The 57,671-nt window shown below is 72.7% G+C and carries 47 protein-coding genes, 1 tRNA gene, 1 rRNA gene and 1 pseudogene (1 of these 50 running past the window's edge); 18 read left to right on the top strand and 32 right to left on the bottom strand.

The window, feature by feature from the left end; genetic code table 11:
* The 4 genes from hflX to dapF form a co-directional block, all read right to left on the bottom strand.
* Positions 1 to 180, bottom strand: the 5' end (the start) of a protein-coding gene (gene hflX, locus ACZ5FU_RS31895) for a GTPase HflX (protein WP_451527128.1). Its footprint begins 1,314 nt before the window's first position; only the first 180 of its 1,494 coding nucleotides appear in the window; its start codon is at positions 178 to 180; its stop codon lies beyond the left edge, outside the window.
* A gap of 134 nt (positions 181 to 314) precedes the next feature.
* On the bottom strand, positions 315 to 1,907 hold the full coding sequence (locus tag ACZ5FU_RS31890) for a M1 family metallopeptidase (RefSeq protein ID WP_469047607.1): 1,593 nt from the start codon (positions 1,905 to 1,907) through the stop codon (positions 315 to 317).
* Between the two features lie 108 nt (positions 1,908 to 2,015).
* Complete coding sequence (locus ACZ5FU_RS31885) at positions 2,016 to 4,220, bottom strand: RelA/SpoT family protein (RefSeq protein ID WP_469047605.1); 2,205 nt, start codon at positions 4,218 to 4,220, stop codon at positions 2,016 to 2,018.
* 299 nt (positions 4,221 to 4,519) lie between these two features.
* Positions 4,520 to 5,389, bottom strand: coding sequence for a diaminopimelate epimerase (gene dapF / locus ACZ5FU_RS31880; protein WP_451527125.1), 870 nt, complete (start codon positions 5,387 to 5,389; stop codon positions 4,520 to 4,522).
* Here dapF and ACZ5FU_RS31875 point away from each other — a divergent pair.
* Positions 5,382 to 5,543 (top strand): hypothetical protein, encoded by a 162-nt coding sequence (locus ACZ5FU_RS31875; protein WP_469047603.1) that lies wholly within the window; start codon positions 5,382 to 5,384, stop codon positions 5,541 to 5,543. The genes dapF and ACZ5FU_RS31875 overlap by 8 nt on opposite strands.
* A 158-nt stretch (positions 5,544 to 5,701) precedes the next feature.
* Here the strand turns inward: ACZ5FU_RS31875 and ACZ5FU_RS31870 are convergent, their stop codons facing one another.
* Together ACZ5FU_RS31870 and miaA are read right to left on the bottom strand one after the other, a co-directional pair.
* Positions 5,702 to 6,322: a hypothetical protein gene (locus ACZ5FU_RS31870; RefSeq protein ID WP_451779792.1), complete on the bottom strand. Its 621-nt coding sequence runs from the start codon at positions 6,320 to 6,322 to the stop codon at positions 5,702 to 5,704.
* 108 nt (positions 6,323 to 6,430) lie between these two features.
* Complete coding sequence (gene miaA, locus ACZ5FU_RS31865; protein ID WP_451527123.1) at positions 6,431 to 7,369, bottom strand: tRNA (adenosine(37)-N6)-dimethylallyltransferase MiaA; 939 nt, start codon at positions 7,367 to 7,369, stop codon at positions 6,431 to 6,433.
* Between the two features lie 189 nt (positions 7,370 to 7,558).
* On the opposite strand from miaA, the gene ACZ5FU_RS31860 reads away from it, so the two are divergent.
* Positions 7,559 to 7,846 carry a hypothetical protein gene (locus ACZ5FU_RS31860; protein ID WP_469047601.1) on the top strand — a complete coding sequence of 96 codons (288 nt, stop codon included), beginning with the start codon at positions 7,559 to 7,561 and terminating at the stop codon, positions 7,844 to 7,846.
* Positions 7,847 to 7,870: 24 nt separating this feature from the next.
* A complete protein-coding gene (locus ACZ5FU_RS31855) occupies positions 7,871 to 8,155 on the top strand; it encodes an antitoxin (protein ID WP_451527121.1) in 285 nt (94 codons plus the stop codon).
* A gap of 178 nt (positions 8,156 to 8,333) precedes the next feature.
* On the opposite strand, the gene ACZ5FU_RS31850 is transcribed toward ACZ5FU_RS31855, so the two are convergent.
* The 5 genes from ACZ5FU_RS31850 to ACZ5FU_RS31830 form a co-directional block, all read right to left on the bottom strand.
* A complete protein-coding gene (locus tag ACZ5FU_RS31850) occupies positions 8,334 to 9,071 on the bottom strand; it encodes a class III extradiol dioxygenase subunit B-like domain-containing protein (protein WP_469047599.1) in 738 nt (245 codons plus the stop codon).
* A 91-nt stretch (positions 9,072 to 9,162) separates the two neighbouring features.
* Positions 9,163 to 10,692, bottom strand: a complete 1,530-nt coding sequence (miaB, locus tag ACZ5FU_RS31845) for a tRNA (N6-isopentenyl adenosine(37)-C2)-methylthiotransferase MiaB (RefSeq protein ID WP_451779719.1) — start codon at positions 10,690 to 10,692, stop codon at positions 9,163 to 9,165.
* A gap of 77 nt (positions 10,693 to 10,769) precedes the next feature.
* Entirely contained in the window at positions 10,770 to 11,000 is a 231-nt protein-coding gene (locus ACZ5FU_RS31840) for a hypothetical protein (RefSeq protein ID WP_469047598.1), read from the bottom strand.
* 127 nt (positions 11,001 to 11,127) lie between these two features.
* Entirely contained in the window at positions 11,128 to 11,799 is a 672-nt protein-coding gene (locus ACZ5FU_RS31835; RefSeq protein ID WP_451527117.1) for a response regulator, read from the bottom strand.
* A gap of 76 nt (positions 11,800 to 11,875) precedes the next feature.
* Positions 11,876 to 12,889, bottom strand: coding sequence for a sensor histidine kinase (locus tag ACZ5FU_RS31830; protein ID WP_451527116.1), 1,014 nt, complete (start codon positions 12,887 to 12,889; stop codon positions 11,876 to 11,878).
* A gap of 344 nt (positions 12,890 to 13,233) precedes the next feature.
* On the opposite strand from ACZ5FU_RS31830, the gene ACZ5FU_RS31825 reads away from it, so the two are divergent.
* Together ACZ5FU_RS31825 and ACZ5FU_RS31820 are read left to right on the top strand one after the other, a co-directional pair.
* Positions 13,234 to 13,719: a cation:proton antiporter regulatory subunit gene (locus ACZ5FU_RS31825; protein ID WP_451527115.1), complete on the top strand. Its 486-nt coding sequence runs from the start codon at positions 13,234 to 13,236 to the stop codon at positions 13,717 to 13,719.
* Between the two features lie 4 nt (positions 13,720 to 13,723).
* Positions 13,724 to 14,950, top strand: coding sequence for a cation:proton antiporter (locus ACZ5FU_RS31820; protein ID WP_469047596.1), 1,227 nt, complete (start codon positions 13,724 to 13,726; stop codon positions 14,948 to 14,950).
* A 211-nt stretch (positions 14,951 to 15,161) separates the two neighbouring features.
* On the opposite strand, the gene ACZ5FU_RS31815 is transcribed toward ACZ5FU_RS31820, so the two are convergent.
* Entirely contained in the window at positions 15,162 to 15,569 is a 408-nt protein-coding gene (locus ACZ5FU_RS31815) for a pyrophosphohydrolase domain-containing protein (RefSeq protein WP_451527113.1), read from the bottom strand.
* Positions 15,570 to 15,669: 100 nt separating this feature from the next.
* On the opposite strand from ACZ5FU_RS31815, the gene ACZ5FU_RS31810 reads away from it, so the two are divergent.
* Positions 15,670 to 16,668, top strand: coding sequence for a TAXI family TRAP transporter solute-binding subunit (locus ACZ5FU_RS31810; protein WP_469047593.1), 999 nt, complete (start codon positions 15,670 to 15,672; stop codon positions 16,666 to 16,668).
* Positions 16,669 to 16,971: 303 nt separating this feature from the next.
* Here the strand turns inward: ACZ5FU_RS31810 and ACZ5FU_RS31805 are convergent, their stop codons facing one another.
* Both ACZ5FU_RS31805 and ACZ5FU_RS31800 read right to left on the bottom strand, forming a co-directional pair.
* On the bottom strand, positions 16,972 to 18,384 hold the full coding sequence (locus ACZ5FU_RS31805; protein WP_469047592.1) for a sensor histidine kinase: 1,413 nt from the start codon (positions 18,382 to 18,384) through the stop codon (positions 16,972 to 16,974).
* A 9-nt stretch (positions 18,385 to 18,393) separates the two neighbouring features.
* Positions 18,394 to 19,077, bottom strand: coding sequence for a response regulator transcription factor (locus ACZ5FU_RS31800; RefSeq protein WP_451527110.1), 684 nt, complete (start codon positions 19,075 to 19,077; stop codon positions 18,394 to 18,396).
* 325 nt (positions 19,078 to 19,402) lie between these two features.
* Between ACZ5FU_RS31800 and ACZ5FU_RS31795 the strand changes: the two genes are divergently transcribed.
* The 8 genes from ACZ5FU_RS31795 (at position 19,403) to ACZ5FU_RS31760 (ending at position 26,010) form a co-directional block, all read left to right on the top strand.
* A complete protein-coding gene (locus ACZ5FU_RS31795) occupies positions 19,403 to 20,179 on the top strand; it encodes an amino acid ABC transporter ATP-binding protein (protein ID WP_451527109.1) in 777 nt (258 codons plus the stop codon).
* Positions 20,180 to 20,273: 94 nt separating this feature from the next.
* A complete protein-coding gene (locus tag ACZ5FU_RS31790) occupies positions 20,274 to 21,116 on the top strand; it encodes a glutamate ABC transporter substrate-binding protein (protein ID WP_469047591.1) in 843 nt (280 codons plus the stop codon).
* Positions 21,117 to 21,248: 132 nt separating this feature from the next.
* Positions 21,249 to 21,917 (top strand): amino acid ABC transporter permease, encoded by a 669-nt coding sequence (locus ACZ5FU_RS31785; RefSeq protein WP_392246484.1) that lies wholly within the window; start codon positions 21,249 to 21,251, stop codon positions 21,915 to 21,917.
* On the top strand, positions 21,914 to 22,816 hold the full coding sequence (locus ACZ5FU_RS31780; RefSeq protein ID WP_469047590.1) for an amino acid ABC transporter permease: 903 nt from the start codon (positions 21,914 to 21,916) through the stop codon (positions 22,814 to 22,816). Before ACZ5FU_RS31785 ends, ACZ5FU_RS31780 begins: the two co-directional genes overlap by 4 nt.
* 175 nt (positions 22,817 to 22,991) lie before the next feature.
* The gene (locus tag ACZ5FU_RS31775) at positions 22,992 to 24,593 is read left to right on the top strand and encodes an FAD-dependent monooxygenase (protein ID WP_451527215.1); all 1,602 of its coding nucleotides are present in this window, start codon (positions 22,992 to 22,994) and stop codon (positions 24,591 to 24,593) included.
* A gap of 162 nt (positions 24,594 to 24,755) precedes the next feature.
* Complete coding sequence (locus ACZ5FU_RS31770; RefSeq protein ID WP_451527106.1) at positions 24,756 to 24,935, top strand: putative leader peptide; 180 nt, start codon at positions 24,756 to 24,758, stop codon at positions 24,933 to 24,935.
* Positions 24,936 to 25,036: 101 nt separating this feature from the next.
* Positions 25,037 to 25,576, top strand: a complete 540-nt coding sequence (locus ACZ5FU_RS31765) for a cupin domain-containing protein (protein WP_469047588.1) — start codon at positions 25,037 to 25,039, stop codon at positions 25,574 to 25,576.
* Entirely contained in the window at positions 25,573 to 26,010 is a 438-nt protein-coding gene (locus tag ACZ5FU_RS31760; protein ID WP_469047587.1) for a rhodanese-like domain-containing protein, read from the top strand. The genes ACZ5FU_RS31765 and ACZ5FU_RS31760 overlap by 4 nt, the downstream gene beginning before the upstream one ends.
* A 168-nt stretch (positions 26,011 to 26,178) precedes the next feature.
* On the opposite strand, the gene recX is transcribed toward ACZ5FU_RS31760, so the two are convergent.
* The 4 genes from recX to ACZ5FU_RS31740 form a co-directional block, all read right to left on the bottom strand.
* Positions 26,179 to 26,976, bottom strand: coding sequence for a recombination regulator RecX (recX, locus tag ACZ5FU_RS31755; protein ID WP_469047586.1), 798 nt, complete (start codon positions 26,974 to 26,976; stop codon positions 26,179 to 26,181).
* Positions 26,977 to 26,984: 8 nt separating this feature from the next.
* Complete coding sequence (gene recA, locus ACZ5FU_RS31750; protein WP_451779713.1) at positions 26,985 to 28,115, bottom strand: recombinase RecA; 1,131 nt, start codon at positions 28,113 to 28,115, stop codon at positions 26,985 to 26,987.
* A gap of 239 nt (positions 28,116 to 28,354) precedes the next feature.
* Positions 28,355 to 29,611, bottom strand: coding sequence for an AI-2E family transporter (locus tag ACZ5FU_RS31745; protein ID WP_468644131.1), 1,257 nt, complete (start codon positions 29,609 to 29,611; stop codon positions 28,355 to 28,357).
* Between the two features lie 61 nt (positions 29,612 to 29,672).
* On the bottom strand, positions 29,673 to 29,867 hold the full coding sequence (locus tag ACZ5FU_RS31740; RefSeq protein WP_398103959.1) for a DUF3046 domain-containing protein: 195 nt from the start codon (positions 29,865 to 29,867) through the stop codon (positions 29,673 to 29,675).
* 79 nt (positions 29,868 to 29,946) lie between these two features.
* Between ACZ5FU_RS31740 and ACZ5FU_RS31735 the strand changes: the two genes are divergently transcribed.
* Positions 29,947 to 30,891: a hypothetical protein gene (locus tag ACZ5FU_RS31735; RefSeq protein WP_469047585.1), complete on the top strand. Its 945-nt coding sequence runs from the start codon at positions 29,947 to 29,949 to the stop codon at positions 30,889 to 30,891.
* A 55-nt stretch (positions 30,892 to 30,946) separates the two neighbouring features.
* Here ACZ5FU_RS31735 and ACZ5FU_RS31730 read toward each other — a convergent pair whose 3' ends face one another.
* From ACZ5FU_RS31730 to ACZ5FU_RS31720, 3 genes and pseudogenes are all read right to left on the bottom strand, one after another.
* Entirely contained in the window at positions 30,947 to 31,255 is a 309-nt protein-coding gene (locus tag ACZ5FU_RS31730) for an AzlD domain-containing protein (RefSeq protein WP_451527099.1), read from the bottom strand.
* Positions 31,252 to 32,001 (bottom strand): AzlC family ABC transporter permease, encoded by a 750-nt coding sequence (locus tag ACZ5FU_RS31725; protein WP_469047583.1) that lies wholly within the window; start codon positions 31,999 to 32,001, stop codon positions 31,252 to 31,254. Before ACZ5FU_RS31725 ends, ACZ5FU_RS31730 begins: the two co-directional genes overlap by 4 nt.
* Before the next feature lie 113 nt (positions 32,002 to 32,114).
* Positions 32,115 to 32,810: pseudogene (locus ACZ5FU_RS31720) on the bottom strand (AraC family transcriptional regulator); the annotation flags it as partial.
* 360 nt (positions 32,811 to 33,170) lie between these two features.
* Between ACZ5FU_RS31720 and ACZ5FU_RS31715 the strand changes: the two are divergent.
* Together ACZ5FU_RS31715 and ACZ5FU_RS31710 are read left to right on the top strand one after the other, a co-directional pair.
* On the top strand, positions 33,171 to 38,144 hold the full coding sequence (locus ACZ5FU_RS31715; RefSeq protein WP_469047581.1) for an ATP-dependent helicase: 4,974 nt from the start codon (positions 33,171 to 33,173) through the stop codon (positions 38,142 to 38,144).
* A 51-nt stretch (positions 38,145 to 38,195) separates the two neighbouring features.
* Positions 38,196 to 39,038, top strand: coding sequence for an Fpg/Nei family DNA glycosylase (locus tag ACZ5FU_RS31710; protein ID WP_451527096.1), 843 nt, complete (start codon positions 38,196 to 38,198; stop codon positions 39,036 to 39,038).
* A gap of 705 nt (positions 39,039 to 39,743) precedes the next feature.
* Here ACZ5FU_RS31710 and ACZ5FU_RS31705 read toward each other — a convergent pair.
* The 8 genes from ACZ5FU_RS31705 to ACZ5FU_RS31670 form a co-directional block, all read right to left on the bottom strand.
* Positions 39,744 to 40,124, bottom strand: a complete 381-nt coding sequence (locus tag ACZ5FU_RS31705) for a helix-turn-helix domain-containing protein (RefSeq protein ID WP_073497352.1) — start codon at positions 40,122 to 40,124, stop codon at positions 39,744 to 39,746.
* Between the two features lie 109 nt (positions 40,125 to 40,233).
* The gene (locus tag ACZ5FU_RS31700; protein WP_451527095.1) at positions 40,234 to 40,779 is read right to left on the bottom strand and encodes a CinA family protein; all 546 of its coding nucleotides are present in this window, start codon (positions 40,777 to 40,779) and stop codon (positions 40,234 to 40,236) included.
* On the bottom strand, positions 40,776 to 41,567 hold the full coding sequence (gene pgsA, locus ACZ5FU_RS31695; RefSeq protein ID WP_451527094.1) for a CDP-diacylglycerol--glycerol-3-phosphate 3-phosphatidyltransferase: 792 nt from the start codon (positions 41,565 to 41,567) through the stop codon (positions 40,776 to 40,778). Before pgsA ends, ACZ5FU_RS31700 begins: the two co-directional genes overlap by 4 nt.
* Complete coding sequence (gene rimO / locus ACZ5FU_RS31690; RefSeq protein ID WP_451527093.1) at positions 41,564 to 43,036, bottom strand: 30S ribosomal protein S12 methylthiotransferase RimO; 1,473 nt, start codon at positions 43,034 to 43,036, stop codon at positions 41,564 to 41,566. Before rimO ends, pgsA begins: the two co-directional genes overlap by 4 nt.
* Before the next feature lie 122 nt (positions 43,037 to 43,158).
* Positions 43,159 to 43,989: a helix-turn-helix domain-containing protein gene (locus ACZ5FU_RS31685; RefSeq protein ID WP_469047579.1), complete on the bottom strand. Its 831-nt coding sequence runs from the start codon at positions 43,987 to 43,989 to the stop codon at positions 43,159 to 43,161.
* Between the two features lie 254 nt (positions 43,990 to 44,243).
* Positions 44,244 to 46,976 carry a DNA translocase FtsK gene (locus tag ACZ5FU_RS31680; protein WP_469047577.1) on the bottom strand — a complete coding sequence of 911 codons (2,733 nt, stop codon included), beginning with the start codon at positions 46,974 to 46,976 and terminating at the stop codon, positions 44,244 to 44,246.
* Between the two features lie 154 nt (positions 46,977 to 47,130).
* Complete coding sequence (locus ACZ5FU_RS31675) at positions 47,131 to 47,817, bottom strand: response regulator (protein ID WP_451527090.1); 687 nt, start codon at positions 47,815 to 47,817, stop codon at positions 47,131 to 47,133.
* Positions 47,818 to 48,061: 244 nt separating this feature from the next.
* Complete coding sequence (locus ACZ5FU_RS31670) at positions 48,062 to 53,527, bottom strand: HAMP domain-containing protein (RefSeq protein WP_451779701.1); 5,466 nt, start codon at positions 53,525 to 53,527, stop codon at positions 48,062 to 48,064.
* Positions 53,528 to 53,855: 328 nt separating this feature from the next.
* On the opposite strand from ACZ5FU_RS31670, the gene ACZ5FU_RS31665 reads away from it, so the two are divergent.
* Complete coding sequence (locus ACZ5FU_RS31665) at positions 53,856 to 56,597, top strand: SpoIIE family protein phosphatase (protein WP_451527088.1); 2,742 nt, start codon at positions 53,856 to 53,858, stop codon at positions 56,595 to 56,597.
* A 59-nt stretch (positions 56,598 to 56,656) separates the two neighbouring features.
* Here ACZ5FU_RS31665 and ACZ5FU_RS31660 read toward each other — a convergent pair.
* The 3 genes from ACZ5FU_RS31660 to rrf all read right to left on the bottom strand — a co-directional run.
* Positions 56,657 to 56,732, bottom strand: a tRNA-Thr gene (locus ACZ5FU_RS31660).
* Between the two features lie 75 nt (positions 56,733 to 56,807).
* Positions 56,808 to 57,470: a DegT/DnrJ/EryC1/StrS family aminotransferase gene (locus tag ACZ5FU_RS31655; protein ID WP_468644232.1), complete on the bottom strand. Its 663-nt coding sequence runs from the start codon at positions 57,468 to 57,470 to the stop codon at positions 56,808 to 56,810.
* 114 nt (positions 57,471 to 57,584) lie between these two features.
* Positions 57,585 to 57,671 (bottom strand): 5S ribosomal RNA (rrf, locus tag ACZ5FU_RS31650); the annotation flags it as partial.

The raw sequence follows: 57,671 nt of genomic DNA, 5'->3' as shown, positions 1-57,671 counted from the left end.
ACCGGCGACGCGGCGCAGGGCCGCCCGCTCGGAGCGGTCGAACTGGTCGCCGTCCCGCTCTCCGTCGGTGTCGAGGCTCCAGGCGACGTCCTCTTCCATCAGGGCATCGGCCCGAAGACCTTCGGGATAGGCGTGCGCGAGGCGCTTGGTGTCCTGGGAAGGGGAAGAAGAGGAGGTCATTGGGTCCTTACGTCGTTGGGGATGCCGGTTCGGCGGTCATAATGCACAACGCACGAGCGGTCCGGGAGATTCCCGCGTCCCGTGCCCTGCCGACCTGTCGATGGTCGCACGGTACGGCCCGTCTCGTCATTGCCTTATTCACGGGCCCCGGCGACAGGTCCGGGATCCTTGACGGCAGGCGCGGAGACCTCGGCCGCGGGGGCGGAGGCCGCGGGGGCGGAGGCCGCGGGGGCGACCGGCTTCCACTCCGGGTGGCCGGGCATCGGCGGGGTCTTCTCGTCGTACAGCCAGTGCTGGAAGAAGCCGCCGAGGTCACGGCCGGAGACCCGGGTGGCGAGGCGGACGAAGTCGGCCGTGCCCGCGGTGGCGTCGCGGTGGTCCCCCAGCCAGCTCCTTTCCAGCCGGTCGAAGGCTTCCCCGCCGATCTCCTGGCGCAGGGCGAAGAGCACCAGGGCCGCGCCGTCGTAGACGTTGGGGCGGAAGATGCCGATCTTCTGCCCGGGCTTCGGCGGCTTGGGGGCGCCGGGCGGGCCGCCGGCCGTGCGCCAGCGGTCGGAGGCGCCGTACGCCGCCTTCATGCGGTCCTGAAGGGGGCGGTCGGCCTTCTCCTGCGCGTACAGGGCCTCGTACCAGGTGGCGTGGCCCTCGTTGAGCCAGAGGTCGGACCATGTGCGCGGGCTGACGCTGTCGCCGAACCACTGGTGGGCCAGCTCGTGCACCATGACCGACTCGACGTACCACGCGGGGTAGGCGGGTTCGGTGAACAGTCCCTTCTCGAAGAGGGAGAGGGTCTGCGTCTCCAGTTCGAAGCCGGTGGCGGTGTCGGCGACGAGCAAGCCGTACGTCTCGAAGGGGTAGGGACCGACCTTGCCCTCCATCCAGGCGATCTGGCCGGGGGTCTTGCGCAGCCAGGGTTCGAGGGCCTCGCGGTCCTTGGCGGGGACGACGTCCCGGACGGGCAGTCCGCGCGGTCCCTCGCGGTGCAGGACCGCGGAGCGCCCGATGGAGACCTGGGCGAGTTCGGTGGCCATCGGGTGCAGGGTGCGGTACGTCCACGTCGTCGCGCCGCCCGCCCGGTGGACGCCGGCGGGCAACCCGTTGGCGACCGCCGTGTGACCGTCGGGCGCGGTGACGCGGACGGTGAACACGGCCTTGTCGGAGGGGTGGTCGTTGCACGGGAACACCAGGTGGGCGGCGTCGGCCTGGTTGGCCATGGCGAGGCCGTCCGCGGTCCGGATCCAGCCGCCGTCCCGGCCGCCGGCGCTCACCGGATCGCTGGTGTGACGCACGGTGACGCGCATCCGGTCGCCGCGGGGCAGCGGGTGCGCCGGCGTGATCACCAGGTCCTCGCCGGCGGTGGCGAAGCCGGCGGGCTCCCCGTCGACCTCGACGGAGCGGACCTCGCCGTGCGCGAAGTCCAGGTTGATCCGCTCCAGGGCGTCGGTGGTACGGCCGTCGATCGTGGTGACCGCCTGGAGCGGCCGGTCGTTGCTCCCGGAGTACGTGAGGGCCAGGTCGTACGACGTCACGTCGTAGCCGGGGTTGCCCAGGTGGGGGTAGAGGCGGTCGCCGACGCCGAGCGGGGTGGGCGGGGCGCCCGCGGCCACGAGGCAGACGGAGACGGCCGAGGCGAGGAGGGCGGAGGCGAGGCGGCGGGAGGGGGCGGTGCGGGGCCGGCGGGTGCCGGCGGCGTCCCGGTGGTCCCGGGCGCGGGGGGAGAGCAGCATGCACCACGGCTACCAGCGCGCCCCGCCCGCGCGGTGCCGACGCGCGACCGGCCCACCCGAACGGGTTGCGCACGCGCGCGTGCGGTGACGTGCGGGCCCGCGCCCGTCTCAGGAGAACGGCGTCCGGTGGTGCGCGCGTCCCACGTCGTACACGCCGGGGACGTCGCGCATGGCGCGGATGAGGGTGGGCAGCCGGGCGGCGTCGGGGAGCTGGACGGTGTAGGTGTGGCGCACCCGCTGCCGGCTGGGGGGTTCGACGGTCGCGGAGACGATCTCGGCGCCCTCCAGGGCCATGGCCTCGGTGAGATCGGCGAGCAGGTGGGGACGGCCGAACGATTCGGCGAACAGGGTGACCCGGCACTCGGTGGTGTCCCCCCAGCGCACGTCGACCGCCGCGCGCCCCGCTCCCGTCATGCGCGCCACGGCGGCGCACTCCACCCGGTGCACGGTCACCACGCCGCCGCGTACGGCGAAGCCGGTGACCTCGTCGGCGGGTACGGGCGTGCAGCACCCGGCGAGCCGGACGCCGGCACCGGGCCGGTCGACGGCGGTGATCGCGGCGGCGGGGCGGGACGCGGGGGCCTCGGCCGCGGGGGCGTCCGGTGCGGGGCGGGCCGCGGCGCCGCCGGCCGGGGTCCGGGCCGGGCCGGTCTTCGCGCCGTCGGCCTCGGCGGGCGCGCCGTCCGTACCCGGGTGGGCCGCGAGCCATCGCTGGATGGCGATGCGGGCGGCGGGCGTGTGGGCGTGCTCCAGCCACTCCCTGGAGGGCTCGGAGGCGGGGTCCTGGCCCATGAGGAGCTGGACGCTGTCGCCGTCCCGCAGCACGGTGCTCAGGGTCGCCAGGCGGCCGTTGACGCGTGCCCCGAGGCAGGCGTGGGCGTCCTCGCCGTACTGCGCGTACGCGGCGTCCACGCAGGTGGCGCCCTCGGGCAGGCCAAGGGTTCCGCCGTCGGGACGGAAGACGGTGATCTCGCGGTCCTGGGCGAGGTCCTCGCGCAGGGTGGACCAGAACGTGTCCGGGTCGGGGGCCGCCTCCTGCCAGTCGAGGAGACGGGAGAGCCAGCCGGGGCGGGTGGGGTCGACGCGCTCGCCGTCGGACGCGCCCGGCTCCTCCGCCGGAGTGACGTAGGGGTTGCCGAGCGCGACGACCCCGGCCTCGGCGACCTTGTGCATCTGGTGGGTGCGGATGAGGACTTCGGCGACCTCGACGTCGGCGGAGGCGCCTTCGGAGGAGTCCGTCCGGGCCCGGGGGAGGGCGACGGCGGTGTGCAGCGACTGGTAGAGGTTGAACTTGGGTACGGCGATGAAGTCCTTGAACTCCGAGACCACGGGCGTCATGCAGGTGTGCAGTTCGCCGAGTACGGCGTAACAGTCGGCGTCCTCGTTGACCAGGACGAGCAGCCGGCCGAAGTCGGAGCCGCGCAGTCGTCGGCGTTTGCGGGCGGTGCGGTGCAGGGAGACGAGGTGCCGGGGTCTGATGAGGACTTCGGCCTGGATGTCGGCGTCGCGCAGCACCGCGCGCGTCGCGTCGGCGAACTCGGTGAGGGGGTCCTCCGCGCGTGAGGCGTTGTCGACGATCAGCCGGTGCGTGTGCTCGTACTCCTCGGGGTGCAGGATCGCGAAGACCAGGTCCTCCAGTTCGGTCTTCAGCGCCTGGACACCGAGGCGTTCGGCGAGCGGGATGAGGACGTCGCGGGTCACCTTGGCGATGCGCTCCTGCTTCTCGGGGCGCATCACGCCGAGGGTGCGCATGTTGTGCAGCCGGTCGGCGAGCTTGATGGACATCACGCGGACGTCGTTGCCGGTGGCGACGAGCATCTTGCGGAACGTCTCGGGTTCGGCGGCGGCGCCGTAGTCCACCTTCTCCAGCTTCGTCACGCCGTCGACGAGGTAGCGCACCTCGGCGCCGAACTCGGCGCCGACCTGATCGAGCGTCACGTCGGTGTCCTCCACGGTGTCGTGGAGCAGCGAGGCCGTCAACGTGGTGGTCTCCGCGCCGAGTTCGGCCAGGATGAGCGTCACGGCCAGCGGGTGCGTGATGTACGGCTCGCCGCTCTTGCGCATCTGGCCGCGGTGGGAGGACTCCGCGAGCACGTAGGCGCGGCGCAGTGGTTCGAGGTCGGCGTCCGGATGGTGGAAGCGGTGGGCCTCGACCACGTGGCCGATCGCGTCGGGCAGCCTGCCGCGGGAGGCGGGGCCGAGCAGGGCCGCCCGCCCCAGCCGGCGCAGGTCGATCCGGGGGCGGCTGCGCCTGCGGGGCGCGGCAGGCACTACCGGGCCTGGGGTCGCGGGGTTCGTGGCCTCCGCACTCATGGGCACCTCCGGCTGCGTGGACCGGCGGACGGGGTGCCCCAGGGCGGACACGGCTCAGGGGGCTGGCAACAGTCCCCCGTCCGGGCCGGTGCTTGATGCTACCGAGCCCATCACGCCCGACCGACCGCCTCTCGCCGAGCGTGAAACGGATCACCCATTCGAGCGAGTCCTTCGAGGTTTACGATTTCGCGCCGCACGACAGCGGGTCGGTCTTGATTTCGAACCCTCGGCCGTGAACCCGGCGGCGCTCCTGTGCGCGCCGGGCCGTCACGCCCTCCGATGCCAAGGGGCACCGTTCCTCAACGGGCGGCGTTTTCCAGCCACTCGGAGTCGATCTCGCCTTCGGCGACGATCACCGCGGGACCGGTCATCTCGATCTCGCCGTCGGGTCGCTCGGTGATGACGAGCCGTCCACCGGGGACATCCACGGTGTACGTCACCGGCGTGCCGGTGACGGACGGGTCGGTGCCGTCCCTGCGGGCGGCGGCCACGGCGACGGCGCACGCGCCCGTGCCGCAGGACCGGGTCTCGCCGGAGCCGCGCTCGTGCACGCGCAGCGCGACGTGCCGCGGGCCGCGGTCGACGACGAACTCGACGTTGACCCCGTCCGGGTAGGCGGAGGCGGGGCTGAAGGGGGGCGGGGCGTACAGGTCGCCCGCGTGCGCGAGGTCGTCGACGAAGGCGACGGCGTGCGGGTTGCCCATGTTCACGTTCCGCGCGGGCCAGCTGCGCCCGCCGACGGCGACCGTGACGTCGCCCTCGGGGAGGCGCGCCCGGCCCATGCCGACGGTGACGTCACCGTCCTTGGCGAGGTGCACGCTCCTCACGCCCGCACGCGTGGCGATCGCGAGGTCGCCCTCGGGGACGAGGCCGGCGTGGCGGAGGTAGCGGGCGAAGACCCGGACCCCGTTGCCGCACATCTCGGCGATCGAGCCGTCGCCGTTGCGGTAGTCCATGAACCACTCGGCCTCGGCCGCCAGGTCCTTCGCCTCCGGGTGCGCGGCGGAGCGCACGACGTGCAGCAGTCCGTCGCCGCCGATGCCCGCGCGGCGGTCGCACAGGGCGGCGACGGCGGCCGGGGAGAGGTCGATGGCGTTCTCGGGGTCCGGGACGATCACGAAGTCGTTCTCGGTGCCGTGCCCCTTGAGGAAGGCGATCCGCGTGCTCATCCCTCGATCGTACGGGGTGGGCACGAAGGCCCCGCGCGGCGGCGACGGGGGAGGCCCCCACCGCGTCGACGCCCTCTTCCGCCTCGCAGCCGCACGCACCGGCCTTCCCTCACCGGCCGGCCGCGTCACCGGCCTGCCGGGGCAGCACGCCTAGGGTCTTTCGTTTGGATCGGGCCGGATCAGGGAGCGGGGTCCGGTGCCGTGCCTCGCAAGGCGGAGGAGGGAGTCAGGGCGGAGCCCTGGCGACCGACGACAACGCGGCGAGGTGCGGTGCCGGGGCCTGCGAGCCCGGCCTGATCCAAACGAGAGGCCCTAGCGCAGCCGGGCGACTCGCAGGACGGCCAGCATCACGACCGTGGCGACCAGGACGACGTAGGCGAGGACGACGCGCCAGTCGGGCCGGCGGCCGGAGCCGCGCTGCGGCAGGCCGGGCCAGGTGTGTCCGACGCGACGGGCGGCCATCATTCCCCAGCCGGCCGCACAGGAGCAGATCAGCAGGCCCAGCATGGCGATCACGGCGCCGCTGTCGCCGAAGTCGAAGGCGAGCGGGAAGGCGAACATCAGGGAGCCCGTCGCGGCCAGGGCGACGATGGGGGCGAGCTGCCAGATCCGCAGCCTTCGCTGGGGACGCAGCTCGACCTCGACCTCCGGGCCGCCGGCGAACATCTCCTCCGGCTCGGGACCGTCGGCGGTCACGCCGCCTTCGGCCTCGTCCGTGTCGTCGATGTCGTCGACGGCGTCCACGGCGTCGGCGTCCAGGCCGTCCGCGGCATCGATGTCACCCACGGCGTCGACGCCGTCCGCGCCGCCGTCCGGGCGCTCGGGACCGTCCGGTCCCGCGGGACCCGGACGGCCGTCCTCCGGCTCCGGTTCGCCGTGCTCGCCGGTGGCGTGCCCGGTGCCTTGTGCGGTGTCACGAGGGCCGGCCTCCATCGCCACGCGCCCTCCCCACTCGGACTCCACTTGGTCGATCGAAGCTCGATGATGGCACGGTGCCGCGGGCCCGGATGACGGCCTGAGCGTCCCGATGCCATGACGTGATCAGGCTGTGACCGGTCGTTCGACCAAGGCCAGCGCCAGCCGGGGAAGTTCCGTGCGGTCCGCCGCGGCCCCACTCAACCAGTGCACCCGCGGATCCCGCCGGAACCAGGAATCCTGACGGCGCGCGAAGCGTTTGGTGGCACGGACCGTCTCCGCCCGCGCCTCGTCCTCGGTGCACTCGCCGGCCAGTGCCGCGAGGACCTGCTGGTAGCCGAGCGCGCGGGAGGCGGTGCGCCCCTCGCGCAGGCCTCGCGCCTCCAGCGCGCGCACCTCGTCCACGAGCCCCGCGTCCCACATCCGGTCGACCCGCCGGGCGATGCGCTCGTCGAGTTCGGGCCTGGCCACGTCCACGCCGATCTGGACCGTGTCGTAGACGGAGTCGTGGCCCGGGAGATTGGCCGTGAAGGGCTTCCCGGTGATCTCGATCACTTCGAGGGCGCGGACGATGCGGCGGCCGTTGCTCGGCAGGATCGCCTGCGCCGCCTCCGGGTCGGCGGCCGCCAGGCGGGCGTGCAGGGCGCCGGAGCCGCGCAGTGTCAGTTCCTCCTCCAGCCGGGCCCGCACCTCGGGGTCGGTACCGGGGAACTCCAGGTTGTCGACGGCGCCGCGGACGTACAGCCCGGAGCCGCCGACGAGGACCGGCCAGCGGCCCTCGGCGAGCAGGGCGTCGATGCGGGCCCGGGCCAGGCGCTGGTACTCGGCGACCGAGGCGGTGACGGTGACGTCCCAGACGTCGAGGAGGTGGTGCGGGACGCCGCCGCGCTCCTCGGGCGTCAGTTTGGCCGTGCCGATGTCCATCCCTCGGTACAGCTGCATGGAGTCGGCGTTGACGACCTCGCCGCCGAGCCGCCGAGCCAGAAAGACGCCCAGATCGGACTTTCCGGCCGCGGTCGGTCCGACGACGGCGATGACCCGGGGGGTGGGGGGTGCGCTGCTCACCGCACCAGTCTCCCAAACGTCGCCCCGTGCCCTCGAACGAGTGAGGTGACAGGACTCGCCCCGGGGCGTTGCCCGTTGCGAGATTTCCGTCGCCGTTCACGGGGCGGCGTAACCGGTGACGCGAACGGACGCACCGGGCGACGCGGGATTTCGCCCGCACGAGTACCGTATGGAGTGAATATGGGCGTCATGGCACGTTTTTTCCGCAGGCCGAAGGCCGCGCGGGAAGCGCCCCCGGAGGAAGCGGTCGCGGACGGCGCCGTCACGGAGGAGCCGGTCACGGACGCCGCGGTCATCGAGGAAGCGGTCGCGCGGAAGGCGACCGCACCGGAGGCGACCACGGCCGGCGCACCGGCCGGTTCGTCCGAAAACGGCACCGGGGCGGAGGAATCCGCCGGGGACGAGGTCGGCATCCCGCGGCGGCAGTCGTCCGACGAGGCCGCCGACCGTGAGGCCGGCGAGAGCGCCCGTACCTGACGGACTCGCCAGAGAAGGTGGCCCATGGGTCTTCTGCACAATCTGAAGGTCAGGCTCAGCCCTGCCAAGGACAAGGTGTCCGGCCTCGCGCAGCAGCACGGGGACAAGATCCATCACGGGATCGACAAGGCCGCACACGTCGTCGACGAGAGGACGAAGGGCAAGTACTCGGGCAAGATCCATTCGGGCACCGGCAAGGCCAAGGGCGCCGTGGACCGGCTCGCGCACAAGGACGATCCGGGGGCGGGCGGCGACACGTTCACTCCCCCGACCACGCCTCCCCCGGGCACGCCTCCGCCGACGTCCTGAACGACGGCCGGCGCCGGCACGGCGGGAGCCGGACGGTCGCGGCGCGCGCACGCGGCCTTCCGCGCCCGCCGCCCCCGCGCGCCGGCACGGGTACGGCCGGGACCGCACCGGCCGGCCGCGCGTCCGGCGGCGGACGGAGCCACGACCGGGCCACGGCGGCGCGGCCGCACCGACCGGGCTAGGACCAGGCCGCGACCACGTACCCGACGCCGTACAGCGCGTCCTCGTACAGCAGGGTGCCGGACAGGCCGGCGTCCCGCGCCGCGCCCGCCAGCACCTGCCAGGGGGCCCGCCCCGCCGCCTTCAGCTCACGGGCCAGTCCGGCGTCGAGGGCCTCGAGGGCCGCGAGGTCGGCGGCGCCGAGCGCCCGCCCGGCCTCGGCGTCGAAGGGGGCCGCGCGCTCGTCCAGATAGCCCGGTGCCTTCAGCGTGCGGCAGGCGCTCGCGTCACCCATCACCAGGAGCGCGGTCCGGCCGGGCCAGGCGGCGATCTCCCGGCCTGCCTCGGCGCATCGCCCGGGCGGGAGGGACTCCTCCACGCCGAGACCCTCGACCGGGGCGTCCGGCAGGCCGGCCCGCTCCAGCAGCCAGGCGCCCACGGCCAGGGAGGGCGGCAGGTCGCGCCCGTACGCCACCTCCGCGCCCGTCCCACCGGGCCCCGCGCCCGTCCCGCCGAGCCGTACGGCGAGATCCACGCCGAAGCCGCGGAAGGAACCCGGCGTGCCCGCGGGATACGCGCCCCGCCCGGCCTCCCCCGTGGGGCCGATCACCACGACCCGGTCCGGCCGGGCGGCGGCGAGCACCGACAGCGCGTCCGAACAGGCGGTACGCGCGGCGTCCAGCTCGGGTGCGGCGCCCGCGGCCACCTCGGGCACGAGCAGGGGCGGACAGGGGCAGACTGCGGCGGCGACAAGCATGATCGGCAGGGTAACCCCGGGCCGCCGGCCCCGCGCGCGCCGGCACCGGTGTGGGCCGGCGCGGCGTGGTGCGGGCCGGGCGGAGCCCCGGTCAGTCGCAGCCGCAGCCGCTGCCGCTCGCCACCGGGAGCGGCGCGGGCGCGCCGACCTTGGGCAGGCCCAGCATGACGCCGGCCGGTGCGGCCGCCTTCTCCGCGGTGCGCTTCTCCCAGGCGTCGCCCGCGCGCGTGCGGCGCACGTCGAGGACGGCGCCCTCGGCGAGGAGGTGGTGCGGGGCGGCGTAGGTGATCTCGACCGTGACGACGTCGCCGGGGCGGACCTCCTGGCCGGGCTTGGTGAAGTGGACGAGGCGGTTGTCGGGGGCGCGGCCGGAGAGGCGGTGGGTGGCACCGTCCTTGCGGCCCTCGCCCTCGGCGACCATCAGCTCCAGGGTGCGGCCGACCTGCTTCTTGTTCTCCTCCCAGGAGATCTCCTCCTGGAGGGCGACGAGACGCTCGTAGCGCGCCTGGACGACCGCCTTGGGGATCTGGTCCGCCATGGTGGCGGCCGGGGTGCCGGGCCGCTTGGAGTACTGGAAGGTGAACGCCTGGGCGAACCGGGCCTCGCGCACCACGTGCAGGGTCTCCTCGAAGTCCTCCTCGGTCTCGCCGGGGAAGCCCACGATGATGTCGGTGGTGATCGCGGCGTGCGGGATGGCCGCGCGGACCTTCTCGATGATCCCGAGGTAGCGCTCCTGGCGGTAGGAGCGGCGCATCGCCTTCAGGACGGTGTCCGAGCCGGACTGGAGCGGCATGTGCAGCTGCGGCATCACGTTCGGCGTCTCGGCCATGGCGGCGATGACGTCGTCGGTGAAGTCGCGCGGGTGCGGCGAGGTGAACCGCACGCGCTCGAGGCCCTCGATCGTCCCGCACGCGCGCAGCAGCTTGCTGAAGGCCTCGCGGTCGCCGATGTCGGAGCCGTAGGCGTTGACGTTCTGGCCGAGCAGCGTGATCTCGCTGACGCCCTCGCCCACCAGGGCGTCGATCTCGGCGAGGATGTCGCCGGTGCGGCGGTCCTTCTCCTTGCCGCGCAGGGCCGGGACGATGCAGAACGTGCAGGTGTTGTTGCAGCCGACGGAGATCGACACCCAGGCCGCGTACGCGCTCTCGCGGCGCGTGGGCAGTGTGGAGGGGAACGCCTCCAGGGACTCGGCGATCTCGACCTGGGCCTCCTCCTGCACGCGCGCGCGTTCCAGCAGGACCGGGAGCTTGCCGATGTTGTGGGTGCCGAAGACGACGTCGACCCAGGGGGCCTTCTTCACGATGGTGTCGCGGTCCTTCTGCGCCAGGCAGCCGCCGACGGCGATCTGCATGCCGGGCCGCGAGGCCTTCCGCGGCGCGAGGCGGCCGAGGTTGCCGTACAGCCGGTTGTCGGCGTTCTCCCGTACGGCGCACGTGTTGAAGACGACGACGTCCGCGTCGCCGTCCGACCCCTCGGGGGCGCGCACGTAGCCGGCGTCTTCGAGCAGCCCGGACAATCGCTCGGAGTCGTGGACGTTCATCTGGCACCCGTAGGTGCGAATCTCGTAGCTCTTGGGTGCGGGAACGTCCACTGCGAGGCTCCGGTCGCTGCTGCTGGTCATGCCTCAAGGGTAGGCGGTTCCGGGGAGGCCCCCGGCCGGTGCTCCGGGGCCCGCGGAGCACCGGCCGGTGGCCGCGCTCAGGCGGACGACGGCGGAGCGGCCCGCCGCGGTGCGACGACCGCCTCGGCCGGGTGGCACAGCCCGTCCGCGGCCCGCCGCAGGGTGCGCCGGGAGACCAGCCGCAGGACGGCCCCGCCGAGCCCCGCGGGCCACCGCCACGGGCCGACGGCGGCGCTCCGGACCACGGCGTCCGGGCCCCGCGCGCGGATGCCGCGGACCCGTCCGGCGCGTTCGGGGCGATCGCCCACCCGGGCCCTGCGCGCGCGGATGCCGCGACGCCCGCACGTCCGGGCGGCGTACGTCCCCGCGGGCGCGTGAGCGCGCGTGGACGTCCGGGGCCGGGCCGGACGGAGGGACCGGAGCGCCGGGACGGGGTCACGGGTCGATGAGGCCGGCCCGGATGGCGTAGCGCGTGAGTTCGAGGCGGTCGCGCATGCCGAGCTTCTGGAGGAGGTTGGCGCGGTGCCGTTCGACGGTCTTGGCGCTGATGAACAGGAGCGCGCCGATCTCCTTGGAGGTGTGTCCCTCGGCGACGAGCTTGAGGATCTCCTCCTCGCGCTCGGTGATGGGCCGGTCGGGCAGACCGTCCACACCGGCGCCGCCGTGCAGCCGTTCGAGGTACGACCGCACGAGCGCGCGCTCGGCGCCCGGGTAGATGAACGGCTCGTCGCGCACGGCCGCCCGGCACGCCTCGACCAGGTCCCGGTCGGCGACGGACTTCAGCACGTATCCGCCCGCACCCGCCTTGAGGGCCTCGAAGAAGTACTGCTCGTTGTCGTACATGGTGAGGATCAGGATCCGCAGGCCGGGCAGTCGCCGGGAGAGTTCGCGGGCCGCCTGCAGACCCGTCATCCTCGGCATGGCCACGTCCAGGACGGCCAGGTCGATGTCGCCCGCACGGGCCCGCTCGACCGCCTCGGCCCCGTCCCCCGCCTCCGCCACGACCGTCAGGTCGGGTTCGCCGTCCAGGATGAGCCGCACTCCGCGGCGCACGAGCGTGTGGTCGTCGGCGAGGAGCACGCGGGTCGGTGCGGACTCGTCGGTCATCGGCGGCCTCCGGGGACGGTGGGGCGGGCGTGGTGGCCGAGCCGCGGCACCCCGTACCGGGACGGGCGGACCTCCTTCACCGGAGGCCGCCTCCCGCGGACGGAGCGGTGGGCGGCGCGGCGGCGGACGACACGGTGGCGGGCGGCGCGGCGACGGCGGGCGTGGTCCGCAGGCGTACGGCGGTCCCGCCGCCGAGACCGGGCCCGAAGGTGAACGTCGCGCCGATCAGCAGCGCCCGTTCCCGCATCCCCAGGACCCCGGCTCCCTCCCCCGCCGTCGGCCCGGGGCCCCGGCCGTTGTCCCGCACGAGCAGTTCGACGCCGTCGGCGACGGGGCGGAGGCGGAGGTCGGCGCGGTCGGCACCGGCGTGCCGGGCGGTGTTGGTCAGGGCTTCCTGGGCGACCCGGTACAGCACCAGTTCGGTCTCCTCGGTCAGCGGGGGCAGACCGGGCCGCAGGTCGGGGCGGACCGTCAGTCCGTGGGTGGTGAACTCGGCGGCGAGTGAGCGCAGGGCGCTGACCAGGCCGAGTTCGTCCAGGACGCCGGGGCGCAGCCGGCGGGCGATCCGGCGGATCTCGTCCAGTCCCGCGCGCGTGGCCTCCTGGGCCTGCCCCACCTCCTCGCGCAGGTCGTCGGGGGCCCGGTCGGCGACCCGTTTGAGCTGGAGGAGCACGGCGGTGAGGGTCTGGCCGACCTCGTCGTGCAGTTCGCGGGCGATGCGGTGGCGTTCGCGTTCCTGGGCGGACAGGGCGCGGGCGGCGCTGGTCGCCCGCTCCGACTCCAGCCGGTCGAGCATGGCGTTGTACGTCGTGATCAGCTCGGCCGTCTCGACCGGACCGGAGACGACGGCACGGGCGCCGGGGTGCAGCAGGTCGGCGTCGCCCATGGCCCGGCCCAGCCGTCCCAGCGGGGCCAGCCCGACGCGCAGCACGACCGCGTTGACGGCCAGCAGCGCGGCCAGACCCGCCACGACGACGAACGCCTCGGCCGGCAGGACGGGCGTGGAGACGGTGACCGGGCCCAGGAGCAGCGCGGCGGCCACCACCAGGCCGACGGCGTTGAGGGCGAAGATCCGCCAGAACAACGACACGTGCGCGACTCCTCCTCTCCCGGTCCTCGTCGGCCGGTGCCCCCGCGTCGGCCGAGCCGTGTCCGACCGGCCCGTCCGGGACCATGACACCGCCCTGACCAGCATCTCCGCCCCGCGCCGGCCTTGTCCATCCGTGACGACACCCATGTCGTCACCGTACGGCGGGATGGGAACATGGCACGTCGGCGCACTGGTGATCGACGATCCCGGGAACCGGTCGGACACCGGCCACCGCCGCCCTCGTGGCGCAGGTGGCCGGTACCGCGCGGGCATCCGCACCGCCGTCGGCGCCGACACCGACCGCCCCGACCTCAGACCGCCCACGACCTCAAGGGGAACGAACCGTGTCCGCTCCACGCCTCCGGACGACGCCGCTGCCAGGCATCGGTGTCCAGTACGACCTCGTGACGCGGGAGCAGCGCCACCTGTCCGTGGTGGCCCACCGCGACGGAACCCGGACGGTGAGCGTGTACCAGGCCGACGACCCGGACTCCTGCGCCCAGTCGCTGCGCCTCTCCGGCGCCGAGGCGGGCTCGCTGATCGACGCGCTGAAGCCGTCCCACCACAGCGCGAACCTGCTGTACACCACCGGCCTCGGGCTGGTCGCCGAGCGCATCGAGGTGGCCGCCACGTCCCACTGGAACGGGCGGCTGCTGGGCGACACCCGGATGCGCACGGAGACCGGCGCGTCGATCGTGGCGGTGCTGCGGCGGGCCGAGGCGATCCCCTCGCCGGCGCCGGACTTCCGGCTGGCGGGCGGCGACACCCTCATCGTGATCGGCACCCGCGAGGGCGTTGACGCGGCCGCGGCGATCCTCGGTCGGGAGTGATCCGGTGCACTCCTCCGCGGTCCTGCTGATCGAGTTCGGTTCCATCATCCTGGCCCTCGGGCTGCTCGGCCGGTTCGCCGCCCGCTTCCAGTTCTCGCCGATCCCCCTCTACCTGCTCGCCGGCCTGGCCTTCGGCGAGGGCGGGCTGCTCCCGCTGGGCGCGAGCGAGGAGTTCGTGGCCACCGGCGCCGAGATCGGCGTCATCCTGCTGCTGCTCATGCTCGGCCTGGAGTACACGGCCAGCGATCTGGTCTCCAACCTCAAGGCCCACTACCCCTCGGGCCTGGTGGACTTCACGCTCAACGCGCTGCCGGGCGCCGCCGCCGCGCTGCTGCTGGGCTGGGGCCCGGTGGCGGCCGTGGTGCTGGCGGGCGTCACCTGGATCTCCTCGTCCGGGGTCATCGCCAAGGTGCTGGGCGATCTGGGCCGGGTCGGCAACCGGGAGACGCCGGTGATCCTGAGCGTCCTGGTGCTGGAGGACCTGGCCATGGCGGTCTACCTGCCGATCATCACCGCGCTGGTGGCCGGCGTGGGGCTGGCGGCCGGCAGCGTGACCCTGGCGGTCGCCCTGGGCGCGGCGGGGCTCGTCCTGTTCGTGGCGGTGCGCTACGGCCGGGTCATCTCCCGTTTCGTCTCCAGTGACGACCCGGAGAAGCTGCTGCTCGTGGTCCTGGGTCTGACGATCCTGGTCGCCGGAGTGGCGCAGCAGCTCCAGGTGTCGGCGGCGGTCGGCGCGTTCCTGGTCGGCATCGCGCTCTCCGGCGAGGTGGCGGAGGGCGCGCACACCCTGCTGAGTCCCCTGCGGGACCTGTTCGCGGCCGTCTTCTTCGTGTTCTTCGGGCTGCACACCGATCCGGCCAGCATTCCTCCGGTGCTGCTGCCCGCCCTGGTGCTGGCCGTCGTGACCGCCGCGACGAAGATCGCGACCGGGCACTGGGCGGCGCGGCGGGCCGGGATATCGGTCAAGGGCCGCTGGCGCGCGGGCGGCGCCCTGGTGGCCCGCGGGGAGTTCTCCATCGTCATCGCCGGGCTGGCGGTCACCGCCGGCATCGAACCGTCCCTGGGTCCGCTGGCGACGGCGTACGTGCTGATCCTGGTCGTCCTGGGCCCGCTCACCGCCCGCTACACGGAACCCCTGGCGACCCGCTGGACCCGCCTGCGCGAGGCGCGCCGCACCCCGTCGCCGGAGCCGGCGGCCGAGCCGCGCGCGCAGGCGCCGGTGGGCGACTGAAGGACGGAACGGCACACGCGGGGCACGCACCGCACCACGGGCGCCGGTCACCCGGGCGCGGGGCCCGGCGGCGGTCACGCGCGGGCGGCTTTCGCCGCGGAGCCCGGCGGCGGCCGGAGAAGCGCCCCTGCCACCGGCCGTGGGGCGTGCCCACCGGCCGGTGGGCACGCCCGTCGCCGGCCGGCGACGCCCCGGGCCCTCCCGGGGGGCGTCAGGCCGCGCCGCCGGGGACCCACCCCTGGCGGCGCAGCACCGCCGACACGTCCGGTGCCTCGTAGTGCTCGCCCTTGAGGACCTTGCCGTCCGCCCGGCGGGCGACCTGCCCGTCGGGGCCGAGCTTGGTCATGTTGGAGCGGTGGATCTCCGCCACCACCGCGTCGAGATCGATCCCGTGCACCAGCGCCGTGCCGTACGCGACGTAGACGACGTCGGCCAGTTCGTGCGCGAGGCGGTCCAGGGGCCCGTCCACCGACACCTCGGCCACCTCGGCGGCCTCTTCCGCGAGCAGCTCCCCGCGGTGCGCGGCGAGGCCGGCCGGCACCTCCGTGGGCGTGCCGCGGACGTCGAGGCCGAAGGCGAGGTGGAACTGACGGACCAGGTCGGCGGGAGAGGAACTCATGCGACCGACTGTAACGACGGCCGGCGACCGTCCCGCCCTGCACCGCCGCGATGCGCCCCGCCCTGGCCAGTTCGCCGCCCCACCTGGCAGGATCGCGCGCATGTCCAAGGTGTTCCCTCCCGTCGGCAGGCGCCGGGCCGTGCAGGGCGCGGCCGCCGCCGTCGTCGTCCTCGGGCTGCTGCTGTGGTGGCTGCTGCCTCTGGGGGAGGACCCGCCGAGCGGCACCATCACCTTCAGCACGGGCACCACGAGCGGCGTCTACCACGAGTACGGCAGCCGGCTGCGCACCGAGCTGGCCGAGGACATGCCCGACCTGGACGTGAACCTGACCGCCAGCAACGGTTCGCAGGAGAACGTCGCGCGCGTGGCGACCGGGCAGGCCGACTTCGCCATCGCCGCGGCCGACGCGGTGGAGACGTACGAGCGCGAACACCGCGACGCGGTCGCCCGGCTGCGCGGGGTGGCCCGGCTGTACGACGACTACGTGCAGCTGGTCGTCCCGCGCGACTCGGACGTGCGGAGCGTGGCCGACCTGAAGGGGCGGACGGTCGCGACCGGGCTGCCGCGTTCGGGGGTGCGGCTGATCGCGGAGCGGCTCCTCAAGGCGGCGGGCGTGGATCCGGTGAAGGACATCACGGCCGTGTCGGAGGGCATCGACACCGGCCCGGAGCGGCTGAGGCAGGGGAGGATCGACGCGTTCTTCTGGTCCGGCGGGGTGCCGACGGCCGGCCTGGAGAAGCTGGCCGACGGTTTCACCTTCCGGTTCGTGCCGATCGACGCCGCGCTGGTGGCCGAGATGCACCGGCAGGACGACGCGACGGGCTACTACCGGGCCACCAACATGCCCGAGTCCGCCTACCCGACCATCCAGAACGGCTCCACGGTGCCGACGATCGCGGTGTCCAACCTGCTGGTGACCCGCACGGACGTGGACCCCAGGCTCACCGAGTGGCTGACCCGGACCGTGATCAAGAGCCGCGACGGAATCGGGCGGCACGTGCACTCGGCCCAGCTGGTCGATCTGCGCACGGCCATCTACACCGACCCCCTCCCCCTGCACGAGGGCGCCCGGCGCTACTACCGCTCCGTCAAGCCGTAGCGGGGCCGGCACCGCGACCGGACGGACACCACAGCCGGGCGGACGCCACCACCGGCCCGACGCCGCCACCGGAACCGTCGGGCCCCGGCCGGCACCGTCACGGGTCCGCCGGGCCAAGCGAGGCCGACGCCGCTCCGGAGCCCGTACGGCCCCCGGAGCCCGTACGACCGGCTGAGGGGCACCGCCGGCGCTCCGGGCCCGTGCGACCGCCCCGGAAGCCCGTACGGCCGGTACGGAGCCCGTCCGGCCGCCCGTCGGACCGAGGAGGACGTCCCGGTCCGGCGGATCGCGGCGGAGCCGGTCTCAGGCCACCGGCCTCGACCTCGGCACGGACACCGTCACCTTCAGCCCGGTGGGCTCGTGGTGGCCGTACGAGATCGTGCCGCCGCCGGCCGCGAGCAGGGCGCGGGAGATGGACAGGCCGAGGCCGGAGCCCTTGACGTTCTGGTGCCGGCCGCTGCGCCAGAAGCGGTCGCCCACCCGGTGGAGCTCCTCGTCGGTGAGGCCGGGGCCGTGGTCGGTGACGACGACGGTCGAGGTCTCGCCGTCGACGGCGACCGTCACCTCGACGCTCTCGCCCTCCGGCGTGAACTTGACCGCGTTGTCGATCACCGCGTCCAGGGCGCTGGAGAGCGTGACCGGGTCGGCCCAGGCCGTGGTGGGCGGGCAGTCACCGGTCAGACGGACGCCCTTGGCCTCGGCGGTGGGCGCCCAGGCGGCGACGCGCTCGGCGGTCAGCGCGCCGATGTCGGTGACCCGCAGGTCGGCCTGGGTGTGTTCGGCCAGGGCCAGGTCGAGCAGGTCGTCCAGGACCTGGGCGAGGCGCCTGCCCTCGTTCTGCACGGACGCGATCTCCTCGTTGCCCTCCGGAAGTTCGTAGCCGAGCAGTTCGATGCGCAGCAGCAGCGCCGCGAGCGGGTTGCGCAGCTGGTGCGAGGCGTCGGCGACGAAGGCGCGCTGCTGCTCCAGCACGTCCTCGACGTTGTCCGCCATCTCGTTGAACGAGCGGGCCAGCCGGCGGAGTTCCGGCGGGCCGCTCGCGACCGCGACCCGGGACTTCAGGCGGCCGGTGGCGATGTCGTGGGTGGTGGCGTCCAGGATCCGCACGGGCCTGAGCACCCAGCCGGTCAGCCGCAGGGCCGCTCCGATGGCGAGCAGCATCGCCGCGATCTCGCCGGCGCCGACGACCAGCCAGCCGTGCAGGATGCGCGAGCGCATCGCCCCGGTGGGCGAGTCGGTGACGACGACCGCGACGACGTCGCCGTCCCGGATCACCGGGGACGCCACCACCAGCCGGGTGCGCTGCCAGGGCCACACCTGCTGGGGGTCGTGGCTGCGCCGGCTCAGCAGCGCCTCCTCGAACGCGTCCCGCACCTCGCCCTTCTCGGGGAGGTACCAGTCCCTGGGCGCATGGGCCATGGGGGTGTCGCTGCCGTAGAAGACACCGGCGCGAATGCCGTAGACGTCGTAGTAGTTGACCAGTTCGCGCGTCAGGGTCCCGCGCCGCTCGTCGTTGGTCGCGGAGACCGGATCGGTGGCACTGGTCGGGGCGGTGACGAACTGGGCGAGGGCGGCGAACCGTGCCGCGTCGTCGATGCGGTCGACGACCACGTCCTGCTGTTCGGCGCCGGCCACGCTGACCGCCAGCGGCACGCCCAGCGCGAGCAGCACGGCCGCCATCAGGACGATGAGCAGCGGCAGGAGACGTGTGCGCAACGGTCCCCGCTAGGCCGGGGCCACGAGCCGGTAACCGACGCCGCGCACGGTCTCGATCAGGGCCGGCATGCGCAGTTTGGCGCGCAGGGAGGCGACGTGCACCTCCAGGGTCCGTCCGGTCCCCTCCCAGCTGGTGCGCCACACCTCGCTGATGATCTGCTCCCGGCGGAAGACGACGCCGGGACGCTGGGCGAGCAGCGCCAGCAGGTCGAACTCCTTGCGGGTGAGCTGGACGACGGCACCCTCCACGGTGACGCGCCGGGTGGGCAGCTCGATGCGCACGGGCCCGAGCAGCAGCTCGCCGTCCCCCGCGGCCGCCGCGTCCTCGGGGACGGTGCGCCGGCTGACGGCGTGGATGCGGGCGAGCAGCTCACCGGTGTCGTACGGCTTCACCACGTAGTCGTCGGCGCCCAAGTTGAGGCCGTGGATGCGGGAGCGCACGTCGGAGCGGGCCGTCACCATGATCACGGGGGTGGCGGTGCGCTTGCGGATCTTGCCGCAGACCTCGTAGCCGTCCTGGTCGGGCAGGCCCAGGTCGAGCAGGACGACCCCGAAGCCGGGACCCTCCGGGACGAGTGCCTGGAGGGCCTCCTCGCCGCTGCGCGCGTGGGTGACGTCGAAACCGTGCCGCCTCAGGACCGCGGACAGGGCCGCGGCGACGTGGTTGTCGTCCTCGACGAGCAGTAGTCTCATCCCGGCCTCCTCCGGTTCATCGGGCGTACCATCTGATCCCGTACAAAGTCGTACGACCCAGGCGTACGGTTTCGGTGGGTGAAAAGCATGGTGCACGCGCGCGTGCACCATGGCAGTCACGCTGATGGACGAGGACGCCGTCAAGTGGGTTCCGGTTGCGCGCGGCTTCCGTTATCCGCCCGATACGGTCCCGGGGCACCGGTGCTACGACACGTGTCCGATTGCTATCGGATCGTGATGCTCAGATTCCCCTCAGATGTAATGACGCTGGTCGCGAGTGGTCACTACTGTCCTCCGAAACCGAGGAGGACGGAGCCCGAGAGCGATGACCGAAGTATCGGTGGCCAAGGAAGACGCGGCCGCACCCGGCGAACTGGTCGTCCTGAAGAGCGTCAACAAGCATTTCGGCGCGTTGCACGTTCTCCAGGACATCGATCTGACCATCGAGCGTGGTGAGGTCGTCGTGGTCATCGGACCCTCCGGGTCCGGCAAGTCCACGCTGTGCCGCACCATCAACCGCCTGGAGACGATCGACGAGGGTTCGATCACGATCGACGGGAAGCCGCTGCCCCAGGAGGGCAGGGAGCTGGCCCGGCTGCGCGCCGACGTCGGCATGGTCTTCCAGTCGTTCAACCTGTTCGCGCACAAGACCGTGCTGCAGAACGTGATGCTGGGCCAGATCAAGGTCCGCAAGGCCGACAAGAAGAAGGCCGAGGAGACCGCGCGCGCCCTGCTCGACCGCGTCGGCGTGGCCAGCCAGGCCGACAAGTACCCCGCCCAGCTCTCCGGCGGCCAGCAGCAGCGCGTGGCCATCGCGCGTGCCCTGGCCATGAACCCCAAGGTGATGCTCTTCGACGAGCCGACCTCCGCCCTGGACCCGGAGATGATCAACGAGGTGCTGGAGGTCATGCAGCAGCTCGCCCGGGACGGCATGACCATGATCGTCGTCACCCACGAGATGGGATTCGCCCGGTCGGCCGCGAACCGCGTGGTGTTCATGGCCGACGGCCGCATCGTCGAAGAGGCTTCGCCGGACCAGTTCTTCAGCAACCCGCGCAGCGACCGCGCCAAGGACTTCCTGTCCAAGATCCTGCACCACTGACCGCGCCCCGCGCGCCCGCGACCAGCGTCACCCGCCTCCCGACGGCTCGCACGTCTCCTTCATCACCGAAGGCATCTCCCAAAGGAAGTCGACCATGAAGCTTCGCAAGGTCTCCGCCGCCTCGGCCGCCGTCCTCGCCCTCGCCCTCGCCGCCACCGCCTGCGGTTCCGACGACAAGGACGACACGAGCAGCGGCTCCGGCGGTGGCGACAAGATCAAGATCGGCATCAAGTACGACCAGCCGGGCCTCGGCCTGAAGGAGCCCGACGGCTCCTTCTCCGGCTTCGACGTGGACGTGGCCACCTACGTGGCCAAGGAGCTCGGCTACAAGCCCGACCAGATCCAGTTCGTCGAGACCAAGAGCGCCGACCGCGAGAACGCGCTCGCCCGCGGCGACGTCAAGTTCATCACGGCGACCTACTCGATCAACGACGAGCGCGCCAAGAAGGTCGACTTCGCCGGCCCGTACCTGCTGGCCCACCAGGACCTGCTGGTGAAGAAGGACTCCGACATCGCCAAGGGCGCGGACCTCAACGGCAAGAACCTGTGTTCGGTGGCGGGCTCGACGTCGGCGCAGAACGTCAAGAACAAGATCGCCCCGAAGGCCAACCTGCGTCAGAACTCCGGTTACTCGGAGTGCATCGCCGCCCTCCAGAGCGGCTCCGTCGACGCGCTGACCACCGACGACTCGATCCTCGCGGGCTTCGCCGCGCAGGACAAGTACAAGGGCCAGTTCAAGCTCGTGGGCGAGAAGCTCTCGAACGAGAACTACGGCATCGGCGTCAAGAAGGGCGACAAGGCCACCGTCGACAAGATCAACGCCGCGCTGGAGAAGATGGTCGGCGACGGTTCGTGGGACAAGGCCGTCAAGGAGAACTTCGGCCCGGCCGAGTACAAGAACGAGCAGGCCCCGAAGATCGGCGTCATCGTCAAGTAACCCGGCAGCCGCCGCCTCAGGAATCCCGCGCCCGGCGTGGGGTTCCGCGGGCGCGCCGTCCGTCGTCGCGATCACGGCGGACGGCGCGCCACGCCCTCCACGTACGCCACACACCCGGAAGCGCGGGAGATCGTGTTCGACTTTCTTGAAGGCTACGACGTCCTCGCGGCGTTCTGGATGACGGTCAAACTCACCGTCTTCTCCGCCGTCGGCTCCCTGGTCTGGGGCACCCTGCTGGCCGCGATGCGCGTCAGCCCGGTCCCGCTGATGCGCGGGTTCGGAACCGCCTACGTCAACATCGTCCGGAACATCCCTCTGACGGTCATCATCGTCTTCACCTCGCTCGGCCTCGCCGACATCTTCGGTATGACGATGGGCGCCTCCGACGACTTCGCCCTGCAGGGCTTCCGCCTCGCGGTGCTCGGGCTGGTCGCCTACACGGCGGCCTTCGTCTGCGAGTCGATCCGGTCCGGCATCAACACCGTGCCCCTCGGCCAGGCCGAGGCGGCGCGCGCGATCGGGCTGAGCTTCAGCCAGACGCTGCGGCTCGTCATCCTGCCGCAGGCGTTCCGTTCGGTCATCGGCCCGCTGACCAACGTCCTGATCGCCCTGACCAAGAACACCACCGTGGCGGCCGCCATCAGCGTGGCCGAAGCCGCCTTCCTGATGAAGGAGATGATCGAGAACGAGGCCCAGACGCTGGCCATCGGCGCGGTCTTCGCCTTCGGGTTCGTGGTCCTTACCCTTCCCACCGGCCTGCTGCTCGGCTGGCTCGGCAAGCGACTGGCGGTGAAGCGATGAGCTCGGTCCTCTACGACGCCCCCGGGCCCCGCGCCAAACGGCGCAACCTGGTCCTCTCCGTCGTCTTCTTCGCACTGCTCGCCCTGGCCCTGTGGTGGGTGTGGCAGAAGATGGACGACAAGAAGCAGCTCGAATGGGCCCTGTGGGAGCCGTTCACCACGTCCCAGGCCTGGACGACCTACCTGCTGCCGGGCCTCGCCGACACCATGAAGGCCGCGGCGCTCGCCATGGTCATCGCCCTTCCGCTGGGCGCGCTCCTCGGCATCCTGCGGATGTCCGACCACCGCTGGGTGCGTGTCCCGGCCGGCGCGGTGGTCGAGTTCTTCCGGGCCATCCCGGTGCTGCTGCTGATGCTGTTCGCCAACGAGCTGTACGTCCGCTCCTCGGACATCAGCAGCGAGGACCGTCCGCTGTACGCGGTCGTCACCGGCCTCGTGCTCTACAACGCCTCGGTCCTCGCCGAGGTCGTCCGGGCCGGCATCCTCTCCCTGCCCAGGGGCCAGACGGAGGCCGCGTACGCGATCGGCCTGCGCAAGGGCCAGACGATGACCAGCATCCTGCTGCCGCAGGCCGTCACGGCGATGCTGCCGGCCATCGTCAGCCAGCTCGTGGTCATCGTGAAGGACACCGCGCTCGGCGGCGTGCTGCTCGGGTTCACCGAGCTGCTCAACGCCCGCAGCACGCTCGCGGCGAACTACGCCAACGTCGTCCCCAGCTTCATCGTCGTGGCGCTCATCTACATCGTCGTCAACTTCGTCCTGACCTCCTTCGCCTCCTGGCTGGAGGCCCGGCTGCGCCGCAGCAAGCGCGGCACGGGCGCGGTGCTCGACCCGGACGAGGTCGAGGACAACCCCGCAGCGATCGCCGGGAGGCACGGAACGGGCAAGACGGCCACCTGACACGCACTCACCCTGCGTGACCTGTACGGAGGCAGTGGCGTGCGCGCCACTGCCTCCGTCACTTGACGCCAGCTGCGGCAATGGGTTGCATACGTTCTGTGATCGTGCACCCTGCTCCTACCCCTTGTTCACCTACGTCCCTCAGGACACCGTCACGGGCAGGGGGCGCCACCTCGTGGACCCGGTGATCATCGTCGGAGCGGGGCCCGTGGGGCTCACGCTCGCCCTGGCGCTGGCGCGCCAGGAGGTGCCCTCGGTCGTCCTCGACGAGGGGCCGGGCAAGGACGAGCCGCGGCTCGCGCGCACGGTCGTGCTCCGCGAGGACACCGCCGCCCTGATCGAGCGGCTCACCGGCACCCCGCTCGCCGGGGCGGGCCTCCGCTGGGCCGGCTGGCGGTCGATGCGGCGCAAGCAGGTGGCACAGGAGATCACGTTCGACGACGCCGACCCGGCTCCGCTGCACCTCCCCCAGCACCTGCTGACCGACGCCCTGCGCACGGCCCTGGCCGGCGAGCGGCTCGTCCGCGTCGCCGTGGAGAGCCGTCTGGACGGTATCGAGCAGGAACCCTCCGGTGTCACGGCCCGCACCCGCGGCCCCCGGGGCACCTGGTGGCGCGGCAGTCACCTGGTGGGCTGCGACGGCCCCCGCTCCACGGTCCGCAAGCTCCTCGACATCCGCTTCCCCGGCCGTACGGCGGTGGAGCGGCACGCCGTCGCCGCGCTGCGCACGGAACTCCCCTGGCCCGACCGGGCGTTGCTCCACCGGACACCGCCGTGGCGGACCTCCGGACCGTCCGCCGGGGAGATCACCGGACGTCCGCTGCCGGAAGGCGTCTGGCGCCTGGACTGGCTGCTGCCGCCCGGCAAGGACCTCGTCACCCCCGAACTGCTGGTCGCCCGCGTCCGCGAGACCCTCGCGGGCTGGAGCGGCGGCACCACCCCGGCGTACGAGCTGCTCGACACCGGCGTCCACACCGTCCACCACCGGCTGGCCCGCCGCTGGCGTGCCGGGCGGGTCTTCCTCGCCGGGGACGCCGCCCACCTCCTCGGCGCCTTCGGCACCCAGGGACTGGACGAGGGACTGCGGGACGCCGACAACCTCGCCTGGAAACTGGCCCTGGCCTGGCACCACGGCCCTCACGAGGCGCTGCTCGACAGCTACCAGACGGAGCGGAGGGCGGTCGTCGCCGCGCGACTGCGCGCCGCCGACCAGATCCTGCCGGTCCTGCGCGGCGGCCCCGGCATAAGGGCGTACGTCCCCGGCGCCACCCGCGCCCACGACGCCCTGCTCACCGACGGCCACCTGGGGCGCGGCCAGCTGGGCGCGCCGGGCTCGTACGCCGGCTCCCCGCTCGCGCCCCGGAGCCTGGAGGCGGAGGTGCCGGTGGACACGCCCCCCGGCGCGCCGGTCGCGGACGTCCGCGTCACCGCCGAGGACGGTTCCTTCGTGCGGCTGCGGGACCGGCTCGGCCGGGGTGCCCTGATCGTCCTGCTGATCGCGCCGGGGACCGGCGTCTGGGAGCGCCGGCACTGGGTGGGCGCCGGGATCATGCCCCGGCTCGCCGCCGCGGTGACGGCGCTGCCGAGTCCGGCAGAGCTGCTGGTCACCGAGAGCTATCCCGGCGCGGCCGCCCACACCGTCCTGCTGATCCGGCCCGACGGCCACTTGGTCACCGCGCTGAGCGGGGTGCGCCCCGCCGATCTGTACGCGGCGGCGGAGGCGGCGGTGGGAGGAGCCGCGGAGACGGCGGCGGAAGCGGGTGCCGGGGCCAGGTGAGGAGGGGCGGGGGCTGAGGGCCGGGGCCGGGCGGGAAGAGCGGGAGACGGCCGCGGAGGCGGGTGCCGGGGCAGAGGGGGAAGGGCGGAGGCCGGGGCCCGTGACGCGACCGGGGCGGCCGGGGGCGGGGCGTCGGCGGAGTGCCGGACGTTCCCATCCGGTGTGACGATCGGCCGATCCTCCTTGTCGTCACCGCACGGTCCACAGGGTGACGGCCGGTTGACCGGCTCACCCCGGCATGGTCTACTCCGGATCGTGACCGACACCTGTGTGCGCCTGTGGCGGAGGGTCCATATGGACCTCGTCCGCTATGCGGGCTGCGTGTGTCGTCCGTCCTGCTGAATTCGCGGCTCCCTTTTCCCGGTTTTCCCCGGCTTCCCCGGCGCGCGCCGCCACGCTCTCGCGCGGCCGCGCGCTCCCGCGAACACCTCAGGACGGTACCCGTGTCTGTCTTCCCCTCCGCGTCCCCCGCCCGGCCCGCGCCCGCCGCCGCGCCCACGCAGGCGGACCTCCTCGACTTCGTACGGCGTACGGCCGCCGACACCGCGCTGATCGCCTCGCTCCCCCTCGACCCGGAAGGGCGTACCTGGGTGCGTCTCGAGGGCCCCGGCGGCAGCGAGGCCTGGCTGATCGGCTGGCCGCCCGGCACCGGCACCGGCTGGCACGACCACGCCGACTCGGTGGGCGCCTTCCTCACCGCCCGCGGCGAGCTGAAGGAGAACTCGCTCGCCGCGCGACTGCCCACGGAGGGCTGGAAAACCCTGGAACTGTCGGAGGACGTCGACCGGGAACGCCGGCTGCCGGCCGGCAAGGGCCGCGCCTTCGGACGCCACCACGTCCACGAGGTCCTCAACGAGTCCCCCGACGAGCACGCGGTCTCCGTGCACGCCTACTACCCGCCCCTGCCGCAGATCCGGCGGTACAGCCGCACGGGCCAGGTGCTGCGCCTGGAGCAGGTCGAACGCCCCGCGGACTGGCAGTGAGCGGCGGCACGGCGGGCGGGGACGAGGTGGAGGACACCGTGAGGAAGGACGAACGGCCCGTGGGCATCGACGAGTTGCTGGAACGGGTGCGGGCCCGGTACACACGCGTGGAGCCGCGGGAGGCCTACGAGGCCGCCCGCGCGGGCGAGGCGCTCCTGGTGGACATCCGGTACACGGCCCTGCGCGAGCGGGACGGGCTCGTCCCCGGCGCCCTCGTCGTCGAACGCAACGAACTGGAGTGGCGGCTCGATCCCCAGGGCAGCCACCGCGCCCCCGAGGCCACCGGTCACGACCTGCGGATCGTCGTGATCTGCAACGAGGGCTACGCGTCGAGTCTGGCGGTCGCGTCCCTGCACCGGCTGGGACTCAGCAGGGCCACCGATCTGGTCGGCGGGTTCCAGGCGTGGCGGTCGGCGGGGCTGCCGGTGACGTGACCAGGGCGGACGTCTCGGGAACGGCCCCGAGGACGGCCGGTTCCCTCCCCACGGGAAAGTCGGCGAGGCGAGGCGCCGCCGTCCGGCCCGCGCCACCTGCGCCGCACCGCCCCGTCGGCCCGCTCCCGCCCCTGCCCCGAGGAACTCCGTCGGGATTCCGCTTCGGGATCAGAGATCCCCGTCCTCCGGGAACTCCATGTCCTCGCCGTCCTCGCCCTCCTCCTCGAGCGCCTGCCGGACCACACGCAGGGCCATGCCCTGGGGGTAGCCCTTGCGCGCGAGCATCCCGGCGAGACGGCGCAGCCGCTTGTCACGGTCGAGTCCGCGGGTCGCGCGCAGCTTGCGGGCGACCAGTTCACGGGCGGTGGTCTCCTCCTGCTCGGAGTCGAGCCGGGCGACCGCCTCGCCGATCAGAGCCGGGTCGACACCCTTGGTGCGCAACTCCTGCGCGAGGGCACGCCGCGCCAGACCGCGGCCGTGGTGCCGGGACTCCACCCAGGCGTCCGCGAAGGCGCTGTCGTTGATCAGTCCGACCTCCTCGAACCGCGAGAGCACCTCCTCCGCCACGTCGTCCGGGACGTCCCGTTTGCTCAGGGCGTCGGCGAGCTGCTTCCGGGTGCGCGGGGTCCCGGTGAGCAGGCGCAGGCAGATCGCCCGTGCCCGCTCAGCCGGGTCCCCTGAAGACTCCCCCTTCTCGGCCCTCGACGAGGCAGAGGTGTCTTCGTCCTCGGCGGACGGTTCTCCGAAGCCGCGCCGACGGCGCCCGCCCCGCGAGCCGCCCTCACCGCCGCGTCCCCCGCGGCGACCACGGGGGCGGTCCGCACCGGCCGGCCCGTCGTCCCCGTGGGACCCGCCGCCCGGCCGGTCTTCACCGCCCCGGGCCGGGCCGTCGCCGTCCCCGCTCCCCCGCAGGGGGAGGAATCCGGGGTGGGCGTCGTACTCGGCCCAGTCCGTTCGTCGTGTCACCGGTCGGCTCAGCTCTTGGCAGCCGCGGCCTTGGTCTTGGTGGCCTTGGCTGCGGAAGCGGGAACCGTCTTGGCCGCGTCGGCCGCCGGCGCGCCCGGGGCGGCAGCGGCATCCGCCTCCGTGGCCTCGGCGGGCTGCTCGGGGCGCACGCCCACGCCCAGCTTCTCCTTGATCTTCCTCTCGATCTCGTTGGCGAGGTCGGGGTTGTCCTTGAGGAAGTTGCGGGCGTTCTCCTTGCCCTGGCCGAGCTGGTCGCCCTCGTACGTGTACCAGGCGCCGGCCTTGCGGACGAAGCCGTGCTCCACACCCATGTCGATCAGGCCGCCCTCACGGCTGATGCCCTGCCCGTAGAGGATGTCGAACTCGGCCTGCTTGAAGGGCGGCGCGACCTTGTTCTTGACGACCTTGACGCGGGTGCGGTTGCCGACCGCGTCGGTGCCGTCCTTCAGCGTCTCGATGCGCCGGATGTCGAGCCGCACGGAGGCGTAGAACTTCAGCGCCCGGCCACCGGTCGTGGTCTCCGGGGAGCCGAACATCACACCGATCTTCTCGCGGAGCTGGTTGATGAAGATCGCGGTGGTCTTGGACTGGTTGAGCGCACTGGTGATCTTCCGCAGGGCCTGGCTCATCAGGCGGGCCTGCAGACCGACGTGGCTGTCGCCCATCTCGCCCTCGATCTCCGCGCGCGGGACGAGCGCGGCGACGGAGTCGATGACGATCAGGTCGAGGGCTCCGGAGCGGACGAGCATGTCCACGATCTCCAGGGCCTGCTCGCCGTTGTCCGGCTGGGACAGGATCAGGTTGTCGATGTCCACGCCGAGCTTCTGCGCGTACTCGGGGTCGAGGGCGTGTTCGGCGTCCACGAACGCCACCTGGCCGCCGGCCCGCTGGGCGTTCGCCACCGCGTGCAGGGTCAGGGTCGTCTTGCCGGAGGACTCGGGGCCGTAGACCTCGATGACACGGCCGCGCGGCAGACCGCCGACGCCGAGGGCCACGTCGAGCGCGGTCGATCCGGTCGGGATGACCTCGATGGGCTCCTTCGAGCGGTCGCCCATGCGCATGACCGCGCCCTTGCCGAATTGCCGTTCAATCTGTGCGAGTGCGGCGTCCAGGGCCTTCTCGCGGTCGGTGCCTGCCATGGGTTCCACCCGATTTGCTTGAGTCGATCGCTTCACGTCAAAAACGCTAACGCCTGCCACTGACAATGCGCCTCGACGCCGGTCCGGCCTGTGGATAACTCGGACATCCACCCATACGAAACGGGATGAAGTGCCCGCCGAGAGCTCCGCCGGAACTTCCATCAGAATGGATGTTCGATTTTCGTGTCAAGCGCACCCCGCACAGCCCCGAACCCGCGTCGGGGCCCCCGCCCCAGGTGTCAGCGGGACCCTTCTCCCGGCCCGGCCGCCCGCTCCCGTGCCCTCGTCCACAGCTGCCGCGCGCGTGTGAACGGGTTCGGCCCCTCGCCCCGTCTGCGGTGCCCGTGCACCCGGGGGTCGTCCGTGACGTCGTAGCGCTTCACATAGGCGCCGAGGAACGCCTGGAGCGTGGCGACCGCGGGGATGGAGACCAGCGCGCCGACCGCGCCGAGCAGCGCGGTGCCGGCGATGACCGAGCCGAAGGCCACGGCCGGGTGGATGTCGACGGTCTTCGAGGTGAGCTTCGGCTGCAGCATGTAGTTCTCGAACTGCTGGTAGACCACGACGAAGACCAGCACCCACAGCGCGTACCAGGGATCGACCGTGAAGGCGATCAGCATGGGCAGCGCACCCGCGAGATAGGTGCCGATGGTCGGGATGAACTGCGAGACCACGCCGACCCACACGGCGAGCACGGGCGCGTACGGGATGCCGAGGGCCTGGAGCAGTACGTAGTGCGCCACGCCGGAGATCAGGGCCATCAGACCGCGTGAGTACAGGTAGCCGCCGGTCTTGTCGACGGCGATCTCCCACGCGCGCAGCACCTCGGCCTGCCGGGCGGGCGGCAGGATGGAACACAGGGCGCGCCGCAGCCGGGGCCCGTCGGCGGCGAAGTAGAACGAGAACAGCCCGATCGTCAGCAGCTGGAAGAGGCCGCCGAGGACCTGCGTGGAGACGTCCAGGACACCGGCCGCGCTGTTCTGCGCGTACTTCCGCAGCCAGTCGGAGTGGAGCAGGCCCTCCTGGATGTCGACCCGCCTGAGGTCGGTGTGGAACGTGGTGTTGACCCAGTTGATCACCGAGTCGAGGTACTGCGGGAAGCCCTCGATCATCTTGATGATCTGCCCGGCCAGCATCGAGCCGAGCAGCGTGAAGAAGCCGGCGAACACGATCAGCAGGCCGAAGAAGACGAGGAAGGTGGCGAGCCCCCTGCGTATGCCGCGCGCCGCCATCCGGCTCACCGCCGGTTCGACGGCGAGGGCGAGGAAGAACGCGATGAGGATGTTGATCAGCAGGCCGATGACCTGGTGGAAGGCCCAGGTGCCCAACTGGAACGCGCCGACCAGGGCGAGTGCGAGCACCATCGCGCGGGGGAGCCAGCGCGGCATGCGCGCGCTCGGCGCGGGGTCGGTGCCGGACGGCGGCCGAGTGGGCGGCGTCGGGCCCGACGGGGGTGCCTGCGGGCCGACGTGCCCGGTCTCGTCAATGGGTGCCACGGACCAAGTCTCGCCCACGCCGGCGACAATCGGTGCCCCCCCCTGCGATCTTCTCCTCGGATCAGTGCCTCTCCCGCGGAACGTTCATCACCGCGCACACCACGCGCCACACGTCCTTGGCGTCCCAGCCGGACGCCAGCGCCTCGTGCACGGTGCGCCCGCCGAGTTCCGTCATCACGTGATCGCGCGCGAAGGTCTCGGCGTACCCCGTGCCGAAGTGCTCCGCCATCCGCTGCCAGAAGACCGTCAACCGCATGACACCAGTATCCCGCGCCCGGGGGTGGCCGTGGCCGGGACCGCCTGCGGAGACCGCTTTCCGGCCTACGGTCTGACCCATGGTCGAATCCGGAGCATCCCCACTCCCCCCGACGCCGTCGGCGCGCTCCCCGCTCTTCCGCGCCGAGCACTTCGTCTGGCTCACCGCGCGCGTGCTGGAACAGCGCCTCTTCGCACACCACTTCCTCCACGGCGCCGCCGACCCCGTGGAGACGGCCCTCGACGCGTACCGCAACGAGGACGGCGGATACGGCCACGCGCTGGAGCCCGATCTCCGCGGTCCCGTCAGCCAGCCCCTGCACGTCGCGCGCGCCCTGCGCGTCCTGGACTCGCTCGGCCGCTGCGGCGGACAGCGCGCGGAACGGGTGTGCCGCTACCTCACCTCCGTCTCCACCGCCGACGGGGCACTCCCCGCGGTCCTTCCCACCCAGCGCGGCTACCCCGCCGCCCCGTTCGTCGCGGTCGTGGACGACCCGCCCGGCGAACTGCTGGCGACCGGCCCGGTGGTCGGCCTGCTGCACCGCAACGAGGTCTGGCACGCCTGGCTGTTCAGGGCGACGGACTTCTGCTGGCAGGCGGTCGACGCCCTGGAGACGTCCCACCCGTACGAGATCCAGGCCGCCGTGGCCTTCCTGGACTCCGCCGCGGACCGGCCGCGCGCGGAGGCGGCCGCCGACCGCCTGGGCCGCCTGGTGCGTGAGCGGCGGCTCGCCGTGCTCGACCCGGACCACCGCGACGCGTACCCCGTCGCCCCCGGCCACGCGCCCGGCGAGCACCACTTCCCGTACGACTACGCGAGGACGCCGGGTTCGCTCGCGCGCGCGTGGTTCACCGACGCCGAGATGGCGGCCGCCCTGGACTTCCTCGTCGGCGAGCAGCGGGAGGACGGCGGCTGGCCGGTCCGGTGGCAGCGGTGGGCGCCGGGCACGGAACTGGAGTCGCGCCCGGTGGTGACGATCGAAGCGCTGAGCACCCTCAGGTCGTACGGCCGCGCCGTCGGCTGACCCGGCGCGCCGGCGCGGGGTGGGGCACCCGTGAGGACACCCGCTCCCGTACGCCTCATCCGCCCAGCGCCCGTACCCCCGCCGTGACCGCCACGGCCGCCGCGACGACGAGCAGGAACGGTGCTCGCAGGACGAGCGCCACGGCGGCCGCGGCGAGCCCGGCGGCCTTGGCGTCGAGCACGAGGGACCGGCCGTCGGCGAAGGTCTGCTGGGCGGTGAGGGCGGCCAGCAGGGCGACGGGCAGCAGGGCCGCGAGCCGCCGGACGAGGGGCCGCTCGAGCACCCCGGCGGGCACGAGCAGGCCGGTGAGCTTGACGACGTAGCAGCCGAGGGCGGTCGCGCCGATCGCGATCCAGACGTTCACCGGCGCTCCTCCCCCGCCCCGCTCCGCGCGCGGCCCTGGCGTCGGCCCTCGGCCCACAGGGCGAGCGGCGCGGCCAGGGCGGCCACCAGGACGGGCACACCGCCGGGCAGGACGGGCAGCAGACCGAGCCCGAGCAGGACCGCGAGCGCCGCGGCGACCCGCTCGGTGGTGGACGTCAGCATGGGCGCGAGCAGCGCGAGGAAGACGGCCGGGCCGGCCGCGTCGAGCCCCCACGCGTCGGTGTCCCCGATGGCTTCCGCGCCGAGGGCGCCCAGCAGTGTGGTCAGGTTCCACAGCACGTACAGGCTGAGTCCGGTCACGGCGAACCCGATCCGCGCGCCTCGCCGGTCGCGCTGCGCCAGCGAGACGGCCGTGGTCTCGTCGATCACCCACTGCGCGGCGAACGGACGCACCGCGCGCGGGAGGGCCAGCAACTGCGACAGGCGCAGACCGTAGAAGGCGTTGCGTACGCCGAGGAAGAAGGCGCCGGCGGCCGCCGTGAGCGGGTTGCCGCCCGCCGCGAGCGCCCCCACGAGCGCGAACTGGGACGCGCCCGTGAACACCAGGAGGCTGAGCGCGCAGGTCTGCCACACCGTGAGTCCGCTGCCCGCCGAGGTCACTCCGAAGGCGAAGCCGGAGAGTCCCACGGCGATCCCGACCCCGAGGGCGTCCCGGACGACGGCGGTGTCCGGCCTTCCTCCCCGGTCGTCGTCCCGTACGTCTGCGAGAGCTGTCTGTTCTGCCACCCGCCCGACGGTAGGGGCGGCCGATGCCGCGCGTCTTGTACGTTCTTGCGTTCCCGCTGGTACGCCCCCGGCGGCACGCCCACGATCCTGGCGAAGTGGCGGTTGAGGTGCGGCTGGTCGGCGAAGCCCACCGCGAGCGCCGCCTGGGCCGGGGCCGTCCCGGCGTCCAGCAGGCGCCGCGCGCGCCTGACCCGGGCGTCGGTGAGCCAGGTGTGCGGCGGCATCCCGTAGGCGTCCCGGAACGCCCGCAGCAGGGCGAAGGGGCTCGTCCCGAGGTCGGCCGCGAGCCGCTCCAGGGTCGGCGGATCGACGAGCCGCTCCTCCAGCACGGCACGCGCGCGTGCCGCCGTGCGTGCCCCGGCCGTGCGCACCTGACGGTCGGGCAGCGTCCCGCCGTTCAGCCGCAGCAGCCGTGTCACGGCGACCCGCAGCAGGGTGTCGGCGGCGAGCGCGTCGCCCTCGTCGGCGGCCCGCAGGACCCGGTGCACGAGCGCGACGGCGTACGGATCGTCGAGCACGGGGCTGACGAACCCCGGGGTGCCTCGCAGGGTCGTCGTCTCGGCGGCGATCCCGGCCACGACCTCGGGCGACGGGTACACCACGCCGTACCGCCAGCCCTCGGGCACACCGGCCCGCCCGGTGTGCGGGGTGTCCGGGTTGACCAGGGCGAGGGTTCCCGCGCCCGCGTACTGGTCGACGCCCCGGTGCTGGAAGACCTCCACCCCCTCCGTGATCCCGGCGATCACGAAGTGCTCGTGCGTGTGCCGCACGAAGTTCTTCCGCACGTACCGGGCCCGCAGCAGGTCCACACCGGGCAGTTCCGCGTACTGCCAGTGCCGCGCCACCTCACGATTTCCCGCCACACCCCCATTCTCCGCGATGCCGGGCCGGCGCCTCCCCGCCGCGCCTCCCCGCCGCGCCTCCGGCCCGCGCCGGAACGGCACCCCCGTCTCCGTCCGGCCCCACCGGCACCTGGCTCCGCCCCGCCCCGCCGGGCCCGCGCCCCACCGGACCCTCGACCTGTCCCGCCCCTCCGGACCCGCGCCTCCGGGCCCCACGTCCCGCCGCCGTTCCGGACCGTCCCGCGCCGAAATTCGTGACCCGGCTCGGATCGTGACGCGAAGCCGCAGGTCAGACGCATTGTCAGTACGCGGGTGCAGGATGGACGCATGGTCGGCAAAGCACACCGGGCCCTGGACGGCTTCTCCCCCGCGACCCGCGCCTGGTTCACGGGGGCGTTCTCCGCGCCCACCGCGGCCCAGGCGGGCGCGTGGCAGGCCATCGGCGAGGGTTCGGACGTGCTGGTGGTGGCCCCGACCGGCTCCGGCAAGACGCTGGCCGCGTTCCTGGCGGCGCTGGACCAGCTGGCCTCGACGCCCCCGCCGGCCGACCCGAGGAAGCGCTGCCGCGTGCTGTACGTGTCACCGCTCAAGGCCCTCGCGGTCGACGTCGAGCGCAATCTGCGCAGCCCGCTCACCGGCATCCGCCAGGAGTCCGTGCGCCTGGGCCTGCCCGAGCCCGAGGTCAAGGTCGGCATCCGCTCCGGTGACACGCCGCCCGCCGAGCGCCGCGCCCTCTCCACGCGCCCTCCGGACATCCTGATCACCACTCCGGAGTCCCTGTTCCTGATGCTGACGTCGGCCACCCGCGACGCGCTGACCGGGATCGAGACGGTGATCCTCGACGAGGTCCACGCCGTGGCGGGCACCAAGCGCGGTGCCCATCTCGCCCTCTCCCTGGAGCGCCTGGACGAGCTCCTGCCGAAACCGGCCCGCCGCATCGGCCTCTCGGCCACGGTCCGCCCGGTCGACGAGGTCGCCCGCTACCTCTCCCCGCGCCGCAAGGTCGAGATCGTGCAGCCCGCCTCGGGCAAGGAGTTCGACCTCTCGGTGGTCGTCCCGGTGGAGGACCTGGGCGAGCTGGGCGGCTCACCGGTCGCCGACGGCTCCGAGGGCGCGGAGCGCCCGTCGATCTGGCCGCACGTCGAGGAGCGCATCACCGACCTGGTCCAGGCCCACCGTTCCACGATCGTGTTCGCGAACTCCCGCCGCCTGGCGGAGCGCCTGTGCAACCGGCTCAACGAGATCGCCTACGAGCGGGCCACCGGAGAGCCCCTGGGCGAGCACCACGCCCCGGCCGACCTGATGGGTGGCTCGGGGGCGGCCCAGGGCGCCCCCGCGGTCATCGCGCGCGCCCACCACGGCTCGGTCTCCAAGGAGCAGCGCGCCCTGGTGGAGGAGGATCTCAAGGCCGGCCGCCTGCCCGCGGTGGTCGCCACCTCCAGTCTGGAACTGGGCATCGACATGGGCGCGGTCGACCTGGTCGTCCAGGTCGAGTCCCCGCCCTCGGTGGCCTCCGGCCTCCAGCGCGTGGGCCGCGCGGGCCACCAGGTCGGGGCGGTCTCGACCGGTGTGGTCTTCCCGAAGTACCGGGGCGACCTGGTCCAGGCCGCGGTGGTCACCGAGCGCATGCGCACAGGCTCCATCGAGTCCCTGCGGGTCCCGGCGAACCCGCTGGACGTGCTGGCCCAGCAGCTCGTCGCGATGACCGCGATGGACACCTGGCAGCTGGACGACCTGCTGGCCCTCGTCCGTCGCGCCGCGCCCTTCGCCTCCCTCCCCGAGTCGGCCTTCACGGCGGTCCTGGACATGCTCGCCGGCCGGTACCCGTCCGACGCCTTCGCCGAGCTGCGCCCGCGCGTGGTGTGGGACCGCGTGGCCGGCACGATCACCGGCCGCCCCGGCGCCCAGCGGCTCGCCGTGACCTCCGGCGGCACCATCCCGGACCGCGGCCTGTTCGGCGTGTTCCTCGCCGGTGCCGACCCCAAGAAGGGAGGCGGCCGGGTCGGCGAGCTGGACGAGGAGATGGTCTACGAGTCCCGCGTCGGTGACGTCTTCACCCTGGGCACCAGTTCCTGGCGCATCGAGGACATCACCCGTGACCGCGTCCTGGTCTCGCCCGCCCCCGGCGTGCCGGGCCGCCTGCCGTTCTGGAAGGGCGACCAGCTGGGCCGCCCGCTGGAACTGGGCCGTGCGGTCGGCGCGTTCCTGCGCGAGGTCGGCTCGCTGCCCGCGGACGACGCCCGGCTGCGTCTGCTCACCGCCGGCCTGGACGCCTGGGCCGCCGACAACGTCATCTCCTACCTGGACGAACAGCGTCGGGCCTGCGGCCACGTCCCCGACGACCGCACCATCGTCGTGGAGCGTTTCCGCGACGAACTGGGCGACTGGCGGGTCGTCGTGCACTCCCCCTTCGGCGCCCAGGTGCACGCCCCCTGGGCGCTCGCCCTCGGCGCCAGGCTGTCCGAGCGGTACGGCATGGACGCCCAGGTGATGCACGCCGACGACGGCATCGTGCTGCGGCTGCCCGACGCCGACCTCATGGGCCTGGACCTGATCGACCAGCCGCCCCCGAAGGCCGGCACGGAGTACGACGCCGAGCGGGCCCCGGTCGGTGCGGCGGACATCGTCTTCGACAAGGGCGAGGTCGACCAGGTCGTCACCGACCAGGTGGGCGGCTCGGCCCTGTTCGCGGCCCGCTTCCGCGAGTGCGCCGCCCGCGCGCTGCTGCTGCCGCGCCGCAATCCCGGCAAGCGCACCCCGCTGTGGCAGCAGCGCCAGCGCGCCTCCCAGCTGCTCCAGGTGGCGAGCGAGTTCGGCTCGTTCCCGATCGTCCTGGAAGCGGTCCGCGAGTGCCTCCAGGACGTCTTCGACGTGCCCGGGCTCGTCGAGCTGATGGGCGACCTGGAGTCCCGCAAGGTGCGTCTGGTCGAGGTCACCACCCCGGAGCCGTCCCCCTTCGCCCGTTCCCTCCTGTTCGGCTACGTCGCCCAGTTCCTCTACGAGGGCGACTCCCCGCTCGCCGAACGCCGCGCCGCCGCCCTGTCCCTGGACTCACGGCTGCTGGCCGAGCTGCTCGGCCAGGCGGAGCTGCGCGAACTGCTCGACGCCGAGGTCCTCACCGAACTGGAGCGGGAACTCCAGTGGCTGGCCGAGGACCGCCGGGTGAAGGACGTCGAGGGCGTCGCGGACGTCCTGCGCGTGCTCGGCCCCCTCACCGACGCGGAACTGGCCGAACGGGGTGCCGAACCGCACTGGGCCCCCGAGCTGGCGGCGGCCCGCCGCGCCATCGCGGTCCGTGTCGCCGGCACCGACCACTGGGCGGCCGTCGAGGACGCGGGCCGCCTGCGCGACGCCCTGGGCACGGCGCTGCCCGTCGGTGTGCCGGAGGCCTTCACCGAACCGGTCAAGGACCCGCTCGGCGACCTCCTCGCCCGCCACGCCCGCACGCACGGCCCCTTCACCTCGGCCGACGCCGCCGACCGCTTCGGCCTGGGCGTCGCGGTCACCGAGGGCGCCCTGCAGCGGCTCGCGGCGGCCGGCCGCGTCGTCCAGGGCGAGTTCCACCCGGCGGGCATCGGCCAGGAGTGGTGCGACGCGACCGTCCTGCGCAGACTGCGCCGCCGCTCCCTGGCCGCCCTGCGGCAGGAGCTCGAACCGGTCCCGCCCGCCGCGCTCGCCCAGTTCCTCCCCCAGTGGCAGCACATCGGCGCGGGCCACTCCCTGCGCGGCGTCGACGGCCTGATGCGCGCGATCGAGCAGCTCCAGGGCGCGTCCGTGCCCGCCTCCGCCCTGGAGAAGCTCGTCATCCCGTCCCGCGTCACGGGCTACGCGCCGGCGATGCTCGACGAACTCACCGCCGCGGGAGAGGTCCTCTGGGCCGGCGCGGGCGCCCTGCCCGGCAAGGACGGCTGGGTGTCCCTGTACCTCGCGGACGCGGCGCCGCTGCTCCTGGCCCCGCCGCACCCCCTGGAGCTGACGGCACTGCACCAGTCCGTCCTGGACGCCCTCGCCGGGGGCTACGGGCTGTTCTTCCGCCAGATCGCCGACCAGGTCCGTGCCACCACCCACCCCGAGGCCACCGACCCCCAACTGGCCGACGTCGTCTGGGATCTGGCGTGGTCCGGCCGTCTGACCAACGACACGCTGGCTCCGATGCGCGCCCTGCTGGGCTCGGGCCGCACGGCCGGCTCCACCGCCCACCGCGCCAAGCGCGCGGTCCCCCGGGGGCGGTACGGCTCCCTCACCGCCGCCGCCCGCCCCGCGTCCCGCGGCGGCCCCCCGACCGTCGCCGGCCGCTGGTCCCTCCTGCCGGCCCACGAGCCCGACCCCACCGTCCGCGCCCACGCCCTGGCCCGCACCCTCCTCGACCGGCACGGCGTGGTGACCCGGGGCGCGGTGGCGGCCGAGGGCGTGGAGGGCGGCTTCTCGGCGACGTACCGCATCCTGTCCGCCTTCGAGGACAGCGGCCAGGCCCGGCGCGGCTATGTCGTGGAGGGGCTCGGTGCCGCGCAGTTCGCGATGGACGGTGCCGTGGACCGTGTGCGCGCGGTGGCCAATGCCCGTGACCGGGGTGAGCCGTCGCCGGGCCCGACCGGTGTCCGGGACGCGCGGGGCACCGGTACCGCCTTCCCCACCCTGAGCGGCCCCGACGGCGGTGACGGACCGGACGGCGCGCACGCCGGTCCCGGCACCGACGACCCCTTCGCGCCCCCCACCGGATTTCCCCCGGCCGACTTCGACCGGGACTTCCCCGGCCTCGGCGGCACCGCCGGCCCCCCGCCGGCTCCGGGCGAGTGGGTCTCACCGCGCGACCTGGCACCCCCCGGTGCCGGTGTCCCCCGGGGCGGCGGGTCCCCGTACGCGTCCGGCTTCGCCGGCCGGCGCCCGCGCACCCCGTCGCCCGCCTCCCGTGCCGTCGTCCTCGCCGCGGCCGACCCGGCGAACGCGTACGGCGCCGCCCTGTCCTGGCCCGAGCCGCCGACCGGCGCCGGCCACAAGCCGGGCCGCAAGGCGGGCTCCCTCGTGGTGCTCGTGGACGGCGAACTGACGCTCTACATGGAGCGCGGCGGCAAGACCCTGCTGGCGTGGCCCGCCGCGGTGGACCACGCCGACTCTCCCGCCGACGACCCCCGACTGCCCGCGGCGGCGGAATCCCTCGCCGCGGCCGCCCGCGCGGGATCGCTCGGCACGGTCACGGTGGAGCGCGTCAACGGCACCTCGGCCCTGACCTCGCCGTTCGGCACCCTCCTGGAGGGAGTGGGCTTCATCGCGACCCCCCGCGGCCTGAGGTTGCGGGCATGACGGGCCACCGGACGGCCGCGGCCCCCGCTCCCGTCGTGCCACCCTTGACCCATGCCTGAAGGGGACACGGTCTGGCAGACCGCGAAGCGGCTGCACAGCGCGCTCGCGGGCAAGGTGCTGACCCGCTCCGACCTGCGCGTGCCCAAGTACGCCACCGCCGACCTCACCGGCCGTGTCGTCCTGGACGTCACCCCGCGCGGCAAGCACCTCCTCACCCGGGTCGAGGGCGGACTCACCCTCCACTCGCACCTGCGGATGGAGGGGGCCTGGAAAGTGTTCGCGAACGGCGGGCGCTGGAGCGGCGGCCCGGCCCACCAGATCCGCGCCGTCCTCGGCACCCACGACCGCACGGCCGTCGGCTACCGCCTTCCCGTGCTCGAACTGCTGCGCACCCCCGACGAGGGGCGGGTGGTCGGCCACCTCGGCCCCGACCTGCTCGGCCCCGACTGGGATCCCGACCAGGCCCTCGCCAACCTCCTCACCGACCCGGCCCGGGCCCTCGGCGAGGCACTCCTCGACCAGCGCAACCTCGCCGGCATCGGCAACATCTACAAGAGCGAGATCTGCTTCCTCCTCGGGGTCACCCCCTGGCTCCCCGTGGGCGCCCTCCCCGCGGACCGCACCGCCGCGCTGCCGGTCTTCGCGAAGAAGCTCCTTGAGGCCAACCGCGACCGCCCGGTGCGCGTCACCACCGGCCGCAGCGGACAGGCACTGTTCGTCTACGGCCGCGCGGGCCGCCCCTGCCTGCGCTGCGGAACCCCGATCCGGGTGGCCGACCAGGGGGACGGCTCCCGCGAGCGCCCCACGTACTGGTGCCCCACCTGCCAGTCGGGCCCGGTCCCGGCACCGGGCTCCCCACCCACGCGCCGCGTCCGCACCCGCCCCGCGGACTGACGCCGTTCCCCGCCCGCCCTTCGCCTCCGCACCGCCCTCAGGCCCGCCCCGCCCGCCGTCCCCCGCTCTCCCCACCCCGCAGCCGCGCCCCCCGCCAGGCACTTCTCCAACGCCCCGCCGCGAGGGCCCCCGTGGCCCGCGACCTGGCCACGCAGTGCACCGGCAGCAGACTCAGTCCCCAGCCACCGGCCACGACGGACCCTTCCAGCACCCCGGCATCGGGAGCGAGAGTGAGACGCGCCGCGGCCCACCACCACACCGCCCCGAGCCCGATCGCCACCCCCCGGCGCGCTATCGGTCCCGCTCCGGCCGTCACCTACGGCCCGCCGGGCCCCCGGTCGGCCCGCCGCCCGTGACGGCACCGGACACACGCACGACGCCGGACGACCGCGCCACATCGGAAGGCGACCGCGGCACACCGGAGGACGCACGCGGCGGGTCCGCGTCGGACGGACGGCTGATCACGGTGCGCATCCGCACCTCCGGGTCGCTCGGCCCCCGCCATGCCCCTCCACGATGACGGCAGCCCGGGGCCCCGGCAAACGGACCCGGGGAGGGCCCGACGCGAAAAACCCCGACCGCACCCCTCCGGACCTCCCGGAGAGGCCCCGGCCGGGGCCTCACGGCTGCCGTACGCCTACACGTACCGGCACCCGTCCTTGCACCTGCACTCGTCGTCGGTCGACACACCCCGCCAGGGGTACGTCACGCGGCGACCACGTCCACCGCCTCGGCGGGCGCCTTGATGGTCACCCGCTCCGGTGGCACACCGGTCACCGACACGGAACCCAGCATCGGGCGAACCGAGGCCGGTACAGGACCGCTGGGGGTGGCCGCAGCCGACTGGGCCAGCTCGGCGAGAGCGAGCTCGTCGCTCACTTCCCGCATGAGCTCGGACATCCGTACGTCCAGCGCGTCGCAGATGGCGGCGAGCAGCTCGGAGGAAGCCTCCTTCTGCCCCCGCTCCACCTCGGAGAGATAGCCGAGTGAGACTCGGGCGGACGAGGAGACTTCGCGCAGAGTACGGCCCTGGCGCTGGCGCTGCCGACGCAGCACGTCACCCAGCAGGCGACGGAGCAGAATCATCGGTGGCTCCCTCCTCGGACCGCGTAGCCGCATCCTTCACGCCCCACCGTACCGCCTTGCGCTGCGGCCGTGCGGGGAGCGATGTCGTGTTCACTCAGGGCTGCAAACATCAAAACCCCCCGTTCTGTTCCGTATCCTGTGCCCGCTCATTCCCGGTCTGTTCGCGCGCCAGCTCTCTCAGGAGCACTGCGAGTACGCTCCGTACACTCTCTCTACGAATTTCCGCCCGGCTGCCGTTCAACCGCAGGGCCTCCACTTTTCCGCCAGAGGCGGAACCTGATCCGGGCCCCGAGGGCCCCCGCACCGCGACGAAGACCGTCCCCACGGGCTGCCCGTCCTGGGCGTCGGGGCCGGCGACCCCGGTGGTCGCGATGCCCCAGTCGGCACCCAGCGCCGTACGCACACCGGCCGCCATCTCCGCCGCCACCTGCGCGTCCACCGCTCCGCGCGCGGCCAGCAGATCCGCGTCCACGCCGAGCAGTTCGTGCTTGAGCGGCGTCGCGTACGCCGTCACCGATCCCCGGAAGGCCCGGGAGGCCCCGGGCACGGAGGTGATCTCCGCCGCCACCAGGCCACCCGTCAGCGACTCGGCGACGGCGAGCGTCTCGCCCCTCACGGTCAGTAGTCGCACCACGTCGGTGGCCGTCGACGTCACGCTCGCGTCTCCTCCGAAGCCGCCCGGCGCTCGGCGATGCCCTGCCGGCGCAGCACGACGGCCTGCTTCACGTAGTCGAGGCCGGTCACCACGGTCAGGACGACCGCGGCGGCCATCACCCACCACCGCAGGGTGGCCAGCCAGCCCGTCAGCGCCAGGACGTACATTCCGACGGCCACGCCCTGGGTGAGCGTCTTCAGCTTGCCGCCCCGGCTCGCCGGGATGACGCCGTACCGGATGACGAGAAAACGCAGCAGGGTGATCCCGAGTTCCCGGCCGAGGATGACGCCCGTCACCCACCACGGCAGGTCGCCGAGGGCGGAGAGGCAGATCAGGGCCGCTCCCATGATCGCCTTGTCGGCGATCGGGTCGGCGATCTTCCCGAAGTCGGTGACGAGGTTGTACGTCCGCGCCAGATGCCCGTCGAACAGGTCGGTGATCATGGCGACGGCGAAGGCCGCCCAGGCGAACGCGCGCCAGGCCGGGTCGTACCCGCCGTCGGCCAGCATCAGGGCGACGAAGCCGGGCACCAGCAGGAGCCGGAGCATCGTCAGCAGGTTGGCCACGTTCCAGACGCTGGCCTGGTTGACGGCCGCGGCCGCGATCTTCCCGCCCCGTGCGGGCCTGAGGGTCCCCTGCTCGTCCGGGGTGGCGCCGGTGACGTCGGCGACCGCCTCCGCGGCCGCCCCGGACACCCCGGCGGAGGCGGGAGCACCGGGAGCGGGGCTCGCGGCGGCCCCTTTGGCCCGCGCGGAGCCCCCCGCGGCCGATGCCGGGACACCCGTCATCTGTCCGCCTCCTCACTACACCCGATCGAGCCCGGGAGGGGCTCGGCCACCAGGTCGACGCCTTCGGTGCCGACCACCTTCGCCTCGACCATACGACCGACGCTCAGTCCCTCGCCGCTCGTGAGCAGCACCTGGCCGTCCGTCTCGGGCGCCTGGTGGGCCGCACGGCCGTACACGCCGTCGGCGGGGTCCACCGACTCCACGAGGACGTGCAGGGTCTCGCCCAGCCGTTCCTCGGCGCGCTGCGAGACGAGTTCCTCGGCGAGCCGGGAGATCCGCGCGAGCCGCTCGGCGACGACGTCCTCGTGGAGCTTGTTCTCGTACGTCGCGGCCTCGGTGCCCTCCTCGTCGGAGTACCCGAAGACGCCGATGGCGTCCAGCCGCGCGTGGTTCAGGAACCGCTCCAGCTCGGCCAGGTCGGCCTCGGACTCGCCGGGGAAGCCGACGATGAAGTTGGAGCGCACACCGGCCTGGGGCGCCTTGGTGCGGATGGTGTCGAGGAGTTCCAGGAAGCGGTCGGTGTCGCCGAAGCGGCGCATCGCGCGCAGCACGTCGGGCGCGGAGTGCTGGAAGGACAGGTCGAAGTAGGGGGCGACCTTCGGCGTGGAGGTCAGCACATCGATCAGGCCGGGCCGCATCTCGGCCGGCTGGAGGTAGCTGACCCGCACCCGCTCGAGGCCGTCGACCTCCGCCAGCTCCGGCAGCAGCGACTCGAGGAGCCGGATGTCGCCGAGGTCCTTGCCGTAGGAGGTGTTGTTCTCGGAGACCAGCATGATCTCCTTGACGCCCTGCTCGGCCAGCCACCGCGTCTCGTTCAGCACGTCGCTGGGGCGGCGGGAGATGAAGGAGCCGCGGAAGGACGGGATGGCGCAGAAGGAGCAGCGCCGGTCGCAGCCGGAGGCGAGCTTGACCGAGGCGACCGGGTTGCCGTCGAGCCTGCGGCGCAGGGGCGCACGGGGACCGGAGGCAGGCGCGAGGCCGTCGGGAAGGTCCGCCGGGGCGTGCCCGGGAAGGGCCACCGAGGCGGCCGACTCCTGCCGCTGCGCGGGGCTGATCGGCAGCAGCTTGCGCCGGTCGCGCGGGGTGTGGGAGGCGTGGATGCCGCCGTTGAGGATGGTCTGGAGACGGTCGGAGATGTCGGCGTAGTCGTCGAATCCGAGGACGCCGTCGGCCTCCGGGAGGGCCTCGGCGAGGTCCTTCCCGTAGCGCTCGGCCATGCAGCCCACCGCCACGACGGCCTGGGTCCTGCCGTGACCCTTGAGGTCGTTGGCCTCCAGGAGGGCGTCGACGGAGTCCTTCTTGGCGGCGTCGACGAAGCCGCAGGTGTTGACGACGGCGACGTCCGCGTCCTCGGCGTCCTCCACGAGCTGCCAGCCGTCCGCCTCCAAACGGCCTGCGAGCTCCTCCGAGTCCACCTCGTTACGGGCGCAGCCAAGGGTGACGAGTGCGACGGTACGGCGTTCAGGCATGGGCTCAAGACTACTTTGTCTGGCTGACACCCCATGTCGACGGGGTTGGTGATCTTCGGGCGGCACGCGGAAGGGGCCGGCGATCACCGCCGACCCCTGCGCACGACCGGGCGCCGCCCGCCTCACCCGGCCTGCGGGTCGCCCTTGGTGTACGTCAGGCGCTCCACGGCTCCGGGCCGGAAGTCGTCGTCGATCTTCTTGCCGTTGACGTACAGCTGGATCGCGCCGGCGTCGCCGAGGACGAGGTTGACCTTCTCGCTGTCCTGGAAGGTCTGGGACTCGCCCTGCTTGAGCAGGCCGTCGAAGAGCAGCCGGCCGTTGTGGTCCTTCGCGGAGATCCAGCTCTTGCCGTCGGTCGCCGTGACCTGGACGGTCACCTTGTCCTGCGGAGCCGCGGCGATGGCGCTGTCGGAGGGCTCCGGCTTCTCGTCGACGGGCTTCTCGGTCTTCGGCGTCGGGGTGGCGGGCGCGCTGCTCGACGGGGCGGTGCCGTCGGCGACGTCGGTGGTGCCCTCGTCGCCCTTGAACGCGGTGAACCCGACGAAGCCGACCACGGCGACGATCGCGGCGACCATGGCCGCGGTCCAGTTCGGGCCGCGCCGTTCGGGACGGATGCGCTCCGCCTCGAACATGGGTGCCGCCGGGGTCGGCGCCGGGCGGCCGCCGTGCGTGGCGTCGTACTGCTCGATCAGCGGGGCGGGGTCGAGTCGGACGGCCCTGGCCAGGGTCCGGATGTGACCGCGCGCGTAGACGTCGCCGCCGCAGGGCGCGAAGTCGTCCGCTTCGATGGCGTGCACGATGGCGATGCGGACGCGGGTGGCGGTACTGACGTCGTCGACGGTGAGCCCGGCCGCGATGCGGGCCTGCTGGAGGGCTCGGCCGATGGAGGGGTGGGCTGCCTCGGAAACGTCTTCGAACGGACGCTCGTCTTCAGGGGAGTTGCCGATGGACACGGGGGCGCCTTTCGAGCGTGTAGCCACCTGTGCTGGAGGTTCAGTCTAGGGGGGGTGCGAAAGGGAGGGGCAACCGGGCGGTAGCACTTTGTACGCCATCGGTATGGCCGGACACGCCGATGACGGTGGGTACGAAACCCCTTGCGGGACCCGTACCCGTGTTCTCGCTCAACTTGACGTACGACCGGGGCGAACGGTTGCCCGCGACTCCCTAACGGGTGAGTCACGGACGCCCGCCGTCCCCGTGGAGACCTCTACCCCTCAGGCTCCCCGCGGATCACGGCGAGCACTCCGTCCAACTCGTCGGGTTTCACCAGAACGTCACGCGCCTTCGACCCCTCGCTCGGGCCGACGATGTTGCGCGACTCCATCAGGTCCATCAGCCGTCCGGCCTTGGCGAAGCCGACGCGCAGCTTGCGCTGGAGCATCGAGGTCGACCCGAACTGGGTGGACACGACCAGCTCGGCCGCCTGGCACAGCAGGTCCAGGTCGTCGCCGATGTCCTCGTCGATCTCCTTCTTCTGCTGGGTGCCGACGGTGACGTCGTCCCGGAAGACGGGCGCCATCTGGTCCTTGCAGTGCTGCACGATCTGGGCGACCTCGGCCTCGGTGACGAACGCGCCCTGCATACGCGTCGGCTTGTTCGCGCCCATCGGCAGGAACAGCCCGTCACCCTTGCCGATCAGCTTCTCGGCCCCCGGCTGGTCGAGGATGACCCGCGAGTCGGCGAGCGAGGAGGTGGCGAACGCGAGCCGGGAGGGCACGTTCGCCTTGATCAGGCCGGTCACGACGTCCACCGACGGCCGCTGGGTGGCCAGCACCAGGTGGATGCCGGCCGCACGCGCGAGCTGGGTGATCCGCACGATCGAGTCCTCGACGTCGCGCGGCGCGACCATCATCAGGTCGGCCAGCTCGTCGACGATCACCAGCAGGTAGGGGTACGGCTGGAGCTCGCGCTCGCTGCCCTCGGGCGGCTTGACGGTCCCCTCCCGCACCGCGCGGTTGAAGTCGTCGATGTGCCGGTAGCCGTACGCGGCGAGGTCGTCGTAGCGCAGGTCCATCTCGCGCACGACCCACTGGAGCGCCTCGGCGGCCCGCTTCGGGTTGGTGATGATGGGCGTGATCAGGTGCGGGATGCCCTCGTAGGCGGTCAGCTCGACGCGCTTGGGGTCGACCAGGATCATCCGGACGTCCTCGGGGGTCGCCCGCATCATGACCGAGGTGATCAGGCAGTTGATGCATGACGACTTGCCGGAACCGGTGGCGCCGGCGACGAGTATGTGCGGCATCTTCGCCAGCGAGTGCATGACGTAGCCGCCCTCGACGTCCTTGCCGAAGGCGACCAGCATCGGGTCGTCGTCCTCGGCGGACTCCGCCAGCCGGAGCACGTCGCCCAGGTTGACCATCTCGCGGTCGGTGTTGGGGATCTCGATGCCGACCGCCGACTTGCCCGGAATCGGCGAGATGATCCGCACGTCCGGGCTGGCGACGGCGTAGGCGATGTTCTTCGTCAGGGCGGTGATCCGCTCGACCTTCACGGCGGGGCCGAGCTCGACCTCGTAGCGCGTGACCGTCGGGCCGCGGGTGAAGCCGGTGACGGCGGCGTCGACCTTGAACTCCGAGAAGACGTTGGTGAGCGAGGCGACCACCGCGTCGTTGGCCGCGCTGCGCACCTTGCCGGGGCCGCCGCGCGTGAGGAGGTCGAGCGAGGGCAGCGCGTAGGTGATGTCACCGGACAGCTGGAGCTGCTCGGCACGCGGCGGCAGCTCGCGCGGGACCTCGGGAGCCGCCTTGGTCAGGTCGGGTACGGCACCGGTCGCCGGCTTCTCCTGCCGGGAACGGCCCGCCGGGGACGGCACGGGCGTCGGCGTGGTGGGCTCGCGGTCGCCGGCGCTCACCCCCTGGGTGAGGTCGGCGACGACCCGGGAGGGCGGCATGCCGTGCAGCACGGCCCCGTCGAGATCGGCCGCCGCGGCCGCCGCGATGTCGACGGCGTCCCGCCGCCGGTCCGTCGCGGGCTGCGGCACCGCCGAGCGCCGGGGCCGCCCGCGGCGCCGGCCGAGGGCCTCCTGCTCCGTGTCCTCGGGGTACTCGGGGTCCTCGGGGGCGTACTCGGGGGTGCCGGAGCGGCGCCGGGCGCGCGCGGGCAGCGCCTGGCGCCACTGCTCGTCGTACCGCTCGTCGTCGCCGAACTCGTCGTACTCCTCGGCCGCCGCCTCGTGCACCACCCCGAGGCGCACACCGAGCTGGCGCAGCCGCTGCGGGATGGCGTTGACGGGTGTGGCGGTGACCACCAGCAGCCCGAAGACAGTGAGCAGCACGAGCAGCGGTACGGCGAGAACCTCGCCCATGGCGTACGTCAGCGGGGTCGCGGCGGACCAGCCGATGAGACCGCCGGCGTCCCTTATCGCCTGCATGCCGGCGCTGCGGGCGGGTGAGCCGCAGGCGACGTGGACCTGTCCGAGCACGCCGACGAGCAGCGCCGACAGACCGATCACGATGCGGCCGTTGGCCTCGGGTTTCTCCGGGTGCCGGATGAACCGCACGGCGACGACGGCGAACAGGATCGGCACGAGCAGGTCGAGCCGGCCGAAGGCGCCGGTCACCAGGATCTCGACGAGGTCGCCCACGGGGCCGCGCAGATCGGCCCAGGTGCCCGCGGCGACGATCAGCGCGACGCCGAGCAGCAGCAGCCCGACGCCGTCCTTGCGGTGGGCGGGGTCGAGGTTCCTGGCTCCGCTCCCTATGCCGCGGAAGACCGCGCCGACGGCGTGCGCCAGGCCCAGCCAGACGGCGCGGACGAGCCGGTACAGGCCCCCGGTGGGGCTGGGGGCCGGTCTGGGCGCGGGCTTCTTGGCCGCGGCCTTCCGGGCGGGCGCCTTCTTCGCCGGGACCTTCTTCGCGGCGGCCCTCTTCACCGGAGCCTTCGCGGGAGCGACCGCCTTCCTGGCGGGCTGCTTCTTGGCTGCGGAGGGACGTGAGGCCATGGTGTGAGGTTACCGGGGGAGACGACAGGGGACACGCGTGACCGCTGCTTCACCCGTTCGTGTCGCTCCCGGAGGGGCGCGGAACTGACGCGCGCCCCCACCCGGCTGACACCCGCTCACGCACAACTGCGGAACGACCGGCGCCGGTTCCGGCTCAGCCCTGGGACGTCACGGAGGGCGGGCCGCCTGCGGTACCGGGCTCCAGCGCGTCCAGCGCCCGACGCAGACCGGTGAGCTTGCGCTCCAGATGCGCCGCCGTGGCCACCGCCGCCGCGTCCGCCGACTCGTCGTCGAGCTGCTTGGACAGGGCCTCGGCCTGCTCCTCGACGGCCGCGAGCCGCGCGGACAGCTCGGCCAGCAGCCCGGCCGACTCCTTGACGCCACCGGCCGCCGCCCTGTCTCCGCCGCCCTCCAGCTGGAGCCGCAACAGAGCCGCCTGCTCCCGCAGTTGGCAGTTCTTCATGTACAGCTCGACGAACACGGAGACCTTCGCGCGCAGCACCCACGGGTCGAACGGCTTGGAGATGTAGTCCACCGCGCCCGCCGCGTATCCACGGAAGGTGTGGTGCGGACCGTGGTTGATCGCCGTGAGGAAGATGATCGGGATGTCCCGGGTCCGCTCCCGCCGCTTGATGTGCGCGGCCGTCTCGAAGCCGTCCATTCCCGGCATCTGGACGTCCAGCAGGATGACCGCGAAGTCGTCCGTCAGCAGCGCCTTGAGCGCCTCTTCCCCGGACGATGCCCGCACCAGCGTCTGATCGAGCGCCGAGAGGATCGCCTCCAGCGCCAGCAGATTCTCCGGCCGGTCATCGACCAGGAGGATCTTGGCCTTCTGCACCATGGCCCGCCCTCCTCGCCCCGGCAGTGCACCGGGCGCCGCCCCTGGGGACGACTCCTTTGCGCCGCCCTTCCTTGTGCCGGTCATGGTAGCCGCACCCCGACCGTCGCCACACCCTGTCACCGTGATGTCACTGTGCACACAGCGGGAACGCGGCGGAAGACCAGAAGGTTCCCCGGATCCCGCTCCTCTACACCCCTTCGGACACCGCGAGTCGGCAACTCCTCGCGCCCCCGCGCGGTTCCCCTCACTCGCCGCGCATCCACTGCTCCATCACCGCCAGCAGGTGGTCGGGGTCCACGGGCTTGGTGACGTAGTCGGACGCACCCGACTCGATCGCCTTCTCCCGGTCCCCCTTCATCGCCTTCGCGGTGAGCGCGATGATCGGCAGACCGGAGAACTGCGGCATGCGGCGGATCGCCGTGGTCGTCGCGTACCCGTCCATCTCCGGCATCATGATGTCCATCAGGACGACCGCCACGTCCTCGTGCTGCTCCAGGACCTCGATGCCCTCACGGCCGTTCTCCGCGTACAGCACCGACAGCCCGTGCTGCTCCAGGACGCTCGTCAGCGCGAACACGTTACGGATGTCGTCGTCGACGATCAGCACCTTCTCGCCGCCGAACCGGATGCCCCGGGCCTCCTGCGGCGCCGCCTCCTGCCGCACGGGCGCCCACTGCTCGGGCCGCCCGACCTGCGGTTCGCCCCCGGCCGCCGAGCGGCGCCGGCGCCGGAACAACGCCGCCGGACCGTTCTGCGTGTCCTGGTACGACCGCACCTCGGCCGGCGTCTGGATCCGCTGCCCGGACAGCTCCGACTGCTCCCGCGCCCCGCTCTCGGACGCCACCAGATCGCCGGCCTCCAGCTGGGGCACGAGCTGCTGGTAGCCCTGCGGCGGCAGCTCGCTCGGGTGCAGCGGCAGGTACAGCGTGAACGTCGAGCCGCGCCCCGGCTCGCTCTGGGCGTAGATCTCCCCGCCGAGCAGCTGCGCGATCTCCCGCGAGATCGACAGCCCCAGCCCCGTGCCGCCGTACTTGCGGCTCGTGGTGCCGTCGGCCTGCTTGAACGCCTCGAAGATCACCCGCATCTTGCCGGCCGCGATCCCGATGCCGGTGTCGGTCACCGAGAACGCGATCAGCGGAGCGTCCGCGTCGGCCAGCGAACCGGCCTCCAGCAACTGCTCCCGGATCGCCACCGGCACGTCCGTCCCGGCCGGCCGGATGACCAGCTCCACCGAGCCGGAGTCGGTGAACTTCACCGCGTTGGACAACAGGTTGCGCAGCACCTGCAGGAGCCGCTGCTCGTCCGTGTGCAGCGTGGCCGGCAGCTCCGGCGACACCCGCACCGACAGGTCCAGGCCCTTCTCCGCGGTGAGCGGCCGGAAGGTGGCCTCCACGTAGTCCACGAGCTGCACGAGCGCGATGCGCGTCGGGGAGACGTCCATCTTGCCCGCCTCGACCTTCGACAGGTCGAGGATGTCGTTGATCAGCTGCAGCAGGTCGGAACCGGCCCCGTGGATCGTCTCGGCGAACTCGACCTGCTTCGGCGAGAGGTTCCCCTCGGCGTTGTCGGCGAGCAGCTTGGCCAGGATCAGCAGCGAGTTGAGCGGCGTGCGCAGCTCGTGCGACATGTTGGCGAGGAACTCGCTCTTGTAACGCATCGACACCGCGAGCTGCTCGGCCCGCTCCTCCAGGACCTGCCGCGCCTCCTCGATCTCGGTGTTCTTCACCTCGATGTCCCGGTTCTGCCGGGCCAGCAGCTCGGCCTTCTCCTCCAGTTCGGCGTTGGACGCCTGGAGAGCCTTCTGCCGCTGCTCCAACTCCGCCGACCGCTCCCGCAGTTGCTCGGTCAGCTCCTGCGACTGCTTCAGCAGCTGCTCCGTCTTGGTGTTGACGGAGATGGTGTTGACGCTCGTCGCGATCATCTCGGCGAGCTGGTTGAGGAAGTCCTTCTGGATCTGCGTGAACGGCGTGAAGGAGGCCAGCTCGATCACCCCGAGCACCTTGCCCTCGAACAGCACCGGCAGCACGATCACCTGCGCCGGGGGCGCCTCCCCGAGCCCCGAGGAGATCTTCAGATAGCCGCTCGGCGCGTTGGAGACGAGGATCGTCCGCTTCTCCTCGGCCGCCGTGCCCACCAGCGCCTCACCCGGCCGGAACGAGGTCGGCATCGACCCCATGGAGTAGCCGTACGAGCCCAGCATCCGCAGCTCGTAGTGGTCGTCCGCGCCGTCGGCCGTCGGCATCGCCAGGAAGAACGCGCCGTGCTGCGCGGCCACCAGCGGCGGCAGCTCGCTCATGATCAGCGAGGCCACGTCCTCCAGGTCGCGCCGGCCCTGCATCAACGCGGACACGCGCGCGAGGTTGCCCTTGAGCCAGTCCTGCTCCTTGTTGGCGATCGTGGTGTCGCGCAGGTTGGCGATCATCTTGTTGATGTAGTCCTGGAGTTCCTGGATCTCGCCGGACGCGTCCACGTCGATCTTCAGGTTCAGGTCGCCGCGCGTCACCGCGGTCGCCACCCGCGCGATGGCGCGCACCTGCCGGGTCAGGTTCCCCGCCATCTCGTTCACCGACTCGGTGAGGTCGCGCCAGGTGCCGTCCACGTCACGCACGCGTGCCTGACCGCCGAGCTGTCCCTCGGTGCCCACCTCACGGGCCACCCGGGTGACCTCCTCGGCGAACGACGACAGCTGGTCGACCATCGTGTTGATGGTCGTCTTCAGCTCCAGGATCTCCCCGCGCGCGTCGATGTCGATCTTCTTCGTCAGGTCGCCCTTGGCGATGGCCGTCGTGACCATGGCGATGTTGCGCACCTGACCGGTCAGGTTGGACGCCATGCCGTTCACCGAGTCGGTGAGGTCCTTCCAGGTGCCCGCCACACCCGGCACGTGTGCCTGACCGCCCAGGATGCCGTCCGTGCCCACCTCACGGGCCACCTTGGTGACCTGCTCGGCGAACGAACTCAGCGTCCTCACCATGGTGTTGAAGGTGTCGGCGAGCTGCTGCACCTCGCCACGCGCCTCGATGGTCACCTGCCGGGTCAGGTCGCCGTTGGCGACGGCCGCCGCGACCTGGGAGATGTTGCGCACCTGCATGGTCAGGTTCTTGGCCATCAGGTTGACGTTGCCGCTGAGGTCCTTCCAGATCCCCGTGACACCCGGCACGTGCGCCTGACCGCCCAGGATGCCCTCGGTGCCCACCTCACGGGCCACCCGGGTCACCTGCTCGGCGAACGACGACAGCTGGTCCACCATCGTGTTGACGGTGGTGACGAGTTCGAGGATCTCGCCCTTGGCGTCGACGGTGATCTTCTTCGACAGATCGCCCTTGGCGACCGCGGTCGTGACCTCGGCGATCTGGCGCACCTGGATGGTCAGGTTGTTCGCCATGAAGTTCACGGACTGCGTGAGGTCCTTCCAGGTGCCGGAGACACCCTGCACCTCGGCCTGCCCGCCGAGCTGCCCCTCCGTACCCACCTCACGGGCCACCCTGGTGACCTCCTGGGCGAACGACGACAGCTGGTCCACCATCGTGTTCAGCGTGTTCTTCAGCTCCAGGATCTCCCCGCGCGCGTCCACGGTGATCTTCTGGGACAGGTCACCGCGGGCCACGGCGGTGGCGACCTGCGCGATGTTGCGCACCTGGGCGGTGAGGTTGCCGGCCATGCCGTTCACCGAGTCCGTCAGGTCACGCCACACACCGGCGACGCCCGGCACCTGCGCCTGGCCGCCGAGCTGCCCGGCGGTGCCCACCTCGCGCGCCACCCGGGTCACCTGGTCGGCGAACGCGGAGAGCTGGTCCACCATCGTGTTGATGGTGTTCTTCAGCTCCAGGATCTCCCCGCGCGCGTCGACGTCGATCTTCTGCGACAGGTCGCCCCTGGCCACGGCCGTCGTGACCTGGGCGATGTTGCGCACCTGCGACGTCAGGTTCCCCGCCATCGAGTTGACGGAGTCGGTGAGTTCCTTCCACGTCCCGGACACGCCGTCCACGCGGGCCTGCCCGCCGAGCCGGCCCTCCGTGCCCACGTCCCGGGCCATCCGCGTCACCTGGTCGGCGAACGACGACAGCTGGTCCACCATCGTGTTCACGGTGTTCTTCAGCTGGGCCATCTCACCGGACACGTCCACGGTGACCTTCTGCGACAGATCGCCGTTGGCCACCGCCGTCGTCACCTGGGCGATGTTCCTCACCTGTCCGGTGAGGTTCCGGAACGCCGTGTTGACGGAGTCCGTCAGGTCCTTCCACGTCCCGGCCGCGCCCGAGACCTGCGCCTGACCGCCCAGCTCACCCTCGACACCGATCTCGCGCGCCACGCGCGTGACCTCGGCGCCGAAGGCCGACAGCTGGTCGACCATCCCGTTGACGGTGTTCTTCAGCTCCAGCATCTCGCCGGCCACGTCCACGGTGACCTTCTGCGACAGGTCGCCGTTGGCCACCGCCGTCGTCACCGCGGCGATGTCCCGCACCTGCGTCGTGAGGTTGCGGAACACGGTGTTGACCGAGTCGGTGAGATCCTTCCACGTCCCGGCCGCGCCCGGCACGTTCGCCTGACCGCCCAGCTGTCCCGCCGCACCGACCTCGTTGGCGACGCGCGTGACCTCGTCCGCGAAGATCCGCAGCGTCTCCGTCATCTGGTTGATCGTCTCGGCGAGCTGCGCGACCTCACCGCGCGCCGGCACCGTCACCTTCCGCGACAGGTCACCGTTGGCGACCGCCGTCGTGACCTCCGCGATCCCGCGCACCTGGGCCGTGAGGTTCCCGGCCATGGTGTTCACCGAATCGGTGAGTTCCTTCCACACACCGTCGACGCCGGACACCCGCGCCTGACCGCCCAGGATGCCCTCGGTGCCCACCTCACGGGCCACCCGGGTCACCTCGGACGAGAACGCCGAGAGCTGGTCCACCATCGTGTTGACGGTGTTCTTCAGCTCCAGCATCTCGCCCTCGACGTGCACGGTGACCTTCCGCGACAGGTCGCCCTTGGCCACCGCCGTCGTCACCAGCGCGATGTCGCGCACCTGGGCCGTCAGCCGCTCGGCCATCGTGTTGACGGACTCCGTCAGGTCCTTCCAGGAACCCGACATGCCGCGCACCTGGGCCTGCCCGCCCAGCTTGCCCTCGGTGCCCACCTCACTGGCCACGCGCGTGACCTCGTCGGTGAACGTCGACAGCTGGTCGACCAGGTTGTTGACCGTCCGCCCGACCTTCAGGAACTCCCCGCGCAGCGGATGCCCCGCCCCTTCCGGCGTGTGCGTCCGCAGCTCCATCCGCGGCGACAGATCACCCTCGGCGACCGCCGACAGCACCCGTCCGACCTCGGAGACCGGCCGCACGAGATCGTCGACGAGCGCGTTCGAGTTGTCGATGGCCGCCGCCCAGGAGCCCTCGCAGGCCCCCGTCTCCAGCCGTTCGGTGAGCTTTCCCTCACGCCCGACCATGCGCCGTACGCGCGACAGCTCGCCCGTGAGGTGCAGATTGCGGTCGGCCACCTCGTTGAAGACGGCCGCGATCTCCGACATCACGCCGTCGCCGGGCACCGTGAGCCGCTTGCGGAAGTTCCCCTCCCGCATCGAGACCAGGGCGGCCAGCAGCCGGTTCAGGGCCGCGGTGTCCACCGTCGTGGTCCCGCCTCGGGGTGAGCGCTGCCCGCTCAGGGTCTGTCCGCCTTTCGCGCGCGCCTTCGTGCCTCGCGTCGCTGCGCCAGACTCCACGTTGTCCCTCCCGGAGGGGTCGACCGTCGTACTGCCCGATGTAATCAGGCAGGCCCAAGGGGCTGCTGCCCGGCGAACACACAAGACACTCAGTCTGCCGGACCTTCACAAGAAACCTTCCCAGTGTTTCACCCCCACCGAACCCGGCCATAACAGTTCGGCGGCTTTCGCACACCGTCCGCACACCCTGGGGTGGAAACACAACTGACCGGCATCCGCGGGGGCGGGGAAGGTAAGTAACCTTGCATGCGGCTGTCCAGCCACGCCGGTCCGTCCGGTCTGGGCGGTGGCACGAGCACGAGCGGGCATCGGAGGGGCGGCCGCACACATGACCACCGGACTGATCCCGGGGGAACAGCCCCCGGACCCCCGGCCGACGAGCGCGCTTCCGCCCCAGCAGCGACGCGAGCAGGACGGCCGGGAACATGCCAAGCACGTCGACGACCGGCCGAGGAGTTCTGTGATCACCGCGCGCGCGGCTGCCAGCTTCGAGCCCGTCGGGCGATCCGTCGCGACCGCCCGCGGATTCGTCCGCGACACCCTCCAGGGCTGGGGCTTCGCCGACATCATCGACGACGCCGTCGTCCTCACGAGCGAACTGGTGACGAACGCGGTCGTCCACGCGGGCACCCACGCGGACCTCCTGTGCCTGCGCCATGAGGACGCCGTCCGCATCGAGGTCGCCGACCGCTACCCGGAGCGCGAGATCCCGCTCCAGGGCTCCCCGGCCACCATGGGCAGCCCCGACCGCGAGGGCGGCCGCGGCCTCCAGCTGTGCGCGGCCATCGCCACCCGCTGGGGCGTCGACTACACGCCCACCCACAAGACCGTCTGGTTCCGGCTCGACCTGCCCGACCGCCCGGTGGGTACCCGCTCGGCGGGTCCGGCCCTGCCGGCCGACCTGCTGCCGCTCGCCGACAGCCGCGTCCGCGTCGCGGTCGTCCAGATCGACCGGGCCGGCGCCATCTCGGCCTGGAACGAGGACGCCGAGGAACTCTTCGGCTACCCCGCCGACCAGGTCGTCGGCAAGCCCCTCACCGACCTCGCGGCCTGGCCGCACACCCCCGGCACCAGCACCGGCATCGCCGAGGCCCTCCAGCTCTCCCGCTGGGAGGGCAGCTACGGCATCCGCGGCGCGGACGGCCGCGTCGCCCCGGTCTACGCCTCCCACCTGCGCGTCCGCGACACCGACGGCGACCCCTCCACGGTCTGCCTCCTCGTCCGCGACCACGAACGCGCCGTCCTGCAGTCACCGACGCGCGTTCCCGCCACCGACACCGGCCCCGCGGACGGCCAGAGCACGGACCCGTTCGAGGTCTTCATCGGCTCGCCCGCCCCCGACGACCTCGACGGCCTCCTCCAGCGCACGGTGGAACGCGCCCGCGACATGCTCGACGGCGACTCCGCCTTCCTCCTCCTCGCCACCGACGACGAGACGGAGCTGGAGGTCCGCGCCTCCACGGGCCTGCCCTCCGCCCGCCAGCGCTTCGCCCGCGTCCCCGTCGAGGCCGGCCCCGGCCGGTACGGCTCCGCCCGCATGCCGGCCGTCCACGAGGACCTCCTCGCCGTCCCCGGCGCGGTCCCCCTCCTCCACGGCACCGGCATGCGCTCGGTCGTCACGGTCCCCCTGAAGGTCGAGGGCCGCCTCACCGGCTCCCTGGGCGTCGCGGCCGAGGGCCCCGGCCGCTACTCCAACGAAGAGGCGCTACGCCTCCAGTTCGCCGCGGACCGCATCGCGCTGGCCGTCGAGTCGGCCCGCCTGGGCGAGCTGGAGCGGCTGCGCCGCGGCTCCCTCAGTTTCCTCGTGGAGGCCTCCGACCTGCTGGCCGGCACCCTCGACCGCGACCAGACCCTGGCCCTGATGGCGCAGATGACGGTTCCGACGCTGGCCACCTGGTGCGCGGTCTACACGATCGCCGACCAGGCCTCCGAGCCGTACCTGTCCTACGTCCTGCACGAGGACGAGGAACTCATCGACGGCATCAAGTCCCTGCTCTCGAAGATCGCTCCGCCGGACCCGGTGCCCACGCCGGGCGCCCGCGTCTGGTCCGCCCCCGGCGAGGCGGCGCAGGACGCGGCCCTGCGCAGTTCGATGCGCAGCCTCGGCCTGGCCGGCGGCCCGGCCCACCAGATGTCGTCGGGCATCGGTCCCGTCCTGGCCACCGCCTCCGCGGTGGGCGGCGAGACCGTCGTCCTCCCCCTGGTCGCCCGCAACCGCGTCATCGGCATGCTGACCCTGGGCAAGCCCACCGACGAACACTTCCGCCAGGAGATCCTGGAGCTGGCCGAGGACCTCAGCCGCAGAGCGGCCCTCGCTCTCGACAACGCCCGTCTCTACTCCGAGCGCACGGCGATCAGCCAGTCCCTCCAGCGCAGCCTCCTGCCCCCGGAGCTCCCCGACGTCGACGGCGTCGAGGTGGAGGTCATCTACCGTGCGGCCGGCGAGGGCAACGAGGTCGGCGGCGACTTCTACGACCTCTTCCCGATCAGTGACGGGGCCTACGGATTCGCCATCGGCGACGTCTGCGGCACCGGCCCCCACGCGGCCGCGGTGACCGGCCTCGCCCGTCACGCCCTCCGCCTGCTGGCACGGGAGGGTCTCAGCGGCCCCGCGGTCCTGGAGCGCCTCAACTCCGCGATCCTCGACGAGGGCGCCCGCAGCCGCTTCCTGACCCTCCTCTACGGCGAGATGCGTCCGCAGGCCGACGGCAGCGCGGAACTGAAGGTGGTCTGCGCCGGCCACCCCCTCCCTCTCCGCCTGCGCCAGGACGGCACGGTCGAGCCGGCGGCCGAACCCCAGCCGCTCCTCGGCGTCATGGAGGACCTGGAGCTGTACGAGCAGACGATCACCCTCGATCCCGGCGACGTCCTGCTCTGTGTCACCGACGGCGTCACCGAGCGCCGTGAGGGCACCCGCATGCTGGGCGACGACGGCCTCGCCGACGTGCTCACCACCTGCACGGGGCTGACGGCGGGCGCGGTCGCGGCCCGCATCATGCGCGCGGTCGAGCGCTTCGCCTCGGACGCCCCGTCCGACGACATGGCCATCCTCGCGATGCGCGTGGCCTGAGGAAGGACCGGGAACGAAAGAATCCCCCCGCCCGGAAGGGCGAGGGGATTTCTCTTTTGTGGAGCCCCCTAACGGAATCGAACCGTTGACCTTCTCCTTACCATGGAGACGCTCTGCCGACTGAGCTAAGGGGGCCAGTCACTTGTCGGGGTTTCCCCCGCGGCAACGAAATAGATCATACCCCGAACGGAGCCGTGTTCCCAAACTCGCTCAGAAGGCGGGTTGAAGCAGTCCTCCGAGCGCGTTGCACGCGGACGCGATCCGCTGCATGTCCCGCTTCGTCAGCGAGGCGTCGACCGGCAGCGCCAGTGTCTCGTCGGCAGCCAGCTCGGTCTGCGGCAACGACACGTGGCGCCGGAGGCCGGACAGCCGGTGCAGCGGAGTCCTCACCGGCACCCGGCAGTCAACTCCCCTGGCCCGCAGGGCCCGTGCGAACGCGTCCCGGTCGGGTCGTCCGTTCCCCGGCACCCGCACCACGTACTGCTGATAGGTGTGCCCGTCCCCACCGTCGGGTGTCCGCACCCCGCGCAACCGCGCGTCGAGGTAGGCGGCCCGCTCCCGTCGCTGCGCCACCTCGTCGTTCGGCACGTCGGGCTCCGCCTGGTCCAGCACCAGCAGCCCGTACCGCTGTCCCACCGCGCGCAGCCGCCCGACCTCGGCCGACCGCCCGAACCGGTGTACGACAACGACGGCCGCCGTCCGCGGAGTTATGGCCTCTTCGACGGCGAGGGCGTCCAGGCAGTAGGTCACCGGATCCACGTCGGCGAAGGCGGGGAGCGCGCCGGCCCGGATGACCGCTTCGGCGACTTCGACGTTCCCGAACGCCGGCACGACGACCTCGTCACCGACTCCGACGCCTGCGGCCCTGAGCATTGCGGCAGTACCCATGCCGTGGATGCTGGGCGCGGAACATGAACGCCAAGTGACGGAAAGCAAAAAAGGGTTGGGCCCTGAACCGAAGTTCAGGGCCCAACCCTTTGAATGATTGTTCGGCGGCGTCCTACTCTCCCACAGGGTCCCCCCTGCAGTACCATCGGCGCTGTAAGGCTTAGCTTCCGGGTTCGGAATGTGACC

The organism is Streptomyces sp. NPDC031554 (assembly GCF_055580685.1).
The sequence above is the reverse complement of the archived record's forward strand: the minus strand, read 5'-3'. Positions and strand labels throughout refer to the sequence as shown.

Excerpts from the sequence above, each read along its gene's own strand:
- ACZ5FU_RS31890 (WP_469047607.1), bottom strand. The coding sequence starts at position 1,907 with ATGCTGCTCTCCCCCCGCGCCCGGGACCACCGGGACGCCGCCGGCACC.
- ACZ5FU_RS31885 (WP_469047605.1), bottom strand. The coding sequence starts at position 4,220 with ATGAGTGCGGAGGCCACGAACCCCGCGACCCCAGGCCCGGTAGTGCCT.
- dapF (WP_451527125.1), bottom strand. The coding sequence starts at position 5,389 with ATGAGCACGCGGATCGCCTTCCTCAAGGGGCACGGCACCGAGAACGAC.
- ACZ5FU_RS31870 (WP_451779792.1), bottom strand. The coding sequence starts at position 6,322 with ATGGAGGCCGGCCCTCGTGACACCGCACAAGGCACCGGGCACGCCACC.
- ACZ5FU_RS31860 (WP_469047601.1), top strand. The coding sequence starts at position 7,559 with ATGGCACGTTTTTTCCGCAGGCCGAAGGCCGCGCGGGAAGCGCCCCCG.
- ACZ5FU_RS31855 (WP_451527121.1), top strand. The coding sequence starts at position 7,871 with ATGGGTCTTCTGCACAATCTGAAGGTCAGGCTCAGCCCTGCCAAGGAC.
- ACZ5FU_RS31850 (WP_469047599.1), bottom strand. The coding sequence starts at position 9,071 with ATGCTTGTCGCCGCCGCAGTCTGCCCCTGTCCGCCCCTGCTCGTGCCC.
- miaB (WP_451779719.1), bottom strand. The coding sequence starts at position 10,692 with ATGACCAGCAGCAGCGACCGGAGCCTCGCAGTGGACGTTCCCGCACCC.
- ACZ5FU_RS31835 (WP_451527117.1), bottom strand. The coding sequence starts at position 11,799 with ATGACCGACGAGTCCGCACCGACCCGCGTGCTCCTCGCCGACGACCAC.
- ACZ5FU_RS31815 (WP_451527113.1), bottom strand. The coding sequence starts at position 15,569 with ATGAGTTCCTCTCCCGCCGACCTGGTCCGTCAGTTCCACCTCGCCTTC.
- ACZ5FU_RS31810 (WP_469047593.1), top strand. The coding sequence starts at position 15,670 with ATGTCCAAGGTGTTCCCTCCCGTCGGCAGGCGCCGGGCCGTGCAGGGC.
- ACZ5FU_RS31800 (WP_451527110.1), bottom strand. The coding sequence starts at position 19,077 with ATGAGACTACTGCTCGTCGAGGACGACAACCACGTCGCCGCGGCCCTG.
- ACZ5FU_RS31795 (WP_451527109.1), top strand. The coding sequence starts at position 19,403 with ATGACCGAAGTATCGGTGGCCAAGGAAGACGCGGCCGCACCCGGCGAA.
- ACZ5FU_RS31790 (WP_469047591.1), top strand. The coding sequence starts at position 20,274 with ATGAAGCTTCGCAAGGTCTCCGCCGCCTCGGCCGCCGTCCTCGCCCTC.
- ACZ5FU_RS31780 (WP_469047590.1), top strand. The coding sequence starts at position 21,914 with ATGAGCTCGGTCCTCTACGACGCCCCCGGGCCCCGCGCCAAACGGCGC.
- recA (WP_451779713.1), bottom strand. The coding sequence starts at position 28,115 with ATGGCAGGCACCGACCGCGAGAAGGCCCTGGACGCCGCACTCGCACAG.
- ACZ5FU_RS31740 (WP_398103959.1), bottom strand. The coding sequence starts at position 29,867 with ATGCGGTTGACGGTCTTCTGGCAGCGGATGGCGGAGCACTTCGGCACG.
- ACZ5FU_RS31735 (WP_469047585.1), top strand. The coding sequence starts at position 29,947 with ATGGTCGAATCCGGAGCATCCCCACTCCCCCCGACGCCGTCGGCGCGC.
- ACZ5FU_RS31715 (WP_469047581.1), top strand. The coding sequence starts at position 33,171 with ATGGTCGGCAAAGCACACCGGGCCCTGGACGGCTTCTCCCCCGCGACC.
- ACZ5FU_RS31710 (WP_451527096.1), top strand. The coding sequence starts at position 38,196 with ATGCCTGAAGGGGACACGGTCTGGCAGACCGCGAAGCGGCTGCACAGC.
- ACZ5FU_RS31705 (WP_073497352.1), bottom strand. The coding sequence starts at position 40,124 with ATGATTCTGCTCCGTCGCCTGCTGGGTGACGTGCTGCGTCGGCAGCGC.
- pgsA (WP_451527094.1), bottom strand. The coding sequence starts at position 41,567 with ATGACGGGTGTCCCGGCATCGGCCGCGGGGGGCTCCGCGCGGGCCAAA.
- rimO (WP_451527093.1), bottom strand. The coding sequence starts at position 43,036 with ATGCCTGAACGCCGTACCGTCGCACTCGTCACCCTTGGCTGCGCCCGT.
- ACZ5FU_RS31680 (WP_469047577.1), bottom strand. The coding sequence starts at position 46,976 with ATGGCCTCACGTCCCTCCGCAGCCAAGAAGCAGCCCGCCAGGAAGGCG.
- ACZ5FU_RS31675 (WP_451527090.1), bottom strand. The coding sequence starts at position 47,817 with ATGGTGCAGAAGGCCAAGATCCTCCTGGTCGATGACCGGCCGGAGAAT.
- ACZ5FU_RS31665 (WP_451527088.1), top strand. The coding sequence starts at position 53,856 with ATGACCACCGGACTGATCCCGGGGGAACAGCCCCCGGACCCCCGGCCG.
- ACZ5FU_RS31655 (WP_468644232.1), bottom strand. The coding sequence starts at position 57,470 with ATGCTCAGGGCCGCAGGCGTCGGAGTCGGTGACGAGGTCGTCGTGCCG.